This is a genomic window from Corallococcus sp. AB018 (genome assembly GCF_003986945.1).
In the GTDB taxonomy this organism is placed as follows: domain Bacteria; phylum Myxococcota; class Myxococcia; order Myxococcales; family Myxococcaceae; genus Corallococcus; species Corallococcus exiguus.
The window spans coordinates 1-45101 of record NZ_RAWR01000059.1; the positions used below are offsets into that span (position 1 = coordinate 1).

Annotated in this window: 30 protein-coding genes and 1 riboswitch; of the genes, 17 read left to right on the forward strand and 13 right to left on the reverse strand. The window is 69.7% G+C overall.

What is annotated here, in order from left to right; translation table 11 throughout:
• The 3 genes from D7Y11_RS14665 to sthA form a co-directional block, all read left to right on the forward strand.
• Positions 1 to 692 (forward strand): hypothetical protein (locus D7Y11_RS14665; RefSeq protein WP_233607293.1); only part of this gene is annotated, 692 nt, incomplete at its 5' end.
• 151 nt (positions 693 to 843) lie between these two features.
• Positions 844 to 2379 (forward strand): PPC domain-containing protein, encoded by a 1536-nt coding sequence (locus tag D7Y11_RS14670; RefSeq protein ID WP_158641943.1) that lies wholly within the window; start codon positions 844 to 846, stop codon positions 2377 to 2379.
• Positions 2380 to 2471: 92 nt separating this feature from the next.
• A complete protein-coding gene (gene sthA, locus D7Y11_RS14675; RefSeq protein WP_121752326.1) occupies positions 2472 to 3869 on the forward strand; it encodes a Si-specific NAD(P)(+) transhydrogenase in 1398 nt (465 codons plus the stop codon).
• A gap of 66 nt (positions 3870 to 3935) precedes the next feature.
• Here the strand turns inward: sthA and ahcY are convergent, their stop codons facing one another.
• From ahcY to D7Y11_RS14690, 3 genes are all read right to left on the reverse strand, one after another.
• On the reverse strand, positions 3936 to 5366 hold the full coding sequence (ahcY, locus tag D7Y11_RS14680) for an adenosylhomocysteinase (RefSeq protein WP_120598887.1): 1431 nt from the start codon (positions 5364 to 5366) through the stop codon (positions 3936 to 3938).
• 91 nt (positions 5367 to 5457) lie between these two features.
• A riboswitch (S-adenosyl-L-homocysteine riboswitch) is annotated at positions 5458 to 5530 on the reverse strand.
• A 262-nt stretch (positions 5531 to 5792) separates the two neighbouring features.
• Positions 5793 to 6143: a hypothetical protein gene (locus tag D7Y11_RS14685; protein WP_306770436.1), complete on the reverse strand. Its 351-nt coding sequence runs from the start codon at positions 6141 to 6143 to the stop codon at positions 5793 to 5795.
• Between the two features lie 152 nt (positions 6144 to 6295).
• Positions 6296 to 7240 (reverse strand): DUF2381 family protein, encoded by a 945-nt coding sequence (locus D7Y11_RS14690; RefSeq protein WP_126934010.1) that lies wholly within the window; start codon positions 7238 to 7240, stop codon positions 6296 to 6298.
• Positions 7241 to 7339: 99 nt separating this feature from the next.
• Between D7Y11_RS14690 and D7Y11_RS14695 the strand changes: the two genes are divergently transcribed.
• The 5 genes from D7Y11_RS14695 to D7Y11_RS14720 all read left to right on the forward strand — a co-directional run bounded on the left by D7Y11_RS14695 (position 7340) and on the right by D7Y11_RS14720 (position 14328).
• Complete coding sequence (locus D7Y11_RS14695) at positions 7340 to 8641, forward strand: AHH domain-containing protein (RefSeq protein WP_126934011.1); 1302 nt, start codon at positions 7340 to 7342, stop codon at positions 8639 to 8641.
• Between the two features lie 190 nt (positions 8642 to 8831).
• The gene (locus D7Y11_RS14700; protein ID WP_126934012.1) at positions 8832 to 9230 is read left to right on the forward strand and encodes a DUF1629 domain-containing protein; all 399 of its coding nucleotides are present in this window, start codon (positions 8832 to 8834) and stop codon (positions 9228 to 9230) included.
• 349 nt (positions 9231 to 9579) lie between these two features.
• Positions 9580 to 10881, forward strand: coding sequence for an AHH domain-containing protein (locus D7Y11_RS14710; protein ID WP_126934013.1), 1302 nt, complete (start codon positions 9580 to 9582; stop codon positions 10879 to 10881).
• A gap of 1 nt (position 10882) precedes the next feature.
• The gene (locus tag D7Y11_RS14715) at positions 10883 to 11467 is read left to right on the forward strand and encodes a DUF1629 domain-containing protein (RefSeq protein WP_199733917.1); all 585 of its coding nucleotides are present in this window, start codon (positions 10883 to 10885) and stop codon (positions 11465 to 11467) included.
• 80 nt (positions 11468 to 11547) lie between these two features.
• Positions 11548 to 14328 (forward strand): HAD-IC family P-type ATPase, encoded by a 2781-nt coding sequence (locus D7Y11_RS14720; RefSeq protein WP_126934014.1) that lies wholly within the window; start codon positions 11548 to 11550, stop codon positions 14326 to 14328.
• Positions 14329 to 14340: 12 nt separating this feature from the next.
• On the opposite strand, the gene D7Y11_RS14725 is transcribed toward D7Y11_RS14720, so the two are convergent.
• Positions 14341 to 15789, reverse strand: a complete 1449-nt coding sequence (locus D7Y11_RS14725) for a glycosyltransferase (protein WP_121752323.1) — start codon at positions 15787 to 15789, stop codon at positions 14341 to 14343.
• 10 nt (positions 15790 to 15799) lie between these two features.
• Positions 15800 to 17155, reverse strand: coding sequence for a universal stress protein (locus D7Y11_RS14730; protein WP_158624517.1), 1356 nt, complete (start codon positions 17153 to 17155; stop codon positions 15800 to 15802).
• A 259-nt stretch (positions 17156 to 17414) separates the two neighbouring features.
• On the opposite strand from D7Y11_RS14730, the gene ppsA reads away from it, so the two are divergent.
• A complete protein-coding gene (gene ppsA, locus D7Y11_RS14735; RefSeq protein WP_126934016.1) occupies positions 17415 to 19772 on the forward strand; it encodes a phosphoenolpyruvate synthase in 2358 nt (785 codons plus the stop codon).
• Between the two features lie 7 nt (positions 19773 to 19779).
• Here ppsA and D7Y11_RS14740 read toward each other — a convergent pair whose 3' ends face one another.
• Both D7Y11_RS14740 and D7Y11_RS14745 read right to left on the reverse strand, forming a co-directional pair.
• Positions 19780 to 22635 carry a PAS domain S-box protein gene (locus D7Y11_RS14740; RefSeq protein WP_126934017.1) on the reverse strand — a complete coding sequence of 952 codons (2856 nt, stop codon included), beginning with the start codon at positions 22633 to 22635 and terminating at the stop codon, positions 19780 to 19782.
• The gene (locus tag D7Y11_RS14745) at positions 22632 to 24983 is read right to left on the reverse strand and encodes an HAD-IC family P-type ATPase (protein ID WP_126934018.1); all 2352 of its coding nucleotides are present in this window, start codon (positions 24981 to 24983) and stop codon (positions 22632 to 22634) included. The genes D7Y11_RS14740 and D7Y11_RS14745 overlap by 4 nt, the downstream gene beginning before the upstream one ends.
• A 166-nt stretch (positions 24984 to 25149) precedes the next feature.
• On the opposite strand from D7Y11_RS14745, the gene D7Y11_RS14750 reads away from it, so the two are divergent.
• Together D7Y11_RS14750 and D7Y11_RS14755 are read left to right on the forward strand one after the other, a co-directional pair.
• Positions 25150 to 26445 (forward strand): universal stress protein, encoded by a 1296-nt coding sequence (locus tag D7Y11_RS14750; protein WP_121754648.1) that lies wholly within the window; start codon positions 25150 to 25152, stop codon positions 26443 to 26445.
• Between the two features lie 18 nt (positions 26446 to 26463).
• Positions 26464 to 27519: an alcohol dehydrogenase catalytic domain-containing protein gene (locus tag D7Y11_RS14755; protein WP_126934019.1), complete on the forward strand. Its 1056-nt coding sequence runs from the start codon at positions 26464 to 26466 to the stop codon at positions 27517 to 27519.
• Between the two features lie 24 nt (positions 27520 to 27543).
• On the opposite strand, the gene can is transcribed toward D7Y11_RS14755, so the two are convergent.
• The gene (gene can / locus D7Y11_RS14760; RefSeq protein ID WP_121754650.1) at positions 27544 to 28218 is read right to left on the reverse strand and encodes a carbonate dehydratase; all 675 of its coding nucleotides are present in this window, start codon (positions 28216 to 28218) and stop codon (positions 27544 to 27546) included.
• A gap of 126 nt (positions 28219 to 28344) precedes the next feature.
• Here can and D7Y11_RS14765 point away from each other — a divergent pair, with 126 nt between their 5' ends.
• Positions 28345 to 29655, forward strand: coding sequence for a hypothetical protein (locus tag D7Y11_RS14765; RefSeq protein ID WP_126934020.1), 1311 nt, complete (start codon positions 28345 to 28347; stop codon positions 29653 to 29655).
• 73 nt (positions 29656 to 29728) lie between these two features.
• Here the strand turns inward: D7Y11_RS14765 and D7Y11_RS14770 are convergent, their stop codons facing one another.
• On the reverse strand, positions 29729 to 30667 hold the full coding sequence (locus tag D7Y11_RS14770; protein ID WP_126934021.1) for a hypothetical protein: 939 nt from the start codon (positions 30665 to 30667) through the stop codon (positions 29729 to 29731).
• Between the two features lie 117 nt (positions 30668 to 30784).
• Between D7Y11_RS14770 and rraA the strand changes: the two genes are divergently transcribed.
• Positions 30785 to 31282, forward strand: a complete 498-nt coding sequence (gene rraA, locus D7Y11_RS14775; protein WP_126934022.1) for a ribonuclease E activity regulator RraA — start codon at positions 30785 to 30787, stop codon at positions 31280 to 31282.
• A 99-nt stretch (positions 31283 to 31381) separates the two neighbouring features.
• Here rraA and D7Y11_RS14780 read toward each other — a convergent pair whose 3' ends face one another.
• A complete protein-coding gene (locus D7Y11_RS14780; protein WP_233607294.1) occupies positions 31382 to 32635 on the reverse strand; it encodes a cytochrome-c peroxidase in 1254 nt (417 codons plus the stop codon).
• 383 nt (positions 32636 to 33018) lie between these two features.
• On the opposite strand from D7Y11_RS14780, the gene D7Y11_RS14785 reads away from it, so the two are divergent.
• Together D7Y11_RS14785 and D7Y11_RS14790 are read left to right on the forward strand one after the other, a co-directional pair.
• The gene (locus D7Y11_RS14785; RefSeq protein ID WP_126934024.1) at positions 33019 to 35241 is read left to right on the forward strand and encodes a kelch repeat-containing protein; all 2223 of its coding nucleotides are present in this window, start codon (positions 33019 to 33021) and stop codon (positions 35239 to 35241) included.
• Between the two features lie 59 nt (positions 35242 to 35300).
• The gene (locus D7Y11_RS14790) at positions 35301 to 35825 is read left to right on the forward strand and encodes an ankyrin repeat domain-containing protein (protein WP_120578027.1); all 525 of its coding nucleotides are present in this window, start codon (positions 35301 to 35303) and stop codon (positions 35823 to 35825) included.
• An 18-nt stretch (positions 35826 to 35843) separates the two neighbouring features.
• Here the strand turns inward: D7Y11_RS14790 and D7Y11_RS14795 are convergent, their stop codons facing one another.
• Positions 35844 to 37751: a transketolase gene (locus D7Y11_RS14795; RefSeq protein WP_126934025.1), complete on the reverse strand. Its 1908-nt coding sequence runs from the start codon at positions 37749 to 37751 to the stop codon at positions 35844 to 35846.
• Positions 37752 to 37956: 205 nt separating this feature from the next.
• Here D7Y11_RS14795 and tal point away from each other — a divergent pair, with 205 nt between their 5' ends.
• Positions 37957 to 39078 (forward strand): transaldolase, encoded by a 1122-nt coding sequence (gene tal, locus D7Y11_RS14800; RefSeq protein WP_121754657.1) that lies wholly within the window; start codon positions 37957 to 37959, stop codon positions 39076 to 39078.
• Between the two features lie 91 nt (positions 39079 to 39169).
• Complete coding sequence (locus D7Y11_RS14805; protein ID WP_121754658.1) at positions 39170 to 40012, forward strand: SDR family oxidoreductase; 843 nt, start codon at positions 39170 to 39172, stop codon at positions 40010 to 40012.
• 12 nt (positions 40013 to 40024) lie between these two features.
• Here D7Y11_RS14805 and D7Y11_RS14810 read toward each other — a convergent pair whose 3' ends face one another.
• Both D7Y11_RS14810 and D7Y11_RS14815 read right to left on the reverse strand, forming a co-directional pair.
• Entirely contained in the window at positions 40025 to 42019 is a 1995-nt protein-coding gene (locus D7Y11_RS14810; protein WP_126934026.1) for a glycosyl hydrolase family 8, read from the reverse strand.
• Positions 42020 to 42201: 182 nt separating this feature from the next.
• Positions 42202 to 44952: a serine/threonine-protein kinase gene (locus D7Y11_RS14815; RefSeq protein ID WP_158641944.1), complete on the reverse strand. Its 2751-nt coding sequence runs from the start codon at positions 44950 to 44952 to the stop codon at positions 42202 to 42204.
• Positions 44953 to 45101 lie beyond the last annotated feature (149 nt).

The following is a 45101-nucleotide window of genomic DNA, read 5'->3' on the forward strand; positions in this document are numbered from 1 at the left end:
CACCGGAAGGAAGCCCGCCCATGCCGCCCAGGCCCACCGCCCCGCCCCAGCTCCAGTCAGCGCCCGAAGCGCTGCGCAAGTTCGTCGAGGGCCTGTTCACCCTGGACGTCGAGGAGCCCTGGGCCCAGCCCGCGGAGGTGAAGGAGACGGGCGCCGCTCCCTGGCGGCCGCCCAACGCCTACACGCTGGTGATGGGGAACCTGGACGTCGAAGGCAACGTGCTGGTGGAAGCCGCCAGGCGGGACGAGGGGGTCCTCATCGTGTTCGGCGACGTCACGTGCCGCAACCTCTTCGTCGGCGTGGGCTTCACCTTCGTCTGCACCGGCACGCTGCGCGTGAAGGAGACGGTCGTCGCGACCTCGATGGACAGCGTGACGTACGCGGCGGGAGTGGTGGAGGCGGAGCTCGTCGACTCCGGCTCTGGCGCGTGGCTCACCCTCTTTGGAGACGCGTCCCAGCTGCATGCGAAGCATCTCACGCACTACGTGATGAACGGCCGCAAGGTCATCAAGTCGCAGAACCCTCCCGACCTGCGCACGCTTGTCGTTCCGGAGGTCCTCGACCTGGAGGAATGGGATTCCCTCTCCGCGGAGGAGCAGGCGGACGAGGACCCGAAGGTCCTCATCAAGCTGGACACGCGAGCCGCCCACAAGCGCCTGGCCCAGGGCGAGAGCCTCTTCCTCTCGCCCTGAGAAGGCCGCATTCGGCCCGTGCGCTCCGTGCGGGCCGTCCTCACGCGGAATGTCAGACACGCTTGATAGCTTGCGTACTGTCCGAGGCCGGACGGACGACAAGCTTTCGCTCCCCCCTGGCGACAAGCGTTCTCACAAACCGAGGAACATCTTGAAACATATTGGATTGAAGTCCCTGGCCGCCGTGTGGCTGACGTGTGCTTTGACGGGCTGTGGCGCGGAGATGGAGCAGGGCGCTGAGACGGAGCTGGAGAACCCCACCGAGGCCGCTGAACAGGCCCCTGCGGAGGAGAAGGGTCCCCCGCCGGAAGAACGGGTGCAGGCCCTGGCCGGATGCACCAGCAGCATTGCCCTCACCCCCAACGTGACTGTCACCGGCATCAGCGCGAACGCGGGGGAGTACTCCTGCACGTACACGCTGTACGTCGCGTCCGCGAACAGCAACCTCACCTTCAGCACCTCCGGCGGTTCGGGCGACGTGGACCTGTATGTGAAGTACGGCTCGGAGCCGACCACGGGGAGCAGTACCTGTAGCTCCGCTGGCTCCAGCAGCACGGAGTCCTGCTCCATCACCGGCTCGCAGGTGGGCACGTATTACGTGAAGTTGTACGGCTACTCTGCGTTCAGCGGCGCGACCCTGAAGGCGACGTCCACGCCTTCCGGACAGACGGGCTGCACCAGCAGTACCACGCTGACCAAGGACGTGACCCTGACCGGCATCAGCGCGAACACGGGCGACTGGTCCTGCATCTACAAGCTGTATGTCCCCACCGGTGCCACCAAGGTGACGTTCAACACCAGCGGCGGCAGCGGCAACGCAGACCTGTTCGTGCGCCGGGATGCCTCCCCCACCGAGTCGGTCTACGACTGCAAGTCGGGCAGCCTCTACAGCAACTCCGAGACCTGCTCCGTCAACGTGACGTCTCCCGGGACCTACTGGGCGCGCCTGTACGGCACCGGGTCGTTCTCCAATGTGAGCATCACGGGAACCTACACCCTGTCGGAGGGCCAGCCGGGGTGCACGTCCACCAGCCCGCTCAACAACAACACCACCACGTACGGCCTGAGCGCGCCGCCCGGAGGCTTCTCCTGCGACTACACGCTCACCATCCCGTCGGGGGCTTCGAGCGTTACCTTCAGCACCACCAGTGGCTCGGGCGGCACCGCGTTCCTCTACGCGAAGCTTGGCAGCGCGCCCACGCTGTCCTCCTATGACTGCGTGGCCAACACGAGCAGCAGCAACAACCAGACGTGCACCCTCTCCAATCCCGCGGCGGGCATCTGGCACGTGCGCGTGTACAACGCTTCCTCGTCCGGAACGCTCACCAACGCCTCCCTGCGCGGCGCCTACGTCACCGGCGGCACGGGGAACCCGGGCACGGGCACGCTGAGCAACAACGTCCCGGTGACGGGCCTGTCGGGCGCGAAGGACTCGTACCGCTACTGGACCATCACCGTGCCGGCCGGGAAGAGCTCGCTGCTCGTGCAGACGATGTTCGGCACGGGCGACGCGGACCTGTACGTGCGTCAGGGCTCGAAGCCCGAGGACTCCGTCTACGACTGCCGCCCCCTGACGGGCGGCAACACGGAGTCGTGCCTCATCAGCAACCCCGTCGCGGGCGTCTACCACGTGATGATCAAGGGCTACACGGACTACGCCGGGCTGACGCTTCAGGCGTCCTACTGAAGCCGCCCTGTAGGCACTGATGTGTGAAGCAGTGCCCGGCCCCGAGGTGATTTCTTCCCTCGGGGCCGGGGTTGGGGGAACACTCCGGACCCATGAGCGCTCGGCGGTTCGACGTGGTGGTCCTCGGCTCCGGTCCCGGCGGTGAAGGGGCTTCGATGAAGGCGGTGAAGTCCGGCCGCAAGGTGTGCACCGTGGAGCAGGGAGCCCTCGTAGGCGGCGCCTGCACCCACACCGCCACCATCCCCTCCAAGGCCCTGCGCCACGCCATCCAGCGGCTGATGGACGTGCAGCAGGACCACCCGGAGATGCGGGCGGACCTGGCCCGGCACACCACGCTCAAGGACATGATGCGCGTGGCGACCACCGTCGTGTCCAAGCAGGTGCAGCTGCGCACCACCTTCTACGAACGCAACCGCGTGGAGCTGGTGGTGGGCCGCGCGAAGTTCCGGGACGCGCACACGGTGGAGGTGACGGAGCCGCGCGGCTCCGTGGAGTTGCTCACCGCGGACGCCTTCGTCATCGCCACGGGCTCCAGGCCCTACCGGCCCGTAGGCGTGGACTTCCGCCACCCGCGCATCTTCGACTCGGACACCATCCTCAAGCTGCGTGAGTCCCCGCTGTCGATGATCATCTACGGCGCGGGCGTCATCGGCTGCGAGTACGCCTCCATGTTCCGGATGCTCGGCGTGAAGGTGGACCTGGTGAACACGCGCGACCGGCTGCTGTCCTTCCTGGACGACGAAATCTCGGACGCCCTCTCCTACCACCTGCGCGAACAGGGCGTGCTCATCCGCCACCAGGAGGAGATGGTCTCCGTGGAGCCGCACGACGACAGCGTGGTGCTCCAGCTGAAGAGCGGCAAGCGGCTGAAGGCGGACGTCTTCCTCTGGGCCAACGGCCGCTCCGGCAACAGCCAGGACCTGGGGCTGGAGGCGCTGGGCATCGCGGTGGACGCGCGCGGGTGCATCCAGGTCAACGACGGCTACCAGACGTCCGTGCCCCACATCTACGCGGTGGGTGACGTGGTGGGCGCCCCGTCGCTGGCGAGCGCGTCCTATGACCAGGGCCGCTTCGCCGCCACGCACATCGTGGAGGGGCGGGCGGAGCACAAGCTGGTGAAGGACATCCCCACCGGCATCTACACCAGCCCCGAAATCAGCAGCCTGGGCCGCACGGAGCGCGAGCTCACCCAGGCGGGCGTCCCCTATGAAGTCGGCCACGCCTTCTTCAAGAGCCTGGCGCGCGCGCAGATTACCGGCCGCACCGTGGGCATGCTGAAGCTGCTGTTCCACCGGGAGACGCGAGAGATTCTCGGCATCCACTGCTTCGGGGACAACGCCTCCGAAATCATCCACATCGGCCAGGCCATCATGGCGCAGGACTGGCCGGGCAACGGCATCGACTACTTCATCAACACCACCTTCAACTACCCCACCATGGCGGAGGCGTACCGCGTGGCGGCGCTCAACGGCCTCAACCGGCTGTTCTGAAACACGAAGGGCACCGCGGGCGATTGAAAGCCCACGGTGCCCCGGGTGTGTCACGTCAGGACGCGCTTAGTAGCGGTAGGTGTCCTGCTTGTACGGACCGCTCTTCTGCACGCCGATGTAGTTCGCCTGCTCGGGGGTGAGCTCGGTGAGCTGGGCGTTGAGCTTCTTGAGCTGGAGCCGGGCGACCTTCTCGTCCAGGTGCTTGGGCAGCACGTACACCTTGCCCACCTGGTACTTGTCGCTGTGCGAGTACAGCTCAATCTGCGCGATGGTCTGGTTCGCGAAGGAGCTGGACATCACGTAGCTGGGGTGACCGGTGCCGCAGCCCAGGTTCACCAGGCGGCCCTTGGCCAGCAGGATGATGCGCTTGTTGTCCGGGAAGATGACGTGGTCGACCTGGGGCTTGATCTCCTCCCACTTGTACTGCTCCAGGGAGGCGACCTCGATTTCGTTGTCGAAGTGGCCGATGTTGCAGACGATGGCCTGGTCCTTCATCTTGGCCATGTGCGCATGGGTGATGACGGACTTGTTGCCCGTGGCGGTGACGAAGATGTCCGCCTTGTCCGCGGCGTAATCCATGGTCACGACGCGGTAGCCCTCCATCGCGGCCTGGAGCGCGCAGATGGGGTCGATCTCCGTCACCCACACCTGGGCGGACAGCGCGCGCAGGGCCTGCGCGGAGCCCTTGCCCACGTCGCCGTAGCCCGCGACGACGGCGATCTTCCCGGCCACCATCACGTCCGTGGCGCGCTTGATGCCGTCCACCAGGGACTCACGGCAGCCGTAGAGGTTGTCGAACTTGCTCTTCGTCACGCTGTCGTTGACGTTGATGGCGCGGAACAGGAGCGTGCCCTTGGCGGACATCTCCTGCAGGCGGTGCACGCCCGTGGTCGTCTCTTCCGTGACGCCCATGATCTTGGCGCTCTTGCGCGAGTACCAGGTGCCGTCCTCGGCGAGCTTGGCCTTGATGGAGGCGTACAGCTCGCGCTCCTCCTCGCTCTCGGGGTTCGCGATGACGGACAGGTCCTTCTCCGCGCGCTTGCCCAGGTGCATGAGCAGCGTGGCGTCACCGCCGTCGTCGAGGATCATGTTCGGACCCTCGTGGTCGCTGCCGGAGGGGCCAAACTCGAAGATGCGGTGGGTGAAGTCCCAGTACTCCTTCAGGGACTCGCCCTTGTGGGCGAACACCGGGGTGCCGGCCTCCACCAGCGCGGCGGCGGCGTGGTCCTGCGTGGAGAAGATGTTGCACGAGGCCCAGCGCACCTGCGCGCCCAGCGCCTGGAGCGTCTCCACCAGCACGGCCGTCTGGATGGTCATGTGCAGCGAGCCCGTGACGCGAGCGCCCTTGAGCGGCTGCTGCTTCGCGTACTCCTCGCGGATCGCCATGAGCGCGGGCATCTCGCTCTCGGCGATGCGGATCTCCTTGCGGCCCCAGCTGGCGAGCTTGAGGTCGGCGATGGCGTAGTCCTGATTCTGCTTCTGGGTAACCGCGGTCATGTGTGGCTCCGGATCCAGGTGGCGCGCCTGCCGGCAAGGGAGAGGCTTGGGCCCTGGAAAGAAAGGCCGCCTCACCCTCGCAAGAAACGCGTTCAGGTGAGCGCCGTTGGGTCAGTCGGCTTCGAGCCTGGGGCCGGAAAGGCCTCGCAACGCTCCTCGAAGTCGCGGGGGAAACTACGGGAAGGCGCCCTGAATTTCAAAGGGAGATTGCCTCCCTGGGGGACAGCCGGAAGTCGCGCCTGGAGGTGTCCTGGCGGACAGGCGGAGGGAGTGTCCCGAGGGGTGGGAGGATCTGCTCCCTCCCTGCCTCCAAACGAGCGCGTGCTCTACCTGTCGGACAGCGGAGGACCCGGCGAGGCACCGCGCCATGTCGCAGCCCGAGACGACGCGGTACGCGCCAGGATTGAAGCCCCCCTGGCGGAGGTGTCACCGGAACGCATTGACCACGACGGCAGACGCCATGGAGCCATCGAGAATGGCCGTGCCGGACTTTGACTCGGGCCGCTTCCGCATCTGGTCCTCGCTCAGCCGTGCCACCGCGCAGATGGGCACCTCGTCGCCGTCTGGAGGGTGGGCCTTGTAGTACCGGACGACGGCCTGCGGCCCGCTCGTCCAGACCTGTCCGTACAGCCGGGTTGTCGTCTCCAGCGGGCCCAGATCGCGCATGAGGACGCTCTCGATCTCGCCATCGTAGAGGGTGATGCGGCGTGATCTCATCTGGTTCGCGTCCAGTTCCACGAGCGCGGCGTCCCCCACATGCAGCTTCAGGTATCGCATGGCTTCGAGCGCCTTCTCCGGACACTCTTGCGATCCAGGCGAGCCGTCCGAGCGTAATGAAACTCCACCGGCCGTGGTGCATGCCACGGACGTGGCAAGTAGGACGACAGAGGAGAGCAGTAGAGCTCGGCTGGTGGGCATGATCGGAACTTCTACTGCCGAATCAGGGTGCGATCCATCCTCACCAAGACCTGCTGGTTGCCGTCAGATCGGAAAATCTGAAGGGCCAGATCCACGAACTGCCCGTTCTTCTCGAAGGCACGCTTGTCCGCCACGACGGCGATGGCTCCTGACTGCCCTGGAGCAATCGCGGAACGGGTCATCCGAAGCGCGAAGGACTGCTTCGTGTGACGCGTCATGTCGCGCGTCAGGTAGGCGTCCGCGAACTCCCATGTGTCGGCGTAGCCAGTGTTCGTCATGTAAATGACGGCTGCCGCCTTGCCTTGGCCTGAGTAGACCTCAACGACCATTTCCATGTCTGGATCCTTTGGGCGGGCGGAGGCCACGAATCGAAACGGCGTCTTCTTCGCCTGCCCATTCGCCAGAAGCGTCGCGTAGGCATGATCGATGGAGTTCTCCTCCTTGCGATAGCGCTCGTTTTCCTCGGTCAGGGCGTTGTTTTGCGCGAGCGCATCCATCAACGACGCGTGCATCGAGGCGTAGCTGTCCCGGTTCTTGAACACGTCGATCTGCTGGTCGTGAATCGGGGCCCAGTCGTTGTCCTTCTTCGGCCAGGGCGGTCGCACGAGAAGTGGGACCTCGGTGCCGTCCGTCAGCGTCACGACCAGGGGCAGCCCTTCGTCCCGGTTGAGATCCCGGATGGGCTCCAGGATGACCTTGTTGCCGACCACGGTGAGCGGCTCGAGGCGCCCCTCCCAGCCAATGAGCTTCGTCTTGCTCGGGTCCACGGGCTGCTCGAAGCGCAACGTCGTGATGACCTGGCCCTTCACGTAGACGGAGTGCGTGCCATTGGAGGGGTGCTCGGAAAGGGAGATGGACCGCTGCTGGGGGCGGTCGCACCTGTCGCTTGCCTTGGTGGTCGCAGCGGTCAGAAGTACGCCCAGCAGGATGGTTCTTGCGAATTGGCCAGGTCGCATAGAATGGACAACGTACCAGGATGGCAGTCCGGCAGCCAACCTACGGCTGCCCACCAAACCGCCCATGGATGTGAAGTGGGCCCAGCCTCGGGGAAATCCATGCGATTGGTGTGGTTTATCGCGCTATTGCTTTTGATGGAGGGGTGTGCGACCGCTCGCGTTGTCCACGTGGATGTTGGAGACGGCAGGCAGGTGGTGCACGAGTCCCTGGAGGTGGATCCGGTCCAGGTGGGTGAGGACGCGTTCAAGGCGGCCCTCACGCAGCTCCTCCTGGACATGCGAATGGACGTTGCCTTCCGCGAGACGGATGCGGCCGACCAGCGAGGGTGGGTGCGGTCCAGGGCCCTGCTCGCGTCCGCGAAGGGACTCGCGGACCCTGGCTCGGGCAGCTCACCTGAATCGCTGTACGCGCGCCTCTGCCCTGACGGGGACGACTGCTTGACCCTGGTGGGCGGGACGGGGCTGACGTTCTCGCGCAAGGACCGGACGGTGATGGCGCTCTCGTTCGCGCTCGACACGGTGTGGGAGAGCGTCGAGGCCGAGGTCGGCAAGGTGCTCAATCCGGTGGCGCTCAAGGCCCTGGTGACCTCGGCCGCCCTGACCGTGCTCCTCACGATGACGCTGCCCGAGCCTGTCACCAAGGTGCTCGCGGTGGCACTGACGGCGGCGATGGTGGCCTACCTGGGCATCGTGCCGGTCTGGGAGATGGGCCGGGGCTTCGTGCGCCTGTGGGACGAAGCGGAGACAGCAACGAGCGTCATCGAGTTGCAGGACATCGGACATCGCTTCGGCAAGGTGCTCGGGACCAACGGGACGCGCGTCCTGGTGCTGCTCGTCACCGCGGCCCTCGGTGGGAAGAACGCGATGGCGGCCCAGGGGCCCAGGCTCCCGGGCTTCTCCCAGGCCGCACTTCGCGCGCAGGCCGAAGGTGGATTCGGGCTCGCGTCGGCTATGAACGGCGGAGTGGGCTCCATCTCCTTGCCTGCTGCCGGTGTGCTCAACGTGGCGCTGGCTCCGGGAGCTGTGGCGGCACTGGCGATGTACGGTGAGGGGCGGTTTCCCGGTGACGCGACGGGACCTGTTCATCACATCTGCACGAACAAGAACTCCATCTCCGATGTGACCGGCGGGCCTTGGACGCCTCAGTGTGCGAAGATCTTCAAGAAGGCCGGGATGACGCTCGAAGACGCTGCCAACAAAGTGCGGCTCAAGGGGCATGAGGGGCCTCACCCTGAAATATACCATCAGAAAATAATTCAGCGCCTTGAACGCTCGGTTGCGAACTGTCGAATGACGGAGGCCTGCCGGGCCGGTTTGATGAAGGAGCTTGCGAAGATAGCCAACGAGCTTCTGACTCAAGGTTCCGAGTTACGGAGTTTCATTGTGAAGGTGGAGGGTTGAGGTGGAGCGTCACTTTTACTGGGCGGAGCTTGGAGATGTGCCGCGGTGGCTCCTTGAGACGCCGGCACGGGAATCTGGTGAGCCATTTGATGAGCCTTGGATGTTCGCGGACGGTCGCGTCCTTCCTGACCTGGGAGCCCTCAGGTCACAAATCGCACATCCAGGCAGGAAGCGAACGTTTGATTTCTCTGTGATTGAAGCAGCCCCTATCGTCAGCGAAGCCGTCGCAGCCGTCTTCAGGACGCTCGCACCCGGCGACGTGCAGCTCTTCCCTGTCTCGATTGAGGGGGTGCCCGAACCGTACTTCGTCGTCAATGCCACCAAGGTGATTGATTGCATCGACGAGGCACGGTGCCGGGAGGTGCACCACTACGACAAGGACGATCCATCCCCTGACCACCCGGGGGAGTACAACTGGATCTACGGACTGCGCATCGACCCGGCGAAGACCGAGGGCGCCCATGTCTTCCGGCTGGCGAAGTTCAAGGTCGCGTTCGTCGTTTCGGAAGACGTCAAGAACGCGCTCGAAGCGGTCGGAAACCTGGGGGTGTCGTTCGAGCGCGTGACGGGAGCGATTGAGTCTGACTGACGGTCGATGCCGAGAGCCGAGGTGGCGATTCGTGTGGTGTCCTCGTCTCGCCGCCCCTCGGCCTCCATTGAGGAACTGAACTCCGGTGCCATCCGTCAGCGTCACGACCAGCCAGAGCCCTTCATCGCTGTTGAGGTCCCGGATGGGCTCCAGGATGACCTTGTTGCCGGCCACGGTGAGCGGTTCGAGGCCCCCTCCCAACCAATGTTCTTCGTCTTGCCCGGATCCACGGGCTGCCAGAAGCTCAACGTCGTGATGACCTGGCCCTTTCACGTAGACGGATTGGGCGTGCTCTTGGTGAGAGTGCCGGGCCTCTTGATTTCCAGGCGGTTCGGCTTCGGAGGTGTTCGTGCGATGGATGGGAGCTGTCGCGTTATTGTTCCTCGTGGGAGGGTGTGCGACCACTCGCGTTGTCCACGTGGATGTTGGAGACGGCAGGCAGGTGGTGCACGAGTCCCTGGAGGTGGATCCGGTCCAGGTGGGTGAGGACGCGTTCAAGGCGGCCCTCACGCAGCTCCTCCTGGACATGCGAATGGACGTTGCCTTCCGCGAGACGGATGCGGCCGACCAGCGAGGGTGGGTGCGGTCCAGGGCCCTGCTCGCGTCCGCGAAGGGACTCGCGGACCCTGGCTCGGGCAGCTCACCTGAATCGTTGTACGCGCGCCTCTGCCCTGACGGGGACGACTGCTTGACCCTGGTGGGCGGGACGGGGCTGACGTTCTCGCGCAAGGACCGGACGGTGATGGCGCTCTCGTTCGCGCTCGACACGGTGTGGGAGAGCGTCGAGGCCGAGGTCGGCAAGGTGCTCAATCCGGTGGCGCTCAAGGCCCTGGTGACCTCGGCCGCCCTGACCGTGCTCCTCACGATGACGCTGCCCGAGCCCGTCACCAAGGTGCTCGCGGTGGCACTGACGGCGGCGATGGTGGCCTACCTGGGCATCGTGCCCGTCTGGGAGATGGGCCGGGGCTTCGTGCACCTGTGGGACGAAGCGGAGACAGCAACGAGCGTCATCGAGTTGCAGGACATCGGACATCGCTTCGGCAAGGTGCTCGGGACCAACGGGACGCGCGTCCTGGTGCTGCTCGTCACCGCGGCCCTCGGTGGGAAGAACGCGATGGCGGCCCAGGGGCCCAGGCTCCCGGGCTTCTCCCAGGCCGCACTTCGCGCGCAGGCCGAAGGTGGATTCGGGCTCGCGTCGGCTATGAACGGCGGAGTGGGCTCCATCTCCTTGCCTGCTGCCGGTGTGCTCAACGTGGCGCTGGCTCCGGGAGCTGTGGCGGCACTGGCGATGTACGGAGAGGGGCGGTTTCCCGGTGACGAGAAGGGGCCTGTTCATCACATCTGCACGAACAAGAACCTCATCTCCGATGCTGCCGGCGGTCCTTGGACGCCGAAATGCGAGAAGGTCTTCAAGAAGGCCGGAATGACCCTCGAAGATGCTGCAAACAAGGTACGACTCAATGGTCATGAAGGGCCGCACCCCGAGCGCTACCATACGGAGGTGCTTCAGCGCCTTAATCGTTCTGTTTCGCGATGCCGGACGACTGAGACCTGTCGGGCCAGCTTGATGGAGGAGCTTGCGAAGATAGCCAATGAGCTTCTGACGTCGGACTCTCCTTTGCGGCGTCTCATTGTGAAGGGGGAGGGCTGAGATGGAACGGTATTTTTATTGGGTGCGACTTGCCGATGTGCCGCATTGGCTCCTTGATACGCCGACACGGTACTCAGGCGAGGCTTTTGACGAGCCTTGGATGTTTGTAGATGGTCGCACCCTCCCCGCCCCTGGCCCCCTCAAGGCACAGGTCGCCCATCCTGGCACCAAGCGAGACTTTGTATTCTCTTCGATTGAAGAAACGCCCATCGTCAGCGAAGCCGTTGCGAGCGTCTTCAAAACACTGGCTCCCGGTGACGTGCAGCTTTTCCCGGTGTCCATTGAGGGAGATGCCGACCCGTTCTTCGTCGTCAATGCCACCAAGGTGATCGATTGCATCGACGAGGCACGGTGCCGGGAGGTGCATCGCTACGACGAGGACGCCCATCCTCCTGAATTTGAAGGGGAGTACAACTGGGTCTACGGACTGCGAATCGACCCCTCGAAGACCGAGGGCGCCCAGGTCTTCCGGCTGAAGAAGTTCAAGGTTGCGTTCATTGTCTCGGAAGACGTCAAGAACGCCCTTGAAGCGGTCGGAAACCTGGGGGTGTCGTTCGAGCGCGTGACGGGCCTGCCTCCAACCTGAAGCGGGTGCACCGCCCAGTTGCTCGCCTCCCGCTGACGGGCAGCCCTGCCCGTGGCCAGCTTCCCCAGGGGAGGCACGCCATGCAGGAGCCGTCACAGCCGAGGAAGCAGGCAGGGCTTCGCGCCCCCGACGCGCCTCCCATCCCCTGGCATGCGCTTCTCCCAGACGCCGTGCTGGAACGGCTCTCCAGCGCGCCCCAGGGGCTGACGGAGGAAGCGGCCCGGGAACGGCTCGCGCGCCATGGTCCCAATGTGCTGGAGCGCTCGCGGCCGGACAGCGCGTGGAAGCTCTTGTGGCGGCAGATCGACAGCCCGCTCATCTGGGTCCTCATCGCTTCCGCGGGCCTGGCCATCCTGCTGGGCAAGGTGACCGACGGGCTCGTCGTGGCCGCTGTCGTGGTCCTCAACACCCTCATCGGCTTCGTGCAGGAGTACCGCGCGGGCCGGGCCATCGAGGCGCTCAACCACATTGTGCCGGAGACCGCGCAGGTGCTGCGCGACGGACACCTGCTGGCACGGCCCGCGGCGGAGCTCGTTCCCGGTGACGTCGTGCAGCTCGCTTCGGGGGACCGCGTGCCCGCGGACCTGCGCCTCTTGCGCTCGCGCAACTTCCAGGTGGAGGAGGCCGCGCTCACCGGCGAGTCCGTCCCGTCGAGCAAGCACGTCACGGCCGTGTCCGAGGACGCGGAGCTGGGGGACCGGGCGAGCCTTGCCTTCGGTGGCACGCTGGTGACGTCCGGCACGTCCACCGCCGTCGTCGTCGCCACGGGCAGCGCCACGGAGCTGGGCCGCATCTCCCATTTGATGGACCAGGCCGCGGACCTCAGCACTCCGCTTACTCGGGAGCTGGCCCGGCTGGGCCGCGTCATCAGCGCGGGCATCGTCGTGCTGTCCGCCGTGCTGCTCGGGGTGGGCATGTTCCGGGGGTATGCCTTCAGCGACGCCGTCCTGGTGGCCATCACCCTGGCGGTGGCCGCCATCCCGGAGGGCCTGCCCGCCATCGTCACCATCGCCCTGGCCATTGGCGTGCAGCGCATGGCGTCCCGCCGCGCCGTCATCCGCAAGCTGCCCGCCGTGGAGACCCTGGGCAGCACGACCGTCATCTGCACGGACAAGACCGGCACCCTCACCCGCAACGAGATGACCGTGCAGGCGCTGTGGACCTGGCGCGGGCACTACGCGCTCACCGGCGTAGGCCACTCCCCCCTGGGAGATCTGCTCCGCGCGGGGCGCCCCCTGGACGTGCCGCCCGACGACGTGCGCACGCTGCTCGTCGCGGGCGTGCTCTGCAACGAGGCCGACCTCCAGCCCCGGGAGGGACGCTGGGGCATGACGGGCGACCCCACGGAGGGCGCGCTGCTCTTCGCCGCGAAGAAGGCGGGCCTGGGCGTGACGGAGCTGCGCGAGCGCCATCCCCGCCTGGACGCCATCCCCTTCGAATCCGAGCACCAGTTCATGGCCGCGCTCCACGCGGGCGACCCGGAGCACTCCGAGCTCTTCATGAAAGGCGCCCCGGAGGTCGTGCTGCGCCGCTGCGGACCGGAGACGGACCGGGACGTCGTGCTGGCGGAGGTGGAGCGCATGGCGAGGCAGGGGCTGCGCGTGCTCGCCTTCGCGCGCAAGCACATGTCCCGCGCGGACGCGCTGCGGCCCCAGGACGTGGAGGACGGCTTCGCGCTGCTGGGCCTGCAGGGGATGATCGACCCGCCCCGCGAGGAGGCCGTGGCCTCCGTGAAGGCCTGCCACGCCGCCGGCATCCGCGTGAAGATGATGACCGGCGACCACCCGGGCACGGCGGAGGCCATCGGCCTTCAACTGGGGCTCCACGCTCCAGGACATCCGAGCCTCACCGGCGCGCGACTGTCCGGCATGAGCGACGCGGAGCTGGCCGTGGCGGTGAAGGACACGAACGTGTTCGCTCGCCTGGCCCCCGAACACAAGCTGCGGCTGGTGCGCGCGCTCCAGACGCAGCGGCACGTGGTGGCGATGACGGGCGACGGCGTCAACGACGCGCCCGCGCTCAAACAGGCGGACATCGGCGTGGCCATGGGCATCACCGGCACGGCCGTGTCCCGCGAGGCCGCGGACCTGGTGCTGACGGACGACAACTTCGCCACCATCGTCGCCGCCGTCGAGGAGGGGCGCCGCGTCTATGACAACCTGGTCAAGTCGCTCGCCTTCGTGCTGCCCACCAACCTGGGGCTCGCCCTCATCCTCATGCTGGGCGTGACGTTCTTCCCCTTGCAGGAGTCCGGCGGCGTGCGCGAACCGCTGCTGGCCATGCGCCCCACGCAGCTGTTGTGGATCAACCTGGTGGCCACCGTCACCCTGGCGCTCCCGCTGGCCTTCGAGGCGAAGGAGCGCCACGTCATGCGCCGTCCACCCCGCTCGCCGGACACACCCGTCCTGAGCCACTTCGTGGTGATGCGCACCGGGCTCGTCGCGCTGTTGATGGCGGCGGGCGCCATCGGCCTGTTCCTCTGGGAGTTCGCGCGCCAGGGCGGCAACCACGGCGTCCCCAACGCCTGGGCCCTGGCCGAGGCGCGCACCATGGCCGTCAACACCGTGGTCAGCTTTCAAATCTTCTACCTGTGGCTGTGCCGCACGTTGACGGGCTCCACGCGCGAGGTGGGCTTCGCGAGCAACCCCACCGTGTTCGTGGGCATCGCCGCGCTGGTGCTGCTCCAGGCCGCGTTCATGTACGTGCCCTTCTTCCAGCGCCTCTTCGGCTCCGCGCCGCTGTCGCTGGGGGACATCGCGCGGTCGGTGCTGGTGGGCGCCTGCGTGCTGCCCGTCGTGGGCCTGGAGAAGTGGCTGCGCTCGCGGCGGCGGGAGGTGGGCCGGAGCGTGAGCGCCTCCTGAAGGTGTCCGGCGTCAGTCGCTCGCCTCCGCGCGCACGTCCAGTTCCTGGAGCAGGGCCACGAAGTCGGTGAGGTGGCGGGCGGCGGTGAAGCGGGTGCGGACATGTTCGTGCGCCTGGGTCCCCAGGCGGGCCGCGAGGACGGGATCGTCCAGCAGCCTTCGCACCGCGGCGGCGAACCCGGCCAGGTCCTCGGGGTCACGCACGAGCAGGCCGTCCACCTCGTGGCGGACCTGGTCCTGGAGGCCGCCCACCGCGCTCGCCACCACGGGCCGGGACTTCCACATGGCCTCCGTGATGGTGAGCCCGAAGCCCTCCCGCAGGCTCTTCTGCACCACCACCGCCGCGTGGCGCTGGAGCGCGTTGACGATGGCGGCGTTCTCCTCCGGGTCCACCATGGGCAGGCACGCCAGGTGGACGCGCTGGCGCAGGAAGTGCGGCTGCTCGTGCCACGCGGCGATGACGGCCTCGAGCGTCGCCGCCGCCTCCGGGTCATCCGCGACGGACGTCACCGAAGGCCCGGCCAGGACCAGCTCCGCGCGCAGGCCGGGCGACTCCCGCAGGAGCAGCGCGAAGCCCCGCAGAACCCCCGCTGGGTCCTTCAGGGGGTCCCACCGGGAGACCTGCACCACGAGCGGCGTCCCGGGAGCGGGCGCCGCGCCCAGCCGCACGATGTCCGCCCCGCGCGACACGCGGGCCGGAACCCCGTCCATCCGGGTGAAGACGGGCTCGGGCGCGTCCGGCGCCAGCTCCACGAGCCCCGTGTGCCCCAGGATGGCGTGCGCCACCTCCGGCGCCATGGGCTGGTTCTTCACCGCGAAGATGTCGATGGAGGGCGGGATGACGATGGACCGGTCCGCGAGCAGGGGCGGCACGTAGGCGGCCCGGGAGAAGACCGCGAGCCGAGCGGCGGCCAGGTCCGGCGCGAGGAACGCCCACGCCCGCGCCACCTCCGCGTCGGGCGTGTCACTCCCGATGTGGCAGCGCCAGACCACGCGCGCGCCCGCCGCGGCAAGCGTCGGGGCCAGCCCAGCGGTCTGGGGGTCGTGCAGCAGCACCACGTCCCCCGGCCGCACCAGGACGAGCAGCTCCTCCGCGTTGTCGCGGAGCACCTCGGCGTAGCAGGCGCGCTCGGCGGGCCCCAGGGCCGAGCCGTCCCCTGGAGAGCCATGCAGCGCGTGGTGCAGCCGCTTGGTGACGCGGAAGAAGGCGGGCGTGCCCTGCACCACCATCCAGCGCGTGTCCACGCCCGCCCCGCGTGCGTAGGCGAGCATCCGGGGCAGCAGCTCCGCCACGCCTCCACCCCGGGCGGTGGAGTTCACATTCCAGAAGGTGCGGCCCGCCATGCGCTCGCGGGCCTGCTCCGCGTTCGTCTGGAGCGCCTCCCACTCCGACCCCGTGAGCCTCGGCCGGAAGCACTCCAGCGAGCTGGCCTGCACATGCACCTCGAAGGGCTTCAGCATGGCGTCACCGTCACGGCGGCACGGGGTGCTTGACCACCAGCACGGGCCGGCGGCTGCGAGCCACCACCTCCTGGGCCACGGATCCAAGCACCGCGCGGCGAACCCCCGTGCGCCCGTGCGAGCTGATGCAGAAGATGTCCGCCCCGCACCGCTCCGCCGCCTGGCAGAGCGCCTGCGCGGCGTGAACCCCGGGCAGCAGCTCCATCCGGACGGTGATGCCCCGGCCGGCCGCGTCGCTGGGGACCAGCGCCTCCAGCTGGCGCCGCAGCTCGGGCTCGTCGTCATCGTTCCCGCTCAGGGCCACCGCGGGCCAGAAGTCCGCGTAGACGATGGGGACCGGCGACTCGATGACATACGCCAGGATGAGCTCTCCGCCCCGGGGCAGGAGCGACAGGGCGTGGGGGATGGCCCGGTTCGCCAGCGGCGAGAAGTCCGTCGAGACGAGGACGCGCTGGATGGACGGGATGCCCACGGGCGCTTCGGCCTCCCGCGCCGAGCAGGACGGGACGCAGGCGACCGCCGCCACCGGGGCGAGTTGGAGGGAGGAGAGCGACACCGAGCCATGCCGCACGCGCCGCAGTCCCCGTCGCTGGTGGCTGCCCAGGAGGAGGAGGTCCGCCCGCGCCGCCTCCGCGAGCCTTGCGAGCGGCTCCGCCACGTTTCCGTGGTCCGAGGACATCCGGACCTCCGCACGGGGCTCACCGATGCGCGACAGGCGCTCCCGCAGGTCCCGCTCGAGGATGGCCTCGACGCCCTCGGGCCCCGGGTTCGCATGGTACAGCCCCAGCCGTCCGTACTCCGTGGCCGTGCTGTAGACGTGGGAGACCGTCAGCTCGACTGGCCCCACCCGGCGCAGCTCCGGAAGCCAGCGCAGCGCGACCTCCGCGCTGTCCGAGAAGTCATCGCCCACGACGACCCGCAGCGGGCGCTTCGCCTGGCACCAGTCCAGGAACGGCTCGGACAGACGGACCATCAGGAAGGGGCAGCGCGACAGCTGCGCGATGCGCGCCGGGATGCCGCCCAGCCGCCAGCGCTTCTCCGACCGCCAGCCCAGGGCCGACGTGATGAGCATCCGCGCCTGGAGCTTCGCGGCGTGCTCGACCAGCGCCTCGTCCGGCATGCCCAGCAGCACCTGGGGCTCCACGGACAGCCCTGGATGGCTCAACCTGTCGGCCTCGGCGGCGAGCCGCTTCTCGAGCTCCGTGATGGTGCTGCCGTGCTCGGACGGCCAGTCGCGCCGGAGCATGCCGGGCTCCGCGGCGTGCACGAGCACCAGCGGCGTGCCCGTCCGCTCCGCGATGGCTGCCGCGACGCGGACGGCCTCCCGGGCATGGTCGGAGAAATCCGTGCCGACGACGATGGCCATGACGCCCCCCCAAGGGGCTTCCTGCCCCGCTGCCCGCGAGGGCGCGCCCCTTGCGTGGAACGTTGGGGCCGGCGGCGGAGTGCGCAAGAGCTCCGGGCAGGGGCAGGCGGCGCGCCTCCGGGAAGAGCAGCTCCAGGTGGTACATGCCGTCCTCGCGGCGGCTGCGCACGGGCAGGCTCGCGGGGTCCCTGCTCCCCTGACGGTGTACGTCCAGAAGGCGCCAGCCCCAGCTTGGAAGGAGCGCGAGGAGCCCAAGACCATGGATCCGTCCCTTCCCCCAGAGCCTTCTGCCCGGGCACCGGAACCCCGGCCGGCCCCGCCCCCCTCCATCCTCTGGTTCGACGCCCTGTCCCGGGAGGACGTGGCCCAGGCCGGAGGCAAGGGCGCCAACCTGGGAGAGCTGACCCGCGCCGGGCTGCCCGTGCCCCCGGGCTTCGTCATCACCGCCGCCGCCTTCCATCAGGCGATGGAGCCCGTGCGCGCCCGGTTGCGCGAACTGTGGAAGCGCGTGGATCCGGATGACCCGCGGTCGCTCGCCGAGCTCACGGAGTCCCTGCGCGGCCTCGTGCTCGAGGCCCCCCTGCCCGACTGGCTGGACACCTCCATCCTCGCCGCCTATCACCGGCTGCGGGAGTGCTCCGCGGTGGCGGTGCGCTCGTCCGCCACCGCGGAGGACACCGCCACCACCTCCTTCGCGGGCATGCACGAGTCGTTCACCAACGTGGCGGGCGATGACGCGCTCCTCGACCGCGTGCGTGCGTGCTGGGCGTCGGCCTTTGGCCCGCGCGTGGTGGCCTACCGCAAGGCGCAGGGGCTCACGGAGGTGCCGGAGATCGCCGTGGTGGTGCAGGCCATGGTGGACTCGACGCGCTCGGGCGTCATGTTCACCGTGGATCCCTCCACCGGAAACCGCGAGCACCTCGTCATCGAGGGGGCCTTCGGCCTGGGAGAGGTCGTCGTGGGTGGACAGGTGGAGCCCGACACCTCCGTCGTGGACCGCGAGGGGCCGCGCCTGCTGGAGACGCGCGTGGGCCTGAAGTCCTTCCAGCTCGTGCGCGACGGCGTGGGCCACGAGAAGCGCGAGGAGCTCCCTCCGGAGCGGGCCCACGCGCGGGTGCTCACGGACGTGGAGGTGCTGGAACTGGCGCGGCTGGGGCTGCGCGTGGAGCGGCACTACGGCGCGCCCCAGGACATCGAGTGGGCGGAGCAGGACGGCCGGTTCTATCTGGTCCAGTCGCGGCCGGTGACGACGGTGTCCGCCGCCGCGCCGGAGGCCCCGAAGGCTCCGGAGCCCGGCGCGTCCCCGGACCGGGCGCGGGTGAGCGGACTGGGCGCGTCTCCCGGCGTGGCCTCCGGCCGCGTGCGGGTGCTGCGTGACGCCCGGGAGGGCTCGAAGCTGGAGGCCGGTGAAATCCTCGTGGCGCCCATGACCTCTCCGGACTGGGTGCCCACGCTGCGGCGCGCGGCGGCGGTCGTCACCGACAGCGGCGGCATGACGTGCCACGCGGCCATCGTCAGCCGCGAGCTGCGCAAGCCCTGCGTGGTGGGCACGCGCAGCGCCACGAAGGTCCTGCGCGACGGGGAGGAGGTCACCGTGGATGGCGCCGCCGGCACCGTGCGCGAGGGCCGCGCCAGGGAAGCGCCCTCCGTGGCGGTGGTGGGGCCGCCCTCCCCCCATGCAGGGCCCCAGCCCCGGGAGGCCAGCGGGCCGGAGGCTCTGGGCACGCGGCTCTACGTGAACCTGGCCCTGCCGGGACAGGCCCAGGAGGCGGCGGCGCTCCCGGTGGACGGCGTGGGGCTGCTGAGGGCGGAGTTCATGCTCACCGAGGCCCTGGGCGGCGTGCACCCGCGCAAGCTCATCGCCCAGGGGAAGAGCCGCGAGTTCGCCGAGCGGATGTCCCAGGCGCTCTTGACCATCACCCGCGCCTTCCGGGGCCGCCCCGTGGTGTACCGGACCACGGACTTCCGCACGAACGAGTTCCGGGGGCTGGAGGGCGGCGGCGAGTTCGAGACCGTCGAAGCCAACCCGATGATCGGCTTCCGGGGCTGCTACCGCTACCTGCGCGAGCCCGAGGTGTTCCGGCTGGAGCTGGAGGTGCTCGCCCGCGTGCGGGAGGAGACGCCCAACCTGCACCTGATGATTCCCTTCGTGAGGACGCGGTGGGAGCTGGAGGCGTGCCTGGAGGCCGTGGAGAAGAGCCCGCTGGGACACCACCGCGGGCTGGAGCGCTGGGTGATGGCGGAGGTGCCCTCCGTCGTCTACCGCATCCCCGAGTACGCGCGGATGGGCATCACCGGCGTGTCCATCGGCTCCAATGACCTCACGCAGCTCATGCTGGGCGTGGATCGGGACTCGGAGCTGTGCGCGGAGCTCTTCGACGAAGAGGACGCGGCGGTGCTGGACGCCATCGTCCGCATCATCCGGGCCAGCCGCGAGGCGGGCATCACGTCGTCCCTGTGCGGCCAGGCCCCGTCGAACCGGCCCGCCTTCGCGGAGCACCTGGTCCGCGCGGGCATCACCTCCATCTCCGTGGACCCCGCGGCCGCCGGCGCGACCCGGGCGGTCGTGGCGGCGGCGGAGCGGCGGCTCCTGCTGGAGTCCGCCCTGCGCCGGTAGGCCGCGCTCAGGCGTACGTCCCGGCGTGCGCCGGGGCGCCTTCGGCCAGGGGCAGCGTGAAGAAGAACGTGCTGCCCGCGCCGGGCGCGCTGTCCACGCCGACCTGGCCGCCGTGGGCCTCCACCAACCCCTTCACGATGGACAGCCCCAGCCCCGCGCCCTCCTTGCGCTTCGGTCCGGCCTGCCAGAAGCGCTCGAAGATGCGCGGCCGGTCCTCCGCCGCGATGCCGGGGCCCGTGTCGCTCACCAGGAAGCGGACCTGGCCCGCCTCCGGCTGGACGCGCAGGAGCACGCGGCCTCCCTCGGGCGTGAACTTGAGCGCGTTGCCCAGGAGGTTGGAGAGGATCTGCGCCAGCCGCTCCGGATCCGCCAGGACGCGGGGCACGCCTTCCGGCACGTGGGCCTGGAGGAGGAGGGACCTGTCCTCCGCGAGCCCCCGGTGCTGCTCCAGGGCCTCCTGGATGAGCAGCGCCACCTCCAGCGGCTTGCGCTCCACCGACAGGTTTCCACCTTCCATCCGGGCCACGTCCAGCAGGTCCTGGATGAGCCGGTTCGCCCGCTGGACCGACCTCTGGAGCGTCTCCAGGCGCTGCCGGGCGCTGTCTCCCGGGGACGGGTGCTTCTCCAGCATCCTCGCGCTGAGCTGGATGACGTTGAGTGGGGCGCGCAGGTCGTGCGCCACGATGCGCAGCACCTCCTCGCGCATGCGGATGGCCTGCTCGGCCCGTTCGTACAGGCTGGCATTGTCGATGGCGAGCGCGGCGCGGCGGGCCAGCTCCTCGGCCTGGGCCTGCTCCCGGGCTCCGTAGCGGCGCCCGGCGCTGGACGTCGCGAGGAGGATGACGCCCAGGTTCCGCTCCCGGCTGCGCAGCGGCAGGATGAGGGCCGAACGCGGCGCCAGCTGGCGCAGCTGCTCCCGGGGCCCGGCGTCCACCGTCGCCGCGTCGAGCATTCCGGGGGGAGCCTCCGGCAACAGCACCGGCCTTCCCGTGCGCTGCACGGAGGCGATGAGGGCCGCTGGCAAGAGGAACTCCGGTCCATGCTCCGCGTCCAGCGCCCGCAGCCGCTCCTGCGTGCCCGCGTCCGCGGCCGCGTGCTCCACCCGCTGGATGCGTCCGTTCGCGTCCAGGCAGGCCACCACGCACCAGTCCGCCAGCGCTGGCACCGCCAGCGCCGCCACCGTGGCCAGCGTCGTCCGGGACGACAGGGACGCCGCGAGCCGCGGGCCCACGTCCGCCAGGAAGCGCCAGGCCTGCTCCAGTTCCTGGCGCTCCGTGATGTCATGCATCTGGGAGATGAAGTGGAGCGGCATGCCCCGCGCGTCACGCACCACCGCGCACCAGATGAGGATGGCGATGCGGCGGCCGTCCTTGCGCACGTAGTGCTTCTCCCGCTGGAAGGAGGACATCTCCCCCCGGCGCATCCGCTCGGCGTTCTGCTCGTCCACCGGCAGGTCCTCCGGCGCGGTGAGGTCCTGGAACGACCGGCGGAGCAGCTCGTCCCGCGAGTAGCCCACCAGGGCGCAGAGCGCCGCGTTCACGTGGAGGAAGTGGCCATCCAGTCGCGCCAGCGCCATGCCAATGGGCGCGCCCTCGAACGAGGTGCGGAAGCGCTCCTCGCTCAGGCGCAGCAGGTCCTCCGCCTTCCGCCGCGCGCTGATGTCCCGGAGGATGACGGTGAGCCGCTGCTCGCCCTCCACGTCCAGCTTCATGATGCTGGCCTCCGCCGGGAACACCTCGCCTCCCTGGCGCCGACCGAGGATGGGCAGCCGCTCGCCCATGTGCCGGGACGTCGCCGCGCCTCGCGCGAAGCGCTGCACGTGCGCCGCATGGACGGCCCGGAGGTGCTCGGGGAGGAGGATGTCCAGCGGCTGGCCCAGCACCTCCCGCGTGGAGTAGCCGAAGATGCGCTCGGCGCTCGCGTTGAACAGGACGATGTGCTGCCCGGTGTCGATGGAGATGATGGCGTCCGCGGCGTGGGTGACGATGCCCGCGAAGCGCGCCTCCGACAGCCGCAGCGACTGCTCCACCCGCCGCCGGCTCGCGTCCAGCCGGGAGAGGGCATTCGCGTTCCAGAGGACCACCGCGAGGAAGGCCGCCATCGTCAGGAGCACGAAGAGGGTGACCCCCTCGGTGGTGCCGTAGAGCCCCGGCCGCTCGCCCAGGAGCCGGACGGCGCCCGCCACGGGCACGAGCAGCAGGACCGCGAGCAGCAGCCGCCGCGCCGAGTGCCCCCCGAGGTCCTCGCGCAGCAGCACGCCCGTCAGCCCACGCTCAGGGTGGAGCGAGAGCAGCCCTCCCGACAGCAGCAGCAGTCCCAGCGACAGGGGAAGTCCCGGCGCCCTGAAGGCTCCCGTCACGGTGTTCAGGGGGGCCAACCCGAACCAGTGCCCCTGGTACACCCCTCCGACGAGGCCCCACACCGCGAGCAGCGCGGCGCAGGCGGCCAGCCACCGCGAGGGGTACCCGCCCTGGCGCGTGCGCACGTGCAACGTCCAGAGTGACAGCCCCGTGAGCAGCAGGCCCAGCCCGCCTCCCGGAGCATCCCGGGTGAGCTCCACGACGCCCATGACCACGACGCCGGTCGCCAGCCCCCGCCCCACCGCGCGCCGTCCCCTGCGCGCGGCCTGGGTGCGGAGCAGCCAGAGCGCGCCTCCCGCGAAGAGCAGGCCCCATCCGTCCCAGGGAGACAGACGGTCCGGGGCCGGGGTGGGCGACAGGGCCCAGCCGCCCACCCCGAGCACGCCCAGCAGGACCGCGAACGCGCTCGCCGCGGCGACGCCCCCCCCGAGCCCCCTCGCGAACCATGGCGGCGCGCTCCGAGCGGAAGGCGCGGACGGGGTGGCGGGAGGCGGGTGCGTCATGCGGCCTCCGGGGCCGGCGCGCGCCGGCCGGTTCGCCACCGGTGGCCCCGGCCGCCCCGCGCGTGCGGCCCCGCGACGAGCAGGGGCACCAGCGCGGCGGCGACGGCGACGAGGACCCGGCCCCAGTCGCGAGCACCGGGCGGGTGCAGCCCCACGAGCGCGGCCAGCGCGGGCACCTGGATGAGCAGCACGGAGAGCCCCAGCGACAGGGCGCAGACCCACCGCGCGGTGCGGGTCCGCAGCCGGGTGAGCACTGCCGCGAAGGTGGCGCTCGCCAGCGTGAGCGAGGCCATCGCCACCGCCCGCGCGCGCTCGACGTCGTGCCCTTCCGACAGACATCGCGCATAGGCCCAGACGAGCCCGCACGCCATCAGCCCGCCCACCGCCGTGAGCAGGGTCCACTCCCGCCAGGAGAAGAAGCGCGCGGCGGGCCTCGCGCGCAGCGGGGTGAGCCGCCCGGGCTTCGCGGCCGCCTGGAAGGCCAGCATCGCGGTGGGGTGGATGATGAGCTCCAGCCACACGATGTGGATGGGCAGGTACAGGAGCGACTTACCCCAGAGCGGCACCAGCGCCGCCGTGCCGACCAGCGGGATGTGGATGAGCAGCAGGTAGAGGAAGCAGCGCTGGAGGTTGGAGAAGAGCTGCCGGCCCTCCGCGATGGCGCGCACCAGCGTGCCGAAGTCGTCGTTCAGCAGCACGATGGAGGACGCCTCGCGAGCGCTCCGCGTCCCCCGCTCCCCCATGGCGATGCCCACGTCCGCGGCCTGGAGCGCCGGCACGTCGTTCACCCCGTCCCCCGTGGCGGCCACCACCTCGCCCTGTCTCCGGAGCGCCTTCACCAGCGCGTACTTCTGGGCGGGCAGCGCGCGCGCCACCACGTCCACGGGCGGCACCCTGCCCGTGTCGGCCAGCCGCGCCTCCAGGGCCTCTCCCGTGAGCACCACCGGATGTTCGCCGCCATGCCAGTGCGCCGCGTCCAGCGTCCGGCTCGCGCACGCGATGACCTTGAGGCCCTCGCGCGCGAGCGCGTCCAGGCGGAGCGCCCACTCCCGCCGGGCGTCCTCGGACAAGGTGCACAGGCCCAGCACCCGCTCGGGCGCGCCCTTCACCGCGGCGAGCAGCGTCCCGGGCCCCTGCCGCACCACCGCCGTCTCACGCTGACGGTCCTCGGTGAAGGGGAAGGTGGCCTCACGGGTGGGAGCGGGCAGCTCCGGCAGGTCCCGCGCTCCCGCCTCCAGCAGCGCCACGTCCAGCGGATCCCTCCCCTCCTCCCGCGAGGCCAGCACCGCGGTCCGCAGCAGCGCCCGCGGCGAGGTCCCGGGTGACGGCAGCAGCCGGGTCACCCGCAGGAGCCCTTCGGTCAGCGTGCCCGTCTTGTCCGAGCAGACGCAGCTCACGCGGCCGATGTTCTCGACCGAGACGGCCTGCCGCACCAGCGCCTGCCGCCGGGCCAGCCGGTACACCCCCGCGCCCAGGAAGAACGTGAGGGCCACCGGGAACTCCTCGGGCAGCGCCGCCACGCCGAGCGTCGCCGCGCTCAGGAGCGCGTCCAGCCACCCGAACCCCTGGCGCAGGCGGACCAGCGCCAGCACCGCGCAGAGCGCCGCCGCCACGCCCACCAGCACCGCCACCAGGTGCGCCACCGCGTGCTGGAGCGGCGTGCGTGCCCGGGCCTCCTGCCCCGCCGAGCGGACGATGCTCCCGTACAGCGTCTCCGGGCCGGTGAGGACGATGCGCACCCAGGCCGTCCCGGTGAGCAGCCGCGTCCCCGCGAGCCCCCAGTGCACCACCTCCACCGCCGGCTCCGCTCCGGGCGGGAGGCGCTCCAACGGCCGCTTGCGCACAGGCAGTGACTCGCCGGTGAGCGAGGACTCCTCGGCCTGCAGGCCCTGCCCCCGCACGACCAGGCCGTCCGCGGGGAACGTGCTGCCCGCCTCCACGCGCAGGAGGTCTCCCGGCACCACGTCCTCCGCCGGCACCTCCGCTTCATGGCCGTCGCGCGACACCGTGGCGCGCTCGGCCAGGCGCCCACGCAGGCCCTCGGTGGAGGCCTGGGTCCGGTGGTGCAGGAAGACGTCCATCCCAAGCAGCGGCACGAGCGCCAACAGCATCACCAGGCCATTCACATACTCGCCCAGGGCGAAGTAGAGGGTGCTCGTGCCCACGAGGAACCAGAGCATCGGATCGCCTCCGGCCTCGCGCAGGCTCTGGAGCGCGGAGCGGCGAGGCCGACCTCGCACGTCATTGCGGCCGTAACGCGCGCGACGCGCCAACACCTCTTCTGCCTCCAGGCCGCGCACGTCTTCCCAGCCATGAGGCAGGCGTTCGACCGGAACCAGGACTCGCATGACGCCCCCGGAAGAAGCTGGGGTCCTGCATGGGCGTCGGCAACGCGTTGAAGCCCCCGAGCGCCCATCGAGAGCTACCTGGCGTGCGCCGCGTCCGCTGCCTCCGCGTGGGACGTGCCGCGCCTGCGCGGTGACTAACGTGGAGAGGTGACTGCAAGGAGGGGCCATGACCATCGCCTGCGCGACCAATTTCTCGGATGACGCCCGGCGCGCCTGCGACACGGCGGCGCTGCTCGCACGGCGGATGAACGTCCCACTCTGCATCGTGCACGTCCTGACCGGGAACCTGGTGCGGACCTTCGGGGACGCCATCTGCGAAACCGCCCAATCCACGCTGCGCGACGAATGCGACCGGCTGCGGGCCACCGGCGTCCAGGTCGACTCCGTGCTCCTCACGGGAGAGCCCGAAGAGGAGCTGCGGGACCTGGTGGCGAAGCGCGGCTTCCAGTGGGTGGTGGCCGGGGCGCCGCGCGAGGACACGCCCTTCCGGGGCCTGGGGGGCACGCTCGACCGGATGGCCCAGTTGCTGGAGGTCCCCTTGCTGGTGGTCCGCGAGGGCTCGGGACTGGAGGCCTGGGCGCGCGGCGAGCGCCCCTTGCGGGTCATGCTGGGTGTGGACCGCTCCAGGCCCTTCGAGCTCGCCCGGGAATGGGTGAAGAGGCTCGCGAAGGTCGGCCCCGTGGAGGTCGTGGGAGGCCGCATCGTCTGGGTGGGCAGCGAGGCGGAGCGGCTGGGGCTGGTGCATCCGCACAGCTACAAGGACATGTCCCCGGAGCTGCGGGAGGCGCTGGAGCGCGAGTCCGATTCGCTGCTGGAGCCCCTGCGCGCCGCGGGCCTCCCGGTGCGCTCGCGGCTGGAGCCGGGGCTGGGCCGCATCGCGGACCACCTCATCGCCCTGGCCACGGAGGAGCAGGTGGACCTGCTGGTGGTGGGCACGCACCAGCGCAAGGCGCTCGCGAAGCTGTGGAGCGTGTCCCAATCCGCGCGGAGGCTGGCGCCCATGTCGGTGGTCAGCGTGCCGGTGCGCGCGGCGGAGCAGGGGCTGGAGCAGGAGCCTCCCCGGGTGCGCTCGGTGCTCGCGACCACGGACTTCGGCGAGGCCGGCGACCGTGCCATCGCCTACGCCTTCGCCATCACGCCACCGGGCGGCACGGTGCACCTGCTGCACGTGGAGCCCGCGAAGGCGACGCCCGAGGAGCTCCAGGCGGCGCGGCATCAACTGGAGCTGCGCGTACCGTCCCCGGAGCATGACGGCAGCCACAAGGTCGAGCTGTCGGTGCTCAAGGGCGACGACATCGCGGCGGTCATCACCCAGGCGGCCGAACGCCACTGCGTGGACCTGGTGTGCATGGGCACGCACGGCCGCACGGGAGTGAGCCGGATGGTGCTCGGCTCGGTGGCGCAGCAGGTGATGGCCCGCAGCGACCGGCCCGCGGTGACGGTGCGCATGCCGCGCGCCTGAAGACAGACGAGGTGAGCCATGAAGGCAACCGTGTTCCAAGGCACCCAGAAGGTGGGCGTGGAGGAGGTGGAGCGACCGAAGGCGGGCGCGGGCGAGGCCATCGTCCGGGTGACGCTCACCACCATCTGCGGCACCGACGTGCACATCCTGCGCGGCGAGTACCCGGTGAAGCCCGGCCTCACCGTGGGCCATGAGATGGTGGGCGTCATCGACGAACTGGGCCCGGGCGTGACGGGCTACCAGGTGGGGCAGCGCGTGCTGGTGGGCGCCATCACGCCGTGCGGCCAGTGCCGGGGTTGTCTCTCCGGGCACGCGTCCCAGTGCGGCCACGGCCAGGGCCTGGAGGCGGCGGGAGGCTGGCGCCTGGGCAACACGATGAACGGCGTGCAGGCGGAGTACGTGCGCGTGCCCTTCGCGCAGGCGAACCTGGCCCCCATTCCTGACGAACTGAAGGACGAACAGGTGCTGCTCCTGGCGGACATCGCTTCCACGGGCTTCAGCGGCGCGGAGTCCGGCGGCGTGAAGATTGGGGACGCGGTGGTGGTGTTCGCGCAGGGGCCCATTGGCCTGTGCGCCACCGTGGGGGCGCGGCTCATGGGCGCGTCGCTTGTCATTGGCGTGGACGGGGACGAGACGCGTCTGTCCATGGCGCGGAAATTGGGCGCGGACGTGGTGCTCGACTTCCGGAACCAGGACGTGGTGGCGGAGGTGAAGCGGCTCACCGGCGGCGGCGTGGACGTGGCCATCGAGGCGCTGGGCACGCAGCAGACCTTCGAGAGCGCGCTGCGCACGCTCAACCCCGGCGGCACGCTGTCCAGCCTGGGCGTGTACTCCGGGAAGCTGCAAATGCCCTACGACGCCTTCGCGGCGGGGCTGGGGGACCACCGCATCGTCACCACGCTCTGCCCGGGCGGAAAGGAGCGCATGCGGCGCCTGATGGAGGTGGTGCGCGCGAAGCGGGTGGACCTCACGCCGCTGTTCACCCACCGCTTCCAGCTCAAGGACATCCGAGAAGCGTATGAGCTGTTCAGCCAGCGCAAGGACGGAGTGCTCAAGGTCGCCATCCGGCCTTGAGCGGACGGGCTCGCGGCGGTGCGCCTACCGTGCCGCCGCGTAGCGCGCGAGGCTTGAGGGCAGCTTCGCTGCCAGCTCGTCCGGGCCGCTGAGCGTGAGGCCCAGGTCATGGACGAGGCCGTCGTCCACGCTGTAGACCCACCCGTGCACGGTGAGCGGCTGTCCGCGCTCCCACGCATCCTGCACGATGGTCGTCTGACACACGTTCTGCACCTGCTCCAGGACGTTCAGCTCGCCCAACCGGTCGTGCCGCTCATGGGGCGGGAGTGATTCAGGCAGGAGCCGCTCGTGCTTCTGGTGCACGTCCTGCACGTGGCGCAGCCAGTTGTCCGCCAGCCCCACCCGCTTGCGCTCCATCGCCGCGCGCACGCCGGAGCAGCCGTAGTGGCCGCAGACGATGATGTGCCGCACGCGCAAGAGGTCGATGGCGAACTGCAACACCGACAGCGCGTTGAGGTCGGTGTGCACGACGACGTTCGCGATGTTGCGGTGGACGAACAGGTCCCCGGGCATCAGGTTGACGATTTGATTCGGTGGCAGGCGGCTGTCGGAGCAGCCAATCCACAGGTACTCGGGCGACTGGCGGCTGGCCATCTTCCGGAAGAAGTCGGCGTCCTTCTCCACCATGGAGGCGGCCCACTCGCGGTTGTTCTGGAACAGCACGTCCAGCGTCGGGTCGCCCGCGTTTCGGTCGGTCATCCACCGGAGTCTAGCGAGCCGGAAGTGCCCTCCGGAGGCGTTTTCCTCCGAGCCCAGAATATGCGTGCGGCCCGGCGTACTCCCCCTGCAGGCGGCTTTCGCCGCTGGCTTGTTCAGGGGGACCCCATGCTGCAACACCTGCTTCGCTTCCCGCGGCTCCTTCCCTTCGTGGCGGCCTCCGTCCTGGCCGCCTGTGGCGGTTCGGAGGATGACCCCGGCGACGGCCCCGGGCCCGGCGGCCCCTGCGTCCGGAACATCTCCGGAAACCTCACCACCGCGACGACCTGGGAGCCGGGCACGCAGCAGTGCACCTACGCGGTGACGGGCGTGTTGGAGGTGAGTGGGGCCCTCACCCTGGCGCCGGGCACGGTGGTGCGCTTCGGGCCGGACGCGGGCCTGCTCATCATGCCCACGGGGTCCCTCAACGCGGTGGGCACGGAGGCCGCGCCCATCACCTTCACGGGGACGACGGCCACGCCGGGCTTCTGGAAGGGGCTCGCGTTCAAATCCAACACCTCCGCGAACGTGCTGGAGCACGTGGTCATCTCCTACGCGGGCAGCGAGGACGCCTTCTGCTGTGACTACTTCCATGGCCCCGCCGGCAGCCTGGAGGTCCGGGCCGCCGTGGTGGTGGGCTCGCTGCTCCAGGACTCCGTCAGCCAGGTGCGCATCGCGAACACCACGGTGGAGAAGAGCGGGACGCTGGGCCTCTTCGCCTTCAACCGGGCGCGGCTGCCGGGCTTCTCGAAGAACCTCTTCCGGGGGAACCTGGGCGCGCCCGCGACCGTGAGCCTGTCCATCGCGAGCGCGCTGGATGGAACGACCGTCTACTCCGGCAACAGCGCCACCCACCCGGCGGCCAACGGCGACAACACCGTCCACCTGCTGGCGGCGCCGGAGGGTGACCTGGCGATAGCCCAGACGTTGCACAAGCTGGACGTGCCCTACGGCGTCTCCACCGGCATCCCGGACACGACCGTGGAGTACGCGGGCGCGCTCACCGTGGAGCCAGGGGTGCGTCTCCAATTCGAGGCGAAGTCCGGGCTCCGCATCACGGAGACGGGCTCCCTGGTGGCGCGGGGCACTGCGGCGGACCCCATCGTGTTCACGGGCCGGACGGAGACGCCGGGCTCCTGGAAGGGCATCGCCATCCGCTCCCTGGACGCGAACAACGTCATCGCCCACGCGAGGGTGAGCCACGGCGGCTCGGACCCCTTCTGCTGCGACGCCTTCACGAACGCGGGCGACATCCAGGGCAACATCGTCCTGGGCGGCAGCGCGGGCCGGGGCCGGTTGCAGCTCTCCGACTCGCTCGTGTCACAGGGCACGGGATGGGGCGTCTTCGTCTTCAAGAACTCCACCTTCACCCCGAGCGCCAACACCTACGACGGCAACACCGGCACCGTGGGCTACGAGAGTCCCCCCTTCGCGCCCTGAAGCCGCGCCTCCAACACGGCCTCAGGGGTCGCGCGCCGTTCCACGGGAAGGGAACGGCGCGCGGCGGTGGGTACTACTTCGGTGAGAGCGTGCCGTTGCTGACGTCGCCGTAGATGCTTGGTGACGAACCGCCCGAGAAAACCGCGTTCGCGGTAAATGGAAAGGACTGCAACAGCGGATATCCTTCCGAGTCCACTCCGATGGAGATCGGCTGGGGATTCAGCTCGAACCGGGCGTGCTGCTCGACGTTCTCCAGGAGGATCGTCCCCAGGAAGGTGGCGGACGGGCCCGAGGAGTACGCCCCCATGAAGAGGTTCATCGAACGACCCTGGAGAGCGGGGACGAACTGCTGCATCACCACCGCCGGGACCGCGCCTCCCAGTTGGAAGGTCACGGGCGACGTCTGGATCTGTACGTCCTTCGTGCTGTACTCGTTCGACCGCGTGACCGTCGCGGACTCGAAGCTGATGACGAAGGGGATGCTCTTTTCGCTCAGTTCCGTGAAGATGTCCGGAGGAGCGCCGGGAGGGGGCTGGTAGCGAGGCCCGAAGTCAATGGTTCCGGAGATCCAACCGCCAGAGTCCACGCTGATGCCCACGTCGGCAGTGGCGTCTCCCGGCACCTTGAAGAGGAAGCGCACCGGGCGCGTCTCCCCCTCGCCCAGGGTGAACGCCATCGGGTTCGGCGACACCAGCGTGACGGGCACCGTGACGCCCGGCGCGTCCGTGCGCTCCACGTGCCATTCACCGTTCATCTGGATGGAATACGTCCCCGCCATGAGCGCCAGGCTCACGGACTCCGCGGACGTATCCGTGATGGTCGCGTTCTGCGGCCCCGTGATGGCGAACGTCGCGCCCACCAGCTTGTAGCTGCGCCCCGCCGACGTCGACACCAGCGGCAGCTCCAGCAGTCCCTCGCCCTCGCGAATCACGGGCGTGGACGATTCAGACACCTCACCACACGCAAGCGCCAGCAACGCAATCGCGCTCACGAACCACTTCAACCCTTGCATGGACTTCCCCCTCAGAAAGGCGCCGACGATAGGATTTCGAACATTGCACGGTCAAGACGAGCGGACCCGCACGCGCAATCACAGCCACACCCGGCCGGCGCGTGCATCTTACGGATCATGAGCGACACCCCTGACATCAAGACCGCCGACCTCTGTGACGCCCACTCGGGAACTCCGCAATTCCAGGTCGCGGAGCCGGGATTCCTGGACTACGGCGGGCGCCGGAGTTTCTTCGGACCCATCAGCACCGTGCGCGCGCCGGAGGACAACTCCCTCGTGCGCAAGGCATTGGAGGAACCCGGCCTGGGCCGCGTGCTGGTGGTGGATGGCGGAGGCAGCCGCCGCTGCGCGCTCGTGGGTGACGTGCTCGCGGCCCTGGGTCAGAAGAACGGCTGGGCGGGCGTGGTGGTCAATGGCTGCATCCGCGACGCGGAGGAGGTGGGTCGCACCGACATCGGCGTGAAGGCGCTGGGGACCCATCCACTCAAGAGCGGCAAGCGCAACGAGGGCCAGCGCGACGTGGAGGTGCGCTTCGCCGGCGTCACCTTCGTCCCCGGTCACCACCTCTACGCGGACGCGGACGGCATCGTCACTTCGCAGAAGGCCTTGCGCTGACCTTCGCCCTCCCCGTCCCAGCCACACGGAGCGCAGCGTCCCCGCGAGGGTGCGCAGCGCTTCGGCCGCCAGCAGCGCAGCGCGCGATGAGCCTCCCTGTCACTGGAAGTAGCCGTCCGAGAGCGTGCGCAGGAAGGCGACGATGGCCTGCTCCTCCTGGGGTGACAGGCCCAGGTTGCCCAGCTCCCGCGTGTTGATGTTCAGCCCCACCTCCGGCATGGGCCAGCAGTCCACGCCAGGAATCCCAGACGCGCTCCCCGTGCAGACCGGCAGCACGTCACGCGTGTTGTAGAAGTGGACGATGGACTCCAGGCTCTTGAAGTAGCCGTTGTGGGCATAGGCCTTGGTGAAGCCAGGGAAGGGGCGCTTGTCCACGTTGCGCAGGGTGGGAACCTTGACCTTGCCCAGGTTGGCGCGCGCAAAGGGCGCGTAGTCCTGGCGCGTCTGGAGGAAACCCCCCAGGCCCGGGTCGATCCAGAAGGGTCCATCCGGGTTGAACTGGAGCTGCCAGTACCAGGGATTGAGCAGGTTGCGCGGCACGCCCAGGTTCTCGAAGGTGTAGTCGGTGAAGAGCGGCGGCTCGCCGCCCGGACCGCGCTGGCTCGTGTGGCAGTTGTCGCAGTGGGCCTTGCCCTCGAAGAGCTTCAGGCCCCACTGCTCCTGCGAAGAGAGCCGCGCGCGGCCCGCGAGGTAGGCGTCGTACTTCGAGGAGAAGGCGTTCACCTCGCGAGAGCCCTCGTACGCGGCGATGGACCTCGCGATGTTGTCATAGGCGCGCGGCACGTCGCCGCAGATGCGGGCGCCCCAGACGGCCCGGAAGAGGTCGCCGTAAGGGCCGCCGCAGACCTTGGCCACCACCGCGGCCTCGCTGGGGTTGTTCTGCTCCACTGGGTTGAGGAAGGGGCCCTGCGCCTGATCCGCGGCGGGGTTGTCCAGCTCCTCGCCGGTGGCGCGGCCATCCCAGAAGTTGCCGCCCACGAAGTCGGCCTGTCCAGGCGTCACCATGTGGAGGATGGGAGCCTGCGTGGCATAGGCGGACGAGGGCGGCTTGCGATTGCCGAAGCGCCCCCGCACGGCGCCTTCATAGACAGAGCCGGTGAGGTTGATGAGCAGGCTGGGACCCGTCCAGCCCACCTCGGGGCCATGACAGACGGCACAGGCCTGGCCCATGGGCTCGGAGAGCCGACGGTCGAAGAAGAGCAGCTTGCCGAGCCGCTCCACGGGCTTCAGCCCACCGGGCGCTGACGTGGCCTCCTCGCGCAACGTGGCCTCGAAGATGGCCGAGGCCTGGAGGGATTCGGTCGTCTCCGGCGACTTCGCTTCATCCGTGTCACCGCTCGCGGGAGACTTCAATGACAACACTCCCGGGACAGGAGCGACTTCGCACGCCAGCGGCCCTCCCAGCGTCAGCAGCAGCGACAACCTCCACCATGACCGTGACCCGTGCATTTCCGGCACCTCGGATTGGGAGCGGCGGCCAGGGTGGCGTTACCACCGTTCCTCTGCCATGGGTCTGGAGCGCGCGATGGCTGTCGGATTCCGGGGATGGGATTGCCCTTTGGAATTGGAAGGGCATCCCTCCGCGGACGTGAAGGCCCCTGCCGCCCCCTACTGACGACAGGGAGCCTCCGTCGTCCGGCAAGCGACGGTGGGCCACCTGCCCGGGTCATAGGCGGCAATGCCTTCCATCCTGGATAGTCCGCCCAATCGCTATCGCGACCAAGAGGGGGACGTCCATGGAGAGAGCAGACAGGCACCTGATGCTGGTGCTCGTGGCCGCGCTGTTCGTGGGCTGCGGCGCTTTATCGGGGGATGCGGGGACGGCGCGCTTCACGGTCGCCGTGCCCCAATCCCTCGCATCCGGCGTCACCCGCGTCGTCGTCACCTCTGGGGGAGCGGCCATCCCCTCCGTGTCGGTGGAGCTCGCGCCAACGAACGGGGTGTGGGGCGGAATCATTGGCAACATTCCGGCGGGCGCCGACCGCACCTTCCTGGCGCAGGCCTTCGATGCCGGGGGCGCGTTGCGCTTCGAGGGCTTCGCCTCCGGCATCACCATCCTCGCGGACCAGACGACCCTCGTCGCCATCACCCTCCAACAAATCAACCCGCCGCCGCCCTTCGAGAACGAAGCGCCCATCATCGACTTCGTGGCGGCGAACCCGAGCACCGTGGCGGCTGGCGGCACCGTCTCCCTGTTCTCCTCCGCGCATGACCCGAACCCGGACGACACGCTCAGCTACGCATGGAGCGCCACCGCGGGCACGTTCTCCTCCACCTCCGAGCCCTTCACCTCGTGGACGGCTCCCGCCACCACCGGCATTCAAACGCTCACGTTGACGGTGACGGACTCACGAGGCCTGGCCTCCAGCGCCCTCCTGGTCGTCAACGTCCTGCCGGAAGGCGAGGGTGAGGCCGAGCTGTCCATCTCCTTCAACAGCGCTCCCCAGGTGACCTCCATCACCGCGACCGCGACGCGGCTGGTCGTGGGCCAGCCGACGACGCTCTCCGCGCTTGCCATGGACCTGGACGGTGACAACCTCTCCTACGCCTGGAGCGCGTCGTGCGCGGGGACCTTCAGCGACACGTCCTCCGACTTCACTCAATTCACGCCTTCGCTCGCACCGGCCGAAGCCTGCAACAACTGCCGCCTGACCGTCGCCGTGTCCGACGGGCGCGGAGGGCACAACACAGGCACCGTCGCCCTGTGCGTCACCAGCACGCCCCCCACCACCCACCTCGCGCCCGTCATCCTCCGCTCCTACCGCTCCTCGAACACCGCCAACCCGGGCGACGTACTCACCTATGAGGTGGCCGCCAGCGACCCGCGGGGCTCCGCGCTCACCTTCTCCTGGGACGCGAGCACCGGCGCGTTGGGCACGCCGACCGGCGACTCCACGCACAGCCGCGTCACCTGGACGGCGCCCCCTTGCGCCAGTGGTGGCACGCCCCCGTCCATCACCGTCACCGTGACGAATGCCTTCGGCCTCACGGCCACCCGGAGCTTCACCGTGACGGGACTGCCAGGCTGTTCCGTTCCGGGGACGTGGGCCCTGACGGGGCCCATGGTTGGAGGCAGTCTTCGCCTGTTCAGCACGGCGACGCGGCTGCAGGACGGCAGGGTACTCGTCGCGGGCGGCAGCGAAGCGCAAAGAGGCCAGTGCAACAACACGGCGGAGCTGTATGACCCGGCCTCGAATACCTGGAGCGCGACCGGCTCCATGCTCGAATGCCGCTACGGCCACACGGCGACACTGCTCCTCAACGGCAAGGTGCTCGTCGCGGGTGGAATGGATGAGTTCTTCACCCTGCGAACGGCGGAACTGTACGACCCGGCCACGGGCACCTGGAGTCCCACGGGCTCCATGACGGAACCCCGCACCGGCCAGACCGCGACACTCCTTCTCGATGGCCAGGTGCTCGTTCAGAGTGGACTGTCGGCGGAGCGCTATGACCCTGCGTCGGGGACCTGGAGCGCGACCGGCTCCCTGGCCATGAGTCGTGAGGCGAGCTCGGCGCCGCGTCTGCAGGACGGCAGGGTGCTCGCCGTGGAGGGCGCCACTGCGGAGCTGTACGACCCGGCCACGGGCACCTGGAATCCCACGGGCGCTCCTGTCATCCCCATCGGCGGCTGGCCGGTGTTGCTGCTGGATGGGCGGGTGCTCGACTTGGGGGGGGACACTGCGGAGCTGTACGACCCGGCCACGGGCACCTGGAGCCTCACGGGCTCACCGTCCACATCGTTCCAGGGCCCGGTGACGGTGCTGCTCAATGGGAAGGCGCTCGCCGTGTATTCGGACTCCGCGGCGCTGTACGACCCGGCCACGGGCACCTGGACGCCCACCGCGCCCACAATCGTCCCGCGCTTTGCGCTCAACACGGCGACGCTGCTGTTCGACGGCAGGGTCCTTGTCGTGTCGGGGAGCTTCGACTCCAACGCAGCCGAGCTCTACACTCCCTGACCGCCGCGCCCCGGGAAGTCGACACGTCAGGGATGTCCTACGAGGAAGGAACACCGACCATGAGCCCCACGAACGACCCGAAGAACGCTACTCCGCCCTCGGATGCCGACGCCGCCGTGAGGGACGCCTTCACGCTGGTCCGCTCGGGGGACGCCGGGAAGCTGCGCGAGCTGCTCGACGCCGGGCTTCCCGTCAGCGTTCGCAACGAGCGGGGCGACTCCCTGCTGATGCTGGCCAGCTATTACGGCCACGTGGACGCGACGCGCCTGCTGCTGGAGCGCGGCGCGGATCCGGAGCAGCCCAACGACGCGGGCCAGACACCCCTGGCTGGCGCGGCCTTCAAGGGCAACGAGGCCATCGCCACGGTGCTCCTGGAGGCGGGCGCGGACGTGGACGGCGCGGGCCCGGATGGCCGCACGCCGCTGATGTTCGCGGCCATGTTCGACAAGCTGGAGATGATGGAGCTGCTGATCCAGCGCGGCGCGGACCACCGGGTCCGGGACGCTGACAAGCGCACCGCGCTGGACTACGCGCGCTCCATGGGTGCGGCGCGCGCGGCCGAGCGGCTGGATCCGAAGCCCTGAGAAGACAGACACCCGGGGCTACGCGTTCGTGTGGCCCCAGGCGTTCTCGGGCGGCTTGCCCTGGCCGTCCCCGCCCCGGGCCGTCGTCTCCTCCCTCAGCGAGGTGACGGCCTCCACGATGTGCTCCGCGTCGATGCCCGCGGCGTTCAGCAGCTCCGCGGGCTTGCCGGAGCCGGGCATCTTCGTCACCGCGAGCCGCACCACGATGGGCAGCCGCTCGCGCTCACCCGTGAAGGCCTCCAGCACCGCGTCCGCCAGGCCCCCTTCCGCCCAGTGGTCCTCCACCACGATGAGCCGCCCCAGCGTCTCTCGCGCGGCCTTGCGCAGCGTCTTCGCGTCCACCGGCTTCACGGAGTACAGGTCGATGACGCGCACCGCGATGCCGTCCTTCTTCAGCGCCTCGTAGGCCTTGAGCGCTTCGTGCAGCGTGATGCCGGCGGCCACCACCGTCGCCACGTCCTCATCGGACTGGCGCACCACCTTGCTGCCGCCAATGGGGAAGTCCTCCGTCGCGGGGTAGAGCACCGGCGTCTTCTCACGCGTGCTGCGCAGGTAGGTGATGCCCTGGCGCTCCACCAGCTGCGCCAGGAGCTTCGCGGTCTGGTTCGCGTCGCTCGGGTAGAGCACCGTGCTGCCGCCCACCGCGCGCATCATCGCCAGGTCTTCCAGCGCCATCTGCGACGGTCCGTCCTCTCCAATGGACACGCCTGCGTGGCTGCCGCACAGGTGCACCGTGGCGTTGGAGATGGCCGCCATGCGCACCTGGTCGTAGGCGCGCGACAGGAAGGCCGCGAAGGTGCTGACGAAGGCCTTCTTGCCCAGCACCGCCATGCCCACCGCGCTGGACACCATGTTCTGCTCCGCGATGAACATCTCGAAGTAGCGCTTCGGGTGCGCCTTCTGGAACTCGTTCGAGTACGTGGAGTTGGACACCTCCGCGTCCAGCGCCACCACGTCCGGCCGGGCGTTGCCCAGCGCCAGGAGCGCGTCTCCATACGCCTTGCGCGTGGCCTCCTTCTGGCCGACCTCGTACGTGGGCAACTGCAACGGCGAGGCCTTGTCCTGGACGGTGGCCTTCAGCGCCTCCGGCTTCTTCACCTGGACGCGGACGTTGCGCTCTCCGCCCAGCTCGCGGATGGCGTCCTTCGCCTTGTCCTCCGGCAGCGGCTTGCCGTGCCAGCCGTCCTGGTTGGCGATGAGCGAGGAGCCGTGCCCCTTCTCCGTCTTGCAGACGAGGCAGGTGGGCTGACCCTTCTTCGCCTGGGCTTCGGCGAAGGCCCGGTCGATGGCGCCCAGGTCATGGCCGTCCAGCGTGACGGCGTTCCACCCGAAGGCTCGGGCGCGGGCAGCGTAGGCCTCCAGGTTCCAGCCCAGCTCCGTCTCACGGCTCTGCCCCAGCCGGTTCACGTCGATGATGGCGCACAGGTTGTCGAGCCCATAGTGGCCGGCCTTGTCGAACGCCTCCCACACGGAGCCCTCCGCCGTCTCGCTGTCGCCCATGAGCACGTAGGTGCGGAAGGGCAGTCCGTCCATCCTCGCGCCGAGCGCCATTCCCACGCCCACGGCCAGCCCCTGCCCCAGCGACCCGGTGGCCACGTCCACGAGCGGCAGCACGTGCGGGTTCGGGTGGCCCTCCAGCCGGCTGCCGAACTTGCGCAGCGAGAGCAATTCCCGGTCGTCGATGGCGCCCGCTGCCTTGAAGGCGGAGTAGAGGACCGGGCAGGCGTGGCCCTTGGAGAGCACGAAGCGGTCGTTGTTGGGGGCCTTCGGCTGTTGGAAGTCGAAGCGCAGGTACTTCTGGAACAGCACGGCCATGATGTCCGCCGCGGACATGGACGAGCTGGGGTGGCCCGAGCCCGCCGCCGTGGTGCAGCGGATGCTGTCGATGCGCAGCTGCGCCGCGAGGTCCGCCAAGGTGTCCGCCATCGTTTCGCTCCCGGGTTGGGGGGCCAGGGGTGTGCCCCCGCTACTGTGTTGACTGCCCCGGCCTGCGAGAAGCGTTGCCCCCCGCCGGCCCTGTTCACAGGCAGAATCCGCGAGTGCCTGCCCGCCCGGCCGGACGTGGGCGGCAGGGCATGCGCAACTTGAAGCAACGCCATCTGGGAGCCTCGCGCCCCCGCCGGGAGAATCCATGAATCCGCTGCGACAGCTCGCCGAGTTCGGCCAATCCGTCTGGGTGGACAACCTCCAGCGCAGCTACATCACCAAGGGCACGCTGAAGAAGTTCATCGACGAGGACGGGCTCAAGGGGCTCACCTCCAACCCGACCATCTTCCAGAAGGCCGTGTCGGGCAGTGACGATTACCAGGACCTCTTCGACGCGGCGAAGGGCAAGGGCCTCTCCGGCAACGACCTCTATGAGCAGCTCGCCGTGCGCGACGTGCAGGGCGCCGCGGACATCCTCAAGCCCGTGTACGACGCGACGAAGGGCCAGGACGGCTACGCGTCGCTGGAGGTGTCACCGGGCCTGGCGCTGGACACGCAGGGCACGCAGGAGGAGGCGCGGCGGCTGTGGAAGACGCTGTCGCGGCCCAACGTGATGATCAAGGTCCCGGGCACCATTCCGGGCCTGCCGGCCTTCGAGCAGCTCACCGCCGAGGGCCTCAACGTCAACGTGACGCTGCTCTTCAGCCAGGAGCGCTACAAGCAGATCGCCGAGGCCTACGTCTCCGGCCTGGAGAAGTTCGCCGCGTCCGGTGGGGACGTGAGCCGCGTGGCGAGCGTGGCGTCGTTCTTCATCAGCCGCATCGACGCCATCGTGGACAAGGAGATTGAGAAGAAGCTCAAGGCGGGCGCCACGCCGGAGCAGCAGAAGGCGATGGAGGGACTGAGCGGCAAGGTGGCCATCGCCAACGCGAAGCTCGCCTACCGCACCTTCAAGGAGGTCTTCGGGAGCTCGCGCTGGAAGGCGCTCGCGGCGAAGGGCGCCAAGGTGCAGCGCGTGCTCTGGGCGAGCACCAGCACCAAGAGCCCGAAGCTGCGCGACGTGCTCTACGTGGAGGAGCTCATCGGCCGCGACACGGTGAACACCATGCCGCCCGCCACCATCGACGCGTTCCGGGACCACGGCAAGGTGCGCCCCAGCCTGGAGGAGGACCTGCCCGGGGCGGAGGCGACGATGCGCCAGCTGGAAGCAGCCGGCATCTCCATGAAGACGGTGACGGACGAGCTGTCCACTGACGGCATCCGCCTGTTCTCCGAGTCCTTCGACCAGCTGCTCGGCGCGGTGGGAGAGAAGCTGAAGAAGACCTGAGTCCTGGAATCCGCGTGCGGGAGGGGCCCAGGGTGATAGTCATTGCGCCCTGCGCGCCGCTCCCGGTGCGCCGCTCCAGGAGACACCTTGCATGGCCCCGGTCGCACTCGTCACTGGCACCTCCACTGGCATTGGCCTGAGCACGGCCATCCACCTGGCACGCCAGGGCTTCGAAGTCGTGGCCACCCTGCGCGACAGCGCCCGGGCGGACGCGCTCCGGGACCGGGCGGACCGGGAGGCCGTGAAGCTCCACATCCGCACGCTGGACGTGACCAGTGACGCCTCCACCCAGGCGTGTGTCCGCGACATCCTCCAGGCGCACGGCCGCATCGACCTGCTGGTGAACAACGCGGGCGCGGGCTACCTGGCCACGATGGAGCAGACCTCCGAGGAGGCCCTGCGGCGCACGATGGAGGTCAACTTCTTCGGCGTGTGGCGCGTCACCCAGGCGGTGTTCCCTCTCATGCGAGAGCAGCGGTCCGGGCGCATCATCTCCGTGAGCAGCTTTGGAGGACTGGTGGGTCAGCCCTTCAATGACGCGTACTGCGCGGCGAAGTTCGCGGTGGAGGGCTTCATGGAGAGCCTGGCCCCCGTGGCGTCCCGGCTGGGTATCCAGGTCTCGCTGGTGGAGCCGGGGCCGGTCCACACGGAGTTCGTCAACAACGTGCGCGCGACGGGCAATGGCACCCAGGGCAACGGACCAGCCGTGTATGGCGAGCTGCTGGGCCGGTACATGCGGGGCTCCGCGGAGACCTACGCGAGCATGGGACAGACCGCGGACGACATCGCGCGCATCATCTGCGAGGCCGCGACCTCCCCATCGCCGCACCTGCGCTACATCACGTCCGAAGTCATGCGCTCCCTGTACGCGCTCAAGGCCGGGGACGCGACCGGCGACACGATGGTCGCCCGCGTCGCGACGCGCCTGGACTGAAGCAGTGACGCGTTACACGGCACCGGGCTTGAGCACGGTGCCGTAGACGCGCTGGGCGAGGCCTGATTGGAGGAAGTCCATCTCTCCGCCCACCATGGACAGGTACCTGGCGGCGCCGGGGTTGCTGGTGCCTTCGTTGGCCGCGCCGCCCGGGCCCATGAAGTGGGAGAGCAGTCCCGTCTGGACGGTGGTGGGCGCCGTCCCGTCGCGCCCCCAGAGGTAATGCTCGTTGGCGGAGACGGCACCCAGCCGGGCCATCTGCGACATGTACCAGGCGCCGACGTGCACGTTCTCCCAGACGTTGGCCAGCTCCGGGTCCTGGGTCTGCTTGGGGTCCCAGGCGCTGCCGTCCGCGCGCTTCAGGCCATTGCCGCTCGCGTAGTTGCGGAAGTCCTCCAGGTTGGAGGCCGCACGCGGCTGCAACAGACCGATGGTCTTGTCCGGGGTGACGCTGCCGTTGGGTTCCACGTTGAGCTTCGGGTTGAACGTGGACTCCTGCGCGATGTCCGCCAGAAGCATGCGCGTGGCGTCCTGGAGTGGCAGCTCCGGGAAGTAGCGCTTCGCGGCGCTGAGCGCGGCCTCGGCGATGGGGCGCTTGTTCTTCTCGAACCCGGCGCGATTCGCGTCCCCCACGCCGTGCATCTCCGCCCCCACCGGGTGCAGGGACGAGAGCCTGTCCATGTCCGTCATGGCCTGGGCCGCGCCGTAGTCACCGCTCACGCCCTGGGGGCCGGAGACCGCGTCCAACCGCGGTGCGCTGGTGTCCGAGGGGCGTGCCATCTGCCCCGATGACGTCAGCAGCGACAGCGCGCGCAACGAGTCACCGAAGTAGCCACCGCCCTCGGTGGTCTTCACCATCTCGTTCCACATCGCGCCACGGTACCCGGCATCCGGGTCCGCGATGGCGCCCGCCGCGGCCATGGAGACCGCCGTCGCGTTGTGGTTCTTCGACAGGGACGTGCCGTCCAGCGCGTACGTGTCGCCGATGTTCTCGACGCCCTGTGACTTCCAGAAGGTGTTCACCTTGTCCAGGTAGGCACTGGCGCGCGGATCATCATTCCACGCCGCGTCCAGACCGATGCGCCAGGGGGTCCGCATGGCGTCGTAGGTGGCGTTCGGCCCCCGGTCCAGCGGCTTGCCATTGGCATCCATCCAGTCCGGCACCAGTCCCGTGTCCTTCGAACCGGGCTGCTTCAGCGCCTTGTCCAGCATGTCGTAGCTGGCGTCCGCGACCTGGTCCCAGCGCGTGTCACCGGTGAACTTGCTGAACTCCTTGTAGTACGCGGGCGCGAAGTAGCTGGGATTCGTCTCCGAGGAGCCACCGAACGCGTCGCCCGGCTTGAGCACGTTCGTGCCCGGCTCCACCTCGTGCTCCAGGATGTTGTCGATGAGCGTGGTGGCGTCCTGCTTGTAGCCGCCCCACTTCTTGTCGGCGCTCACCAGCGCCATCGCCATGTCCTCATCCGCGTCCGTGGCGCCGTTCTGTCCCAGCGTTCCGCCCTGGGCGTCGATCCGCCAGTTCATCAGGCCGTTCTCGTTCAGATGGGACTGGGCGTACTTCCACAGGCCATCGAACGTCGTCTGGTCTCCATTGTTCGCGGCGAGCAGCATCCCGTAGCCAATGCCCTCCGACACCGTGTCGCCGTTGTTCTCCGGGCGCTGCACGCGCAGCGCACCATTGGCTCCGTCGGCCGTGACGTACTTCTCCTTCCAGTCCGCGTAGCTCTGCTGGACGGCCGCCTCCGCAGTCGCCTTGTCGGGCGCCAGCGTCTTCGCCGTGCTCGCGGTCCGCGGGTCCGTGCCCTGGGCCTGCCCGGAGAACGACTGCCAATCCGCGCGGGTGTCGCGGCCCACGTCGAAGCCATCCTTCACCGTGGCGGGCTGGGACGCAGGCGGCTTCGCCGCTCCGGCGGTCGCGACGGCCGGAGGCTGGACAGCGTTCGGCTTCACGTCCCAGCGTTTGAAGGAGGGGACGCAGGAACCATTGGAGGACAGGGCAGAGACCATGGGAACGCTCCGTGCTGGGAGGTGGGCCGGTTGCGGCCGGATGCCCACTTCCAAAGCAGGAGCGATGCCAGGGCTTACGCATCCCGGCTTCAGAGGGACACGCAGGAGGGAAGGCGCGTGCGCTGGGTGACTCCAGTCACCCGACGGGCCCTCCACCGGGTGACCGCAGTCACCCGGTGGCGCTACCGCCTTCCGCGAGGCCGGGGCTCCTTGAGACGCGCGGGGACGGCGGCGGCCTCCGGAGCCGGATGCGTCTCCAGCCAGCGGGCCACGGTCGCGGCTTCGGGATCGCGCGTGGCGCGGACGAAGCGCGCGCGGGCCGCTTCCGCCTCCTGCCTCGCGGGCTGCCTCTCCCCGGCCTCCCACAACGCCCTCGCGAGCGCGAAGCCTGACTCGGCCAGCGTCCCGTCCGGCATCGATGGGTACGCCACCGCCAGCCGCAGCGGCGCGATGGCGTCCTTCGCGCGGCCCAGGCCCAGCAGCGCCTGTCCCACGCCGTCCTGGCTGTACTGGAAGGTCTCGTCGCCAGCAGGCGCCACCTGCTGCTTCGTCGCGAGCGCCTCCTCATAGACGCGCAGCGCCTCGTCATGGCGGCCCAGCGCCAGCAGGCACATGCCCACCTCGTCCAGTCCCTCCGCCACCGGCAGCGTGCGCGCCCCCAGGAGCGCCTTGCGGATCTCCACGGCGGCGCGCGCGTGCGGCAGGGCCCGGGCTGGATCCGCCGCCTCGCGAAGTGCCCAGGCGAGGACGTCGTGCCTTCGAGCGGTGTCCGGGTGCAACGGGCCCACCGCGGCCTCCGTCAGTGACAGCGCGCGCTCCAGCAACGCCACGCCGCGCGCGGTGTCCTTCATCCGGATCGCCAGGTTGCCCTGGAGGAAGGTGATGCGCGCGCGCAGCGGGTGGCCTTCCGGCAACGCCGCCTCCGCCCGCGTCCGCGCCTCCTCGAAGAGGGCGCTCGCGCGGGAGAAGTCATTCCTCGCGTTCGCGAGGTTGCCTTGATTGACCCGCACCTCCGCTTCCAGCACGGCGTCGCCGCCCATGCGCCGCAGCGTCGCGTCCGCGAGCCCGCTCCAGACCTCCGCAGGTTCGAAGTGCCGCTGGCCCTCCTCCACGTAGAGCAGCCGGTTGAGGATGGTGACCTTCAGCCGGTCCGCCCTCCCCGCCTCCGCGTCGAAGGCCGCCTGCCGCAGCGCGGTGGCCGCCCCCTCGGAGTCCCCCAACTGCTCGCGCATCCAGCCCTGCTGAAGCTGGAGCCGGGCCATCAGCGGCGCGTACCCCGTGGCCCGCACGGCCTCCACGAGCGGCTCCAGCCGCGCCCGGGCCTGGGGAAGGCGTCCGCCATCCACCAGCACCTTCACCTCCGACAGGAGCGCCTCCAGTCGCTCCACATCGGCGCGCTCCGCGGGCGACTCCGGCAGCCGCTGCTGCTCGCCCAGCTTCGCCACGTCCGCGCACTCGTCCAGCGCGGGGAGCGCGTTCACCAGCGACAGGGACTTCTCCACCAGGGGGACGTCCGCGGTGGACAGCAGCGCCACCACCGCGCGTGCGTCCTCGCGCCGCCGCTCCAGGCACACCACGCGCTCGACGCGCAGGGCCTCCGGCTGGGTGCCCTCCACGAGCGTGGCCCTGCACGCGTCCGTGTGCTGTTGGCTCCAGCTTCGCGCGTACCCATCCAGCACGGCCGCCACGCGCCCGGCCATGTCCGCCCCCAGCGGGCTGCCCGTGGCGGTGAAGGCACGCACCACCTGCTCTCGCTGCTCCGAGCCCCACACCCGCGCCATGAGAACGTCCGCGCCCTCGCATACGCGCGACTGCTGATAGAGCACGCCGCCGCCCAGCAGGAGTCCTCCCGCCAGCAGGCCCACGCCGCCCCACGCGCGGCGCCGGGCCCTGCGCTTCGGCTCCTGCCCCAACGCGTCCAGCAGCTCCGCGAGCGCCGGGAAGCGCTCCGCCGGGCGCAGCGCCAGCCCGCGCATCACCGCCCGGCCCACCCACGCGGGCACCCGCGAGTCGCTCGGCGGCTCCATGAGGCGGGGCGCGTTCGGGCCCTCCAGGTCGGCCGGCGTCTTCAGCGCCTGCATGCGCGCGACGTCGAAGGGGCGCTGGCCGTACAGCGCGGCGTACAGCGCGGCGCAGAAGCTGAATTGATCCGTGCTCGCGTCCGGGACCGCGCCCAGCACCTGCTCCGGGGACATGTAGTTCGGCGTGCCCATCACCGCGCCTGTGACGGTGATGGGCGCATCCAACATGCGCCGCTCCGCGGCCAGCGCGTTCACTTCCCGCGCGGAGGAGTCCTCATCGTCGCCAGAGGGCAGCCCCACCTGGCGCGCGAGCCCGAAGTCCGTCACGCAGACGCGGCCCCGGCGGTCCCTCAGCACGTTGGCCGGCTTGAAGTCGCGGTGCACCAGCCCCACCGCGTGCGCGGCCACGAGCCCCCGGCCCGCGCCCAGGTACGCCTCCAGCACCTCGCGCCACGAGCGAGGGGCCTCCTTCAGCCACTGCCCCAGCGTGCCCCCATCCAGCAGCTCCATCGCCAGGAAGACCTGGGCGCCCCAGATGCCCACGTCGAACACCGGGATGACGTTCGGGTGCGAGATGCGCGCCATCGCCTGCGCTTCGCGCAGGAGCCGCGCCCGTCCCAGCTCCGGATCCGCGTGCCCATCCGAGCGCAGCAGCTTCAGCGCCACCTTCCGGTCCAGGTCCGGATCATAGGCCGCGTACACCACGCCCATGCCTCCCGCGCCCAGCGGCCGCAGGAGCAGGTAGCGCCCCACCTGGACGGGTGAGGACGTCCCGTGCCGGGGCTGCCGGTCCGATTCATTCGTCGCGGGCACGGTCTCCGCTGGCGTCCGCGGCAGCAGTCGCGTCGCCTCGCCATCAGGGCTGCGCGCGGGAAGCGTGTCGTCGCGGTCGTCTCCGGCCGGGGTCTTCATGATGGATGACATCCTAGGAGCCCCGGCGTTGCCATCACCATGCCCCCACAACCCGACCGCGGTCTTCTTCGATAATAAGGAGCCGCGGTCTCCTCCCCCGAGCGCAAGGGTTGTTCATGAACGTCACCCGTCCCCAGAATCTCCCTCCC

Bases quoted from the DNA above. Each gene is read 5' to 3' on its own strand.
- sthA (WP_121752326.1), top strand. From the start codon at position 2,472: ATGAGCGCTCGGCGGTTCGACGTGGTGGTCCTCGGCTCCGGTCCCGGC.
- ahcY (WP_120598887.1), bottom strand. From the start codon at position 5,366: ATGACCGCGGTTACCCAGAAGCAGAATCAGGACTACGCCATCGCCGAC.
- D7Y11_RS14685 (WP_306770436.1), bottom strand. From the start codon at position 6,143: ATGCGATACCTGAAGCTGCATGTGGGGGACGCCGCGCTCGTGGAACTG.
- D7Y11_RS14690 (WP_126934010.1), bottom strand. From the start codon at position 7,240: ATGCGACCTGGCCAATTCGCAAGAACCATCCTGCTGGGCGTACTTCTG.
- D7Y11_RS14695 (WP_126934011.1), top strand. From the start codon at position 7,340: ATGCGATTGGTGTGGTTTATCGCGCTATTGCTTTTGATGGAGGGGTGT.
- D7Y11_RS14715 (WP_199733917.1), top strand. From the start codon at position 10,883: ATGGAACGGTATTTTTATTGGGTGCGACTTGCCGATGTGCCGCATTGG.
- D7Y11_RS14720 (WP_126934014.1), top strand. From the start codon at position 11,548: ATGCAGGAGCCGTCACAGCCGAGGAAGCAGGCAGGGCTTCGCGCCCCC.
- D7Y11_RS14725 (WP_121752323.1), bottom strand. From the start codon at position 15,789: ATGCTGAAGCCCTTCGAGGTGCATGTGCAGGCCAGCTCGCTGGAGTGC.
- D7Y11_RS14730 (WP_158624517.1), bottom strand. From the start codon at position 17,155: ATGGCCATCGTCGTCGGCACGGATTTCTCCGACCATGCCCGGGAGGCC.
- ppsA (WP_126934016.1), top strand. From the start codon at position 17,415: ATGGATCCGTCCCTTCCCCCAGAGCCTTCTGCCCGGGCACCGGAACCC.
- D7Y11_RS14740 (WP_126934017.1), bottom strand. From the start codon at position 22,635: ATGACGCACCCGCCTCCCGCCACCCCGTCCGCGCCTTCCGCTCGGAGC.
- D7Y11_RS14745 (WP_126934018.1), bottom strand. From the start codon at position 24,983: ATGCGAGTCCTGGTTCCGGTCGAACGCCTGCCTCATGGCTGGGAAGAC.
- D7Y11_RS14750 (WP_121754648.1), top strand. From the start codon at position 25,150: ATGACCATCGCCTGCGCGACCAATTTCTCGGATGACGCCCGGCGCGCC.
- D7Y11_RS14755 (WP_126934019.1), top strand. From the start codon at position 26,464: ATGAAGGCAACCGTGTTCCAAGGCACCCAGAAGGTGGGCGTGGAGGAG.
- can (WP_121754650.1), bottom strand. From the start codon at position 28,218: ATGACCGACCGAAACGCGGGCGACCCGACGCTGGACGTGCTGTTCCAG.
- D7Y11_RS14765 (WP_126934020.1), top strand. From the start codon at position 28,345: ATGCTGCAACACCTGCTTCGCTTCCCGCGGCTCCTTCCCTTCGTGGCG.
- D7Y11_RS14770 (WP_126934021.1), bottom strand. From the start codon at position 30,667: ATGCAAGGGTTGAAGTGGTTCGTGAGCGCGATTGCGTTGCTGGCGCTT.
- rraA (WP_126934022.1), top strand. From the start codon at position 30,785: ATGAGCGACACCCCTGACATCAAGACCGCCGACCTCTGTGACGCCCAC.
- D7Y11_RS14785 (WP_126934024.1), top strand. From the start codon at position 33,019: ATGGAGAGAGCAGACAGGCACCTGATGCTGGTGCTCGTGGCCGCGCTG.
- D7Y11_RS14790 (WP_120578027.1), top strand. From the start codon at position 35,301: ATGAGCCCCACGAACGACCCGAAGAACGCTACTCCGCCCTCGGATGCC.
- D7Y11_RS14795 (WP_126934025.1), bottom strand. From the start codon at position 37,751: ATGGCGGACACCTTGGCGGACCTCGCGGCGCAGCTGCGCATCGACAGC.
- tal (WP_121754657.1), top strand. From the start codon at position 37,957: ATGAATCCGCTGCGACAGCTCGCCGAGTTCGGCCAATCCGTCTGGGTG.
- D7Y11_RS14805 (WP_121754658.1), top strand. From the start codon at position 39,170: ATGGCCCCGGTCGCACTCGTCACTGGCACCTCCACTGGCATTGGCCTG.
- D7Y11_RS14810 (WP_126934026.1), bottom strand. From the start codon at position 42,019: ATGGTCTCTGCCCTGTCCTCCAATGGTTCCTGCGTCCCCTCCTTCAAA.
- D7Y11_RS14815 (WP_158641944.1), bottom strand. From the start codon at position 44,952: ATGAAGACCCCGGCCGGAGACGACCGCGACGACACGCTTCCCGCGCGC.